8 protein-coding genes (2 of these 8 running past the window's edge) are annotated in these 57,671 nt (G+C 42.0%); 7 read left to right on the top strand and 1 reads right to left on the bottom strand.

Annotated elements, in window-relative coordinates:
- A protein-coding gene (gene gloB, locus A1OE_RS03965) for a hydroxyacylglutathione hydrolase (protein WP_015089168.1) crosses the window boundary here: on the bottom strand, window positions 1-461 show its 5' portion. 316 nt of this gene lie to the left of the window's left edge; the window shows 461 of its 777 coding nt (coding positions 1-461); its start codon is at window positions 459-461; the stop codon falls past the left edge of the window.
- 708 nt (window positions 462-1,169) lie between these two features.
- On the opposite strand from gloB, the gene A1OE_RS03960 reads away from it, so the two are divergent.
- From A1OE_RS03960 to A1OE_RS03930, 7 genes are all read left to right on the top strand, one after another.
- Window positions 1,170-10,436, top strand: a complete 9,267-nt coding sequence (locus A1OE_RS03960) for an SDR family NAD(P)-dependent oxidoreductase (RefSeq protein ID WP_044283307.1) — start codon at window positions 1,170-1,172, stop codon at window positions 10,434-10,436.
- Between the two features lie 1,660 nt (window positions 10,437-12,096).
- The gene (locus tag A1OE_RS04175; RefSeq protein WP_015089164.1) at window positions 12,097-15,852 is read left to right on the top strand and encodes a MupA/Atu3671 family FMN-dependent luciferase-like monooxygenase; all 3,756 of its coding nucleotides are present in this window, start codon (window positions 12,097-12,099) and stop codon (window positions 15,850-15,852) included.
- Window positions 15,849-30,893, top strand: a complete 15,045-nt coding sequence (locus A1OE_RS04460; RefSeq protein ID WP_015089163.1) for an SDR family NAD(P)-dependent oxidoreductase — start codon at window positions 15,849-15,851, stop codon at window positions 30,891-30,893. Before A1OE_RS04175 ends, A1OE_RS04460 begins: the two co-directional genes overlap by 4 nt.
- A 571-nt stretch (window positions 30,894-31,464) precedes the next feature.
- The gene (locus A1OE_RS04455) at window positions 31,465-51,102 is read left to right on the top strand and encodes an SDR family NAD(P)-dependent oxidoreductase (RefSeq protein ID WP_044283306.1); all 19,638 of its coding nucleotides are present in this window, start codon (window positions 31,465-31,467) and stop codon (window positions 51,100-51,102) included.
- A gap of 1,555 nt (window positions 51,103-52,657) precedes the next feature.
- Window positions 52,658-53,407: a polyketide synthase gene (locus A1OE_RS03940; protein ID WP_015089158.1), complete on the top strand. Its 750-nt coding sequence runs from the start codon at window positions 52,658-52,660 to the stop codon at window positions 53,405-53,407.
- Window positions 53,404-54,732, top strand: a complete 1,329-nt coding sequence (locus A1OE_RS03935; protein ID WP_015089157.1) for a ptzR — start codon at window positions 53,404-53,406, stop codon at window positions 54,730-54,732. The genes A1OE_RS03940 and A1OE_RS03935 overlap by 4 nt, the downstream gene beginning before the upstream one ends.
- Window positions 54,733-56,769: 2,037 nt before the next feature.
- Window positions 56,770-57,671: the 5' portion of a Do family serine endopeptidase gene (locus tag A1OE_RS03930; protein WP_158512546.1), read on the top strand. Its footprint extends 553 nt past the window's final position; only the first 902 of its 1,455 coding nucleotides appear in the window; it begins with the start codon at window positions 56,770-56,772; the stop codon falls past the right edge of the window.

The raw sequence follows: 57,671 nt of genomic DNA, 5'->3' as shown, positions 1-57,671 counted from the left end.
AACTGTGCTGCTGTACCTTCAAACATCTTCCCACAACCAAGCGAAAATAATGTGTCACCAGTAAACAAAACCTGGCTATCTGCTAAATACAGCGAAATATGACCACTAGTGTGGCCAGGTGTGTCTAAAATAGAAACGATGTGTCCAGCGAAATTATATGTGCTACCTTCGACTAAGGTAATATCAAGATTTGGAATCCGATTAATTTCTGCCTTAGGTCCTATCAAAATAGCATTATAATTTTTTTTTAGAATTAAATTTCCATTGATATGGTCCGGATGATGGTGTGTGTTTAGAATGTGAGTTAGCTTCCACTGACGTTTAGCCAAAGCAACTTCAACAGCAACTGCTTCTCCTGGATCTACTACAGCAGTAGAGCCAGACAATTTATCATGCAGCAGATAGCAATAATTGTCTAAAAGCGTTGGCAAAACAACAATTTCGAGAGGAAAAACTTGCATTTTTATGGTGATTTTGCAATCCTTTGGCTTTGGCAGTGATTACAGCAATTTGTAGCTGTAAAATTGATGATAAGTAATCGCCTTTATTTAGTACAAATACAACATATACACACATTTTTCAATAGTTTTCAAATAACTTTAAAGACTTTGCGAACGACTGGTCGCAGACTACTCCTACAACAATTCAACCAAGCATCATAGTGCTTATTTGTACCAAATTTTATAGTCTACGATGATTCATTAAGGAGTTTTATTAGCTCAGCATGCCTACTAATAACAAAAGAGAGATTGCTTCAATAACAAGCATATTCGGAACAAATGCAGATTAATATTAAGTTTTTAAACTATTTTGGTTGACAACATCGTTTATTGCTCCAAAATAATTTATGAGAGTAAGGGACTAAATTTTAATGAAGGCTTGGCTTTACCATTGGCGAATCAACTAGTTCTGCGGTAAAATACATTTTTTCTTGCCTTCCAGCTTAAATTTTTTGGAATTATCTCCAATTAGAATCTCAACTTTTTTTTTGAGTTTGAGATTAACTCCATTATCCATTAACTTACTTTTTGAGATTAACTTCATAATATACTTAACTTTTTGAGAACCAAAGTCTCGTTGAAATTTAGTTTTAATTAAGTAATTTATTGTTTAGGAACTATCAAACATAAACTGTTAATTCTTTATTTTATATGGAGCTGAGGATCGGCATGTCGAATAGCAACCAGATCACAAGTGAAACCGCTATCGCGGTGATCGGGCTTGATTGTCGTTTTCCTGGAGCGATTAATGCAGGGGAGTATTGGCAAGATATCGTCAATGGTCGCTCCCGCTTAATTGCTCTTCCGGATGAAATTATTAGAGAATTTGGTCTTGGTTCTGCCGATGCGCTTGATCCAGCGACGATCAAGGTATTTGGTGTTCTACAAGATGTGGATCGCTTTGATTCTGAATTATTTGCGATTCCACCGCGACGAGCTGCTCGACTAGATCCGCAGCAGCGGATTTTGCTGGAGCTGGCTTGGAATGCTATGGAGGAAGCTGGATACGGTCCACAAACTTCGGATTTACTTGTTGGAACATTTATTGGTCTAGCCCAGTCTAGTTACTTCCCGGCGGAAAAAGGATTGCCAGAAGATGCAGTTTTTGATCTTACCGCTCAGGAAAAGGATTATGCTGCCACACGAATTGCACACAAACTTGGGTTGTTGGGACCAGCAATGGTAGTGCAGTCAGCTTGTTCCAGCGCTTTGCTCGCTGTTCATATGGCATGTGAAGCATTAATTAGTGGGCAGTGTGATATGGCTATAGCCGGAGGCGCGTCGATAGCATTTCCCCAGGGAGCTTATCGTCATGTACCTGGTTTGATGTTATCTCCAACTGGACATTGCCGAGTGTTTGATGAGCGTGCTAATGGTACAGTGCCCGGTAATGGCGCTGGACTTGTGGTTCTTAAGCCACTTGATCGTGCGCTTGCTGACGGTGATCCAATTCGTGCTGTAATTCGTGGATCCGCGTCAAATAATGATGGGGCAATTAAAGCTGATTATTTAGCGCCTAGTGTAAATGGTCAAGCATTGGCAGTTGGCGAGGCCCTAGCAGTTGCTGGTTGTAAACCTGCAGATATAGGGCTGATTGAAGCACACGCTACTGGCACGAAATTGGGTGATCCCATAGAAATTAAAGCGTTATCACGCATTTTTACTGGATTGCCAGTGGGAAGTATAGTGATTGGTTCAGCCAAGGCATCTATCGGACATCTGAATGCTGCAAGTGGCATTGCCGGACTAATTAAGGCTATTCTAGCATTGGAAAATGCTAAATTACCACCATTAGCAGGTTTTCAAAGCCCAAACCGTAATATTCCGTTTGGGGATACCCCATTTCGCGTTGCTGTCTCGGCTGAGCCTTGGCTGGCACAGGAAAAAAAACGAGTTGCTGGGGTAAGCTCGTTTGGTTTTGGTGGCACCAATGTACACGTAGTATTGGAAGAAGCCCCAATACGTCTAGTACGCCCAGCTATAAAACAGGTTGGTGTGGCATTGGCTTTATCAGCAATGAATCCTGATCAATTAGAAATGCTTGGCCAGCGAATAGCTGATGCTCTAGAATATGATCCTTTGCTTAGACTGGATGACGTCTCTCTTACATTATTGGTTGGTCGCGCATCACTGCCCGTAAGAAGAGCGGCGGTAGTGACGACGAGAGAAGAAGCTATTGATTGGCTCCGTGGGCGTGACTCTTCCGGTAATCTGCCAGAAAATCTGGCAACTTGGATTGACGGAAAACCCAGTAACGTTTCGAAGATTATTCCGGAAGAGGGGCAGCGGGTTAGACTACCAGGTTATCCGTTTAATGCACAGCGTCACTGGACTGAGCTTGTTGGGTTGATGCCAGCGCCTACTGGACTTGCTTGGAGAGACGGTCAGACGTATGCATCGTTGAACCTGGGTGAGGTAACCAAAGAATCTGAGCGATCGTCAGTTGATATGATTGATAATCTAATTCGTGAGCTGGTGGGCGAGGCTTTGGGTGTGCAGAGTACTAGTATTGATTCGACAGCTCCATTAGCCTCTTTTGCTTTGGATTCGCTTTTGACTGTTGGGATTACCAATCGTCTGAAGGAAAAGTTCCCAGATCTTCGTGATACCATTTTATTTGAACAGGAAAGCATTGCTAGCCTGTGTAAATACTTATTAGATACTTTTCCAGATGAAATAGCAGCACTGACTAAGGTTAATGTTGCTACGCATCCGATAAAGGATTCAGCAGTCTTTGCTGCAACACCAAAAAATAAAGATATTTCAGTTCAGCGCTCTATTGCGATTATTGGTATGGCCGGTAGATATCCGGATGCTCCTAATCTTGAGCAATATTGGAAAAATTTGCGGCAAGGAGTGTGTTCATTGCACGACGTTCCACCTGAACGTTGGCGAGTTGAAGATTTTACTGATCCTTCTCGTCCCGATCGTACTACTGTGCGCAAGGGCGGGTTTATAACTGATGTTGATCGTTTTGATTCGATGTTTTTTGGGATTACGCCGAAAGAAGCTAAGCTAATGGATCCGCAGCATCGGCTATTTCTTGAAGTTGCTTGGCAAGCCATTGAAGATGCCGGTTACACTCCTGCGGAGCTAAAGCGTTCTGCTGGAAATGGTGCTGTTGGCGATGTTGGTGTTATTGTTGGCGCGATGAATCAGCCGTATAGGCTAGTCGGATTACCTGCTACTGCTTCTGGAAAAGTGGTGCAGAATGGTCATTGGTCTATAGCTAATCGTTTAAGTTATCATCTTGACTTAACCGGTGTTAGCATGGCAGTTGATACTGCTTGTTCTGCTTCACTTACTGCGGTACATTTAGCGTGTGCGGCTTTGACACAAGGTGACTGTGGTGTGGTTGTTGTGGGCGGTGTGAATCTCATCCTACATCCCCTACAATCCTTGGAATTAGCCCGTATCGGGATGCTTTCACCAAGTAATCTGTGTCGTCCATTTGCTGAGGGAGCTGATGGCACAATACAGGGAGAGGGCATTGGTGCAATGGTGTTGAAGCCACTTGATCGTGCTCTTGCCGACGGTGATACTATCCGGTCGATAATTCTGGGCTCTGCAATTGACGCTGGTGGACGCACTTCGGGTTACACTGTGCCTAATCCAAACGCTCAGCGTCGTGTGATTCAGGCGGCCATGGCTCAGGCTAGGATTGATCCTGCTAGCATTGCTCATGTTGAATGTCATGGAACTGGTACTGATCTTGGCGATCCTATCGAGGTCAATGCTTTAGCAGATGCGCTGAAGGATAGGCACGAAAAGATTTTAATTGGATCGGTTAAGGGTAACATTGGTCATCTAGAATCTGCTGCTGGTATTGCTGGGTTAAGCAAGCTAATTATGGAAATTGAAGCAGGGGAAGTTGTTCCTAGTTTAGGCGCGGAAAATCTAAGTAAACGTATTGATTTTACTGGTCAAAAGCTAGAAGTTGCGACTACACTACGCTCTTGGCCATGTCGATTTGATGTTGCTGGTAAGATACAACCTCGACGTGGAGGAATTAGCTCATTTGGAGCTGGTGGAGCAAATGCTCATTTGGTCATTGAGCAGGCACCGAAACCACCTACTAGATCTGCTGCACCTGCTGGTTTAATTCCGTTATTGTTAAGTGCAAGAGATTCTGATCGATTATCGGCGATTGCTTTACGCTTGGCTGATCGAATTGCGGCAATGGCTGTGAATGAGCCCGATGGACGAGCTCTATTAGCGGATATATCTTATACACTTGCAATCGGTCGAGTAGTATTCGATCATTGCTGTGTAATTAATGTAGATGATATACTTGATGCGGTTGCTCAATTGCGCTCCTTGTTGCCATCTTCTGCGCCTACAATTAAACCTGGTGAGATTATAAAAATGCTTGGATTAGGGCGTCGACGAGTGGCATTGCCAGGTTATCCATTTGCTGGTGAATCTTACTGGGTGGAAGGAGCTACTCGACCGATTATAATCCCGGACAAAGGTCCGGTACTGCCAGTTTCTTCTTCAGTAGAAGATTCAGTAATTTCTTCCCGATTAGGAGATCTCGCTTTGAGTAAGTCCCTGCATATTGCTGCGGATGATCCGCTGATTGACCAACATCGGGTTCGCGGTTTGCCTACTATGCCAGGTGTCGCATCAGTTCTAGCTGCTTTACGTATCTATGGCAAACTAGCTTTTGGGGTTCGTAATGTTGTTTGGTTGCGGCCGTTAGTGAGCGAGGGTTCTGGATTAGATTTTAAAATTTCTATTACTGAAGATGTATTTATCTTGGAAACCTGCAAAGGTGTAGCTTGTAAGGGTTACTTTGCGCCTTCTGACTTATTGGTTTCTCCTAGCATACCTCAAGGTGGTAGTGTTCTGGATGGTAAGGAATTTTACGATCGACTTCTGGATACTGGACTTGAATATAGAGGCAATTATCGTTTGATTGATGTAGTGCGAATGGATCATGACTTTGTTGTAGCTACAGTGAATACTTCTGTGATTCGTGATAGATATATTGATTGGCCGTTACCTCCTCCACTCCTAGATGCTGCTTTGCAGGTTGCCGCCGGAATGACTTTGCCGCCAAAAAGGGGTCAATCACGCACGTTGGTGCCTTTTAGCGTGGAATGTATTGATTTAGCGCCTAATGCTGCGGATTTCTGGCAAGAAGCTACTCAGATATTTGCCCAACGTCGCCGTGTAATTGCAGGTGCAAGAGGAGATCGTACAGAGCGCTTTGATGCATCAATCATCACCTCGAATGGTAACGTATTAGCTTCAATTTCTGGCCTTGTGGCTCGTGATGCGAGCGGACGTGCCAACAAGCGTGCATTAATGGCTCCGGTTACAGACATTGGCGATTGGGCATTCAAGCCGATTTGGCGAGCAGTTTCTGTTCCTGCTACCTCATTACCTGAACGAGTATTGCTAGTAGTTGGGCCTGGAGGCGAACAATTAGCTGGTTTGTTGTCTGCTCGTTTCTCGGCTTATGATAAACGTTTACTCAGTAAGGAAACGCCCGAAGTATTAGCTCAGTTAGTGATGCAAGGTAGTGCATTGGTTATTGTTGTCGGCCCACAGGGTGATGGAACGACACCACCTCTTAGCATGCTTAGCTTGCTTCGTGTTTTAAAATCTACTTGTTTGCTTAATCCATTGACCGTACGTTTAATAGCTTGTGGAGCAAACCATCCATCTGTTGCTGCTATATTTGGGCTAATTAGAGTTGCAGCTAAAGAGGTACCTAGCTGGTCAGTTGCATGCATCGAGGTTCCCGATCAACCGTCGGATGCATTACTAAATGGGGCATTAAGTGATCCTGGTGATTCGATAGGTCGTGAAATACGTCTCACTGACACTGGTCGTTTGGTTGCTCGTTTGGAGAGAACACCCCTTGAAGTGCCAGTAAATCCGGTTTGGCGTGAAGGTGGGCATGTGGTAATCCTTGGCGGAGCTGGTGGTATTGGATCAGCTTTAGCAAAAAGCTTAGCAAAGCGGGTGCATTCTCGATTTACTTTAGTTGGACGTTCTGCGGAGACTTCGGAAATCCGCGCGTTGATAGAGCAGATTGAATCTGTTGGTGGGGCTGCAGTTTACTTTTCTGCGGATGGGAGTAATGCTGTAGCTATAACCGAAGTTTTAGATCTAGGTCGGAAAGTATTTGGTCCTATACATGCAGCCGTTCACTCAGCTATTGTTATGGATGATCGAGCTTTGGAACGCATGGATGACGAGGCGTTCATTCGTGCTTTTTCTATAAAGGCCTCGGGGACGCTGTCTCTCGCTGAAGCCGTGCGTAACGATCCATTAGATGTACTAGCATTATTTTCTTCGGCTAATTCTTTTGCTGCTATGCCAGGACAAGCCAATTATGTTGCAGGATGTCTTGCTAAGGATGCCATTGGTCGCAGGCTTTCTGAAGAAGGATGGCCCGTGCGTTTAATAAACTGGGGTTTTTGGGGAGATGTTGGCCGAGTGGCTACTTCTGAGTATCGCCAGCGTCTACAAAGATCCGGAGTCAACCCACTAACAACCGAAGAAGGCTTGGATGCTATCGACCGAGCGTTATCCGCACCAACCAAAAATGCTGCAGGACAAGTCCTTGTGTTAAAAGCTACTCAGGAAACTATGGAGCGTTTAGGAGTTCAAGAATCTGAGATAAAATCTGAAACTAACTTAACTCAGGCAAGTGAGGAGTACAATCTACTTGATTACATTGCTCGATCTAGTATTGCACGCTGGTTGGCTGATCGTGGTGTTTTGGGTGAATTAGGTACTCATGTCTTGTTGAGTGATTTAGAGAATATGATTAAACCTGCTGCTCGGCACAGTAGGCTTGTTAGTGCTTTGATTGACATGTTAGTACGCGATGGGTTTTTAGCTGTATGCCCTACTGGGTTTAAGGTGAATAAGCTGATTCCTGAAACTGCACAAATTCTTGCTCAGCAAGATGAGCTGATTGCTAGAAATTCAGCTTATCGCGCTCATGTTGATTTGCTTGCAGCTTGCCTAGCCAATTATGATGATGTTCTTCGCGACGATAAATTAGCTACAGATGTATTGTTTCCTGGTGGTGGACTGGATTTTGTCTCGCCTATGTATGCAGGAAATCTGATGGTTGATACTTTTAACGACTGGACGGCAGAAGCTTGTGTATCCTCATTGATTAAGCAAAGAGTGGCTGAGCGTGGTGTTAGTAATGTGTTAGAATTTGGTGCTGGAACCGGTAGTTTAACATCGGCACTTGTTCGTAAATTAGATGCTATTGGAGGGGTTTCTTGTTACCGTTTTACCGATCTATCTTTAGGATTTTGTCGGGTAGCTGATACCAGGTTTGGACCCGGAAGGCCTTGGTTTAAGACAGGTTTGCTTGACATTTCTCGTGAGCCAGAGAAATCACTGTGCGGCGTTTTTAACGTGGTTGTTGGGGCCAATGTGATTCATGCTACTCCTTCTATTGCTGACAGTTTATCTCATGCGAAGAAATTGTTAACTGCTGGTGGAACCCTAGTGCTTTATGAGATGATGGCGCTTCATGACTTTGTAACGGTAACTTTTGGTTTGTTGGATGGTTGGTGGGTGGCTAATGATATGCGTTTACCTCACTCGCCTTTGCTTGACGTGAATCTTTGGCGTAAGGCTATTACAGAAGCTGGTTTTGAAGATATCACTGTTCTTGATGGTAGTCGTCATGGGGTGCTTATTGCACAAGCTCCTAGCAACAAGAAGCAGCCTACAATAGATTCTGTTGACTTAGTAAGTCTAAGCCAGTCAAGTAATCCGCTGGTACGTAAGCTTGATGCTAACCGAGCTGAAAAAGGGAGAAATTCACCAGCTATAGATTTAGATGCTGTTGCTGGTTTGATAGATGCAGCGGAGAGTTTAATTACCGAAGCTTTGATCGATGCTCTTGAGTTACCACGCCACGAGATTCATCCGAATCGGGCGTTCGCTGATTTTGGTGCAGATTCTATTCTTAGTGTTGACTTGATTACCTCACTTAATGATAAGCTAGGTATTGAGCTAAAGCCTACAATTTTATTTTCTTATACGACTGTTGAAGCTCTTGCTTCTTATTTAGCAGAAGTTTTTCCTGCTGATTTGCAGCGTGTATCGATTAAATCAGCATCGTTGCCAACTTTATCGCCACGTCTTGTTTCAACCCCTAAAGATGAATTTGCCGTTGCTATTATTGGCATGTCTGGTCGTTTTCCAGGCTCCGCTGATCTTGATGCATTTTGGATGAACTTAAAAGAAAGTAATGATCAAGTAATACCAGTGCCAATATCGCGTTGGAACCATGCATCTATTTTAGCATCTAGCCCTGCTCCTGCTGGCTATACTGATTGTCCAAATGGTGGTTTTCTTTCTGATGTAGATTTGTTTGATCCCATATTTTTTGGTGTGTCACCTACTGAGGCAACTCTTATGGATCCGCAACAGCGCTTGCTATTAGAAGAGGCTTGGCGAGCACTGGAGGATGCTGGGCGTACCGGTGATAGTCTTGCTAGGTCTTTGACTGGTGTATTTATTGGTACAGTTACTGGTGATTATGCGGAATATTTGCGTGCATCAGGAATCATTGAGGATATTCAGGCATTTATAGGCAATACTGCCTCAATGACTGCTTCTCGTATAGCCTATCACTTAGATCTTAATGGTCCTACTCTATCGATTGATACAGCTTGTTCTTCTTCTTTGGTTGCTGTACATCAGGCTGTTGAAAGCTTGCGTGCCGGAGGATGCGAGATGGCATTGGCTGGCGGGGTTGCTGTAATGAATACCCCAAGATTTTATATTGCCGCTGCTAGTGCTGGGATGTTGTCTCCAACCGGTCGTTGCCATACTCTTGATGCTTATGCTGATGGATTAGTTCCAAGTGAAGGCGTTGGAGTATTTGTGCTTCGCCGTTTAGCTGATGCAGTGCGTGATGGCGATCCGATTAGAGCCATTATTCGTGCTTCTGATATTAATCAGGACGGTGCAAGCAATGGTATTACCGCTCCTAATGGGTCAGCTCAGGTAGCTTTGTTGAAGCGAATTTATTCTAAAAGTAATATTGATCCCTCTTCGATTGGGCTAATTGAACTTCACGGTACTGGTACTAAACTAGGAGATCCTATCGAGATGGAGTCTCTAGAATTAGCGTTTGATAGTTCCAAGGCCCCTCAAGGTGGATGGCCTGTTACTTCGGTGAAATCTATTATTGGTCATTCTTTACCAGCAGCTGGTGTCGCTGGGCTTGCCAAATTAGTTTTAGCTTTAAAACATCGGATATTTCCGCCAATTTTAAATATAAATCAACCTAATCCGTTGATTACTTCTTTGGTGAGCGGACGTTTTCGGGCGATTACCAAAGCTGAACCTTGGCTAGCATTAAATGGTATACCGCGACGGGCTGGGGTTAGTTCTTTTGGGTTTGGCGGTACTAATGCTCATGTGGTGGTAGAAGAATGGGAGAGTACTCCTGTAACATCTTGGCAGCATGGAGCAGTTTCAGTGGTATTGTCAGCAGCCACACAATTTTCGCTGCAAGCTTATCGTTTGCAACTTGCTGATTGGTTAGAGGGCACTGGTTACATGGTTTCACTTGGTGATCTTGCTGTAACTTTAGCGCTTGGAAGAAAAACAATGCGCTATCGTGCAGCTTTCGTAGTTGAAAAAATCGTTGATTTAATCAGATTATTACGTGATTTGTCTGCGGGTAATACAGTATCAGGGTCTACATCTTGGCATAATTGCGCGAGAGGATTTCTTGCGGGGGATCGCATTGACTGGAATTACGCTTTTGCTGGTACTGATGCTAGAAAGGTGCATCTGCCCACTACTAGATTTGATCTTCGTCGATGTTGGCCCGATAGTGCTTCATCATTTTCTAGAAAACGAGGAGTGTCTAGTGCGATTGGCCTTGATCTAGATACTTCGCGTTATACAACGCATAAAGATGTTAAGAAAAATTAATAATTATTAACATCTGTCTTTAATTATCGTACCCTACATGATAAGGGTGAGAAGATTTTACTTTTTATTGGATTTACGCAAAAGAATTTTTCTATGCTTCTTGATTCACTGTATATTTTTGAATGGAATAAACAATGTTCTGTAAAATCCATAAACAAATATAACATAATATTATACAATAAGATTTGTATGTACTGCCGTTAGTTTATTCTTCTTTTTGTTGTAAAAACTAATGCAGATATAGTTATATCTTTTGTCGTTGATTCACTGCTGTTAGCAGTTGCTATTTTGTAAGGATAGTGCTTTGTGCTATGTTTTTATATCGGATGTTTTTTGGAAGCTAGGTGCGTTTTTTAATTTTACTCTTTACATCAGATGATGTATTAGATATATGCCATTTGTAGCACTTTGCTAATTGAACTCAATACAAACGTAGAGCGTAGCTTTTGCTTATTTTATAGTATTAATAATGCAAAAGAATTGAGAACAATTACTGTGATTATTTCTATTGAGATAATTTTACAATTATTGGTATCGATTTTTATTTTAATTATCTAACGATTAGCTAATTCTATGCTATGTTTTTCAGTCTAATTTAAATACTTAGTTAATATAATATGGCTTATTTTCAACAAAAAACTATATAGTTTTTTGTTGAAAAGTTATAATTTATTAAGTCATAATTGATGCTTTTATGCTATATTTTTAGAGTCAAGACAGCAAAATGTTTTATTTTGTGTGTTTAAATTACCTTTTAATAAGGTTCCTACATAATTCTATTTATTTAGTCAATTGAGTGTTAATATTATAAAATGATTAATTGGCTTATCAGTATAGATAAGCCAAGAAAATTAGTTTTACAGAAAGTAAATTTTGCCGGTTTGAGATAAATCTTCTAATGTGCTTAGCGGTTGATATTATTGTTCATTAAACTGATAATTTTATTTCTTTAATTAGGATAAACTAATTTTAGTCTCGTTTTTTTCTTATTTTTATCTTACAACTGAAAATGTATTTTTGAAAAAAACTCTGCTAACTATATTGTTTTTGGCTTATTCTGAGCTTTCGTTTATTCCATAAAAGTCGTTAAGAATGTTATTGTGCTTATAACTTTGGTTACGATTTTTATGGAATAATATTACTGATTCGTACTTAGATTAATTATTATTTCTTTGGGTGAAAATTTTCGCATGAATGTCAGTTAATTGTTGATCACCATCAAAGCTAAATTGTATCAATTGTTTATTCGAACTAATGACTTGCTTAAATATGCAGTATCCTACAGCAGACATAATTTTAAAATTACTTAAGGTTAAGATTTTGCAATTGTCCTAATTAATGTGTTAGTAAACTAGAGAAATCTGAGATTACAGCTGGAGGTTTACTAGGTAGTAAATGATATGATTTTGATCCTTATAGATTGAATCAACGCTTATGTTGGCTACAGGCAGTAATTATATTTGTAGTCAAGCTTTAGGAAAAATTATAAGATCGGAGTTAAGTCGAGAAGTTAATCAATTTTATGCAAATTAATAATGTAAATGCATATGTAAAAATTTTTCGTGGGTATTATTTGTAAGAAGTTCAGTTAATTGGACACCATATTAATCTAGTGAGTTGATAATGAGTGATTTACGAAATTGATTGCGGAGGCTGAATAATGACTAAGCATACTCAAGCCCCCAGTCGGGCTGATTTGTTGGCTGAAGCAGTCAGTTTGCGATCGAAATTAAGCCGTGTTGACTCTTCACATTCTTCTCAGGATGCTATTGCTAACAAAATAGATAATTCTCAGCCCGATTTGTCAGTGATGTTTTTTTCTGCTGATTCGGGGAATGGAACATGCAGTCCCTATACCCTGGTATTAGAAGCAGCAAAAATGGCCGATAGGGTAGGAATGAAAGCTTTATGGTTACCTGAGAGACATTTCGAGCCATTTGGCGGGCCATATCCTAATCCTGCGGTCTTAGCAGCTGCGGTCGCTCGGGAAACGCAGAATATTCGCATTCGTGCTGGTAGTGTTATTCTTCCCTTGCATGATCCTATCGAGACTACAGAGGCTTGGGCTATGGTTGACCAGCTTTCCGATGGGCGAGTTGATCTTGCTTTTGGCAGTGGATGGAATACCAAAGACTTCTCGCTTCGTCCAGAAAACTTTACTGATAATAAAGGCATTATGCGTAAAGGTATAGATGAGTTTTGCGAAATGTGGTCTGGTGGGTCGGTGCGACGTAGAGATGGTAAGGGTAATGACGTCGAGATTACTAGCTATCCTAAGCCACGTCAGAATGTGCCAGGAATCTGGATCGCTGCTACCGGTAGTCTTGATACATTTTATTGGGCAGGGCAAGCCGGATTCAATGTATTGACAATGGTGCTTGGTGGAAGTTTGGAAGATATAGCTGAAAAAATCGAGATTTATCGTGTTTCTCGTAAAGAGGCGGGGTTTGATCCAGCTGGCGGTCATGTCACGTTAATGCTTCACTCATATGTTGACGAGAATCGCTCAAGGTTGTTGAAAAGAGTGCGCGGTCCGATGACTAGTTATGTCCGCTCTGCCCTTGATCTGCACGTTAAAACAAATATTCCAGAACAGACATTAGATGGAGGGCAGCGTGATCAAATGGCTGATTTCGCCTTTGAGCGCTACCTGCGTAGTGCCAGTTTGATTGGTACTCCACAGGAAATTACAGATATGCTAGCTCGTGTTAAAAAGATTGGTGTAAACGAGGTAGCCTGCTTACTTGACTTTGGATTACCAGACAATCATGTCCTGGAAGGACTATCAAAATTAATTGAGACAGCAGAGGGTCTGAAAGATTTTGAATTACATAAAGTATCAGACAGATATCCAGATCATAACAAAGCAGCTATTTTGGGCATAGCATGCCGTTTTCCTGGTGCGTCCGATTTTGTTACTTATGTCGGTAACTTAAAGAGTGAAAAGTTAGCAATTAAGGAACCACCTTCTAATCGTTGGCCAACCGCTAAGCCAGCTCTTGTTCGTGGTGGTTTTATCGATTTAGTAGAATATTTTGATTCAGCTCCTTTCCGAATATCTCCCACGGAGGCGGCTGTGATGGATCCACATCAGCGTTTATTCCTAGAGACCGTCTGGCAGGCGCTAGAGGATGCTGGATTACGTCCGTGTGATTTACGCGGCCAATCGATTGGTGTTTTTGTTGCGATGTACTCTACTAGCTATTTGCAACGATGCACTTCTAACAGTGATCCTCTTTCTGTTGCAGGTGGGCTTGCTTCTATGGTAGCAAATCGTACTTCTTTTGTGTTTGATTGGCGTGGGCCAAGCGAGACTGTAGATACCGCCTGTTCCAGTGGATTAGTTGCTGTGCATCGTGCCTTGCGCGCTTTACGCAGCGGGGAATGTGATATCGCAGTGGTGGGTGGGGTAAGCTTACTTTTGTCTGATGTAGAATCCACTCGGCTTGCTGCTCTTGGTGTCTTGGCGGAGGATGGAAGATGTCGTGCTTTTGATGTCGCTGCTTCTGGTCAGGCACGTGGCGAGGGAGTAGCTGCTGTGGTGCTCAAGCGCTGGGATATGGCAAAGCGGGACGGCGACCGAGTACACGCTTTGGTAGCTGGATCAGCGGTTAATCATGCAGGCGGATTAGCAGGTTCGCTAACTTTGCCTAGTTCAACCAGCCAGGCAAAGACAGTAGTTGATGCTTGGAAAGATGCTGGCTTAACGCCAGAAGAGACCGGTTACGTGGAGGCTCATGGTGCTGGCACAGCTCATGGAGATCGTAGCGAAATTTCTGCGTTACGCAGTGCATTTTCTACGATGAAAGCTAAAGCGGTAGATTGGACAGTTGGTTCTGTAAAGCCAGCTATTGGATCCCTCGATGCTTGTGGTGGAATTGCTGGATTGATATCCGCAGTAGCGTCAGTTGAGTATGGGTTTCGTCCTGCCCTATTATCCCTTAAAACGCCAGCACCTGATCTAGCTATGGATGGTAGCGGCTTGCGTTTAGCAGATAAAACTGAGATTTGGAATGATCAATTTCGGACTGCTGCTGCCCATGCGTATGGGCTTGGCGGGGTAGCGGCTCATGTAGTTGTTGAAAATGCGCCGGATGTGTCATTCGTTAAAGCAAAGACAGATCTTCCTGTTATTTGCCCTGTTTTTGGATGGGATGCTGCAGGATTGGTTCGCCAGCGACAAAGGTTAGCAAAGTGGTTATTTAGCAATTTAGACGAGGATCTTTACGCAGTTTCTAGTAGCCTTTGTCTAAATAGGGAGCCTATGGCTATGCGTTGGGTTGCTGTCGTAAATACTTTACCTGAACTCGCAAGTTTATTATCTGATAATGCTGGCCCTTTGGCAATTGCTTCGTCTGTAGCGAATGATGACTTGCATATCGCTAATGCTAAGGCAATTATTAATGGTGTTGATCCGAAAAAGTTTTCAATCAAAACTCATAGGGTTTGTTTGCCTAGCTATTCTTTTGCGCCGACTTGCTTTCCGATTGATGGTCTACCTGTTGCATCAATACGCAACGGTAAGAGGGATGAAGTAGCGCGCTATTACGATTATGTGACTAATGCTGGTTCTGGACGTGATGGGCCCATTTATCTCACTCTAGCACCTTTGCCTGATGTAGTACCGGGTTTCTCTTGGACTCGTACTATGCGTGATCCTAATGCTCATCCGGAGCATGCAGCTATGATGAGATCGGCTCAATTAGAAATGCGCAAAACGTTGCTAGCAGATATCGCCTTCGAAAAAGTCCATAGAGTTTTGGATATAGGGTGTGGCTTTGCAACTGATCTGATTGATTTAGTTACTCAGCACGCGAACTTGCATGGAGTGGGTTATACAATAGCGCCAGCTCAAGCGCAAATGGCAAATTCTCGCGTGATTGCAGCAGGTTTGTCTGAAAAAGTACAGATTTTTAATCGCAATAGCTCTACTGATTTGTTTCCAGGTTTTTTTGATCTCGCAATTGGTTACGAGGTTGGCCACCATATCGAGGATAAGCAAGGTCTATTTGCTAATCTATCCCAAGCATTGCGTCCTGGCGGAAAATTGGCACTAATTGATTGTGCAGCTGATACAGCTAAATCAATTCATTTGCCGGAGGTGGGTTCATGGACTAGCACATTAACTGAATACGCCGATATTCTTGCACAGCATGGCTTTCGGCTTATACGTGTAATTGATGCTAGTAGCGAGGTTGGAAATTTTTTGGTTGATCCTGGACTAGATTCTATGTTGGCAGGAGAGAGCGGAGAGGGGGCCGATTTGGTTGCAAAAGTGCAGTATTCATGGGACGGTTTTGGTGCCGCTCTGCGTGAAGGATTAATCCGCTATTTACTTATTACCGCAGAGCGTCTTGATGAAGGAGCTAAACCACCGGTTGATTGGAATCGCAGCAGCATGGGGATAGAGCGATGATTTCTTATCGTGATCGGCGGATAGAGTTGGATAAAGCTAAGTATACTGATGCTGATGGTTTCATCCATTTAAAGCAAGATGTAGATGAAGTTGACTTGAAGAGCGTTTTACTTGGAATTGTTTCTAAGGTTTTGGGCGAGAAAATTGATGCTGAGAAAGCTGTACGCAGCTTCGCGGATCTTGGTCTTGGTTCCTTGCTATCTGTTAGATTGATTGAGGAGATTAATAGAGCTTATGGACTGAAGCTTGGGGTAGAGACAGTATTTGCTCATCCGAATCCCAGTGCATTGGTTAATCATGTTGCTTCAATGATCGACAAGCATGCTATGCCAACTATTATCTCTTCACAAAAGGAGTCCTCCTTCAACAACAGAGGAGCCGTAGCTATTATTGGCATATCTGGTGCCTTTGGTTCTACTTCTTCGCTATCTGCATTTTCGGATGCTTTAATGCATTGCGAGAGTCTGGTGCACCCTCTTTCAAATCAACGACGCAGACTCGTACGTCCATTATTGGGTAATGATAACTCGACCTTTGTGGGTGGTTTTCTTAAAGATATTGAATTATTTGATGCTGAATTGTTTGGTTTATCACCACGTGAGGCAAGTGCTATTGACCCGCAGCAGCGATTATTCTTGGAGCGGGCTTATTTAGCGCTGGAGAATGCTGGTTATCCTGCTGCGCGCATCGCCGGAAAAAAGGTTGGGGTATATGTTGGGGCCTCACCATCCGGGTACGAGCAGCTTATTGAGTCTGATGATGGTGCTGGCGATGCTTGGGGTATGACTGGTAATCTAACTGCTTTGTTAGCTTCTCGGATATCTTATTATTTGGATTTGGGCGGGCCAGCTTTAACTGTAGATACTGCTTGTTCCTCTTCTCTTGTGGCCTTAGATTTGGCAATACAAGGCATTAAAAATGGCGACTGCGATATGGCTCTGGTTGGTGGAGTTAGTTTGTTTCTTAACCCAATCTCGTTGACTTTGATGAAGCGAGCGGGAATGCAGTCGAAGCAAGGGAGATGTGCTACTTTCGACGCATCTGCTGATGGCATTGTCGTTGGTGAAGCAGTTGTTGCTGCAGTACTTAAACCTTTTGAACAGTCGTTGATTGATGGTGACCGCATTGATGCAGTGGTACTATCTACGGCTATTAACCAGGATGGCCGTAGTAATGGAATTACAGCTCCGAATAGTACTGCCCAAACTAATCTTATCTGTGCTGCTTTAGATCGTGCTGGACTTGATGCCGATGCGATTGATGTGATTGAGGCGCATGGTACGGGTACTCCATTGGGTGATCCGGTAGAAATCGCTGGTTTATTCGGTGCCTTTCGCAAACGAAGCAAAGGTTTGCCAGCGATTTGCCTTGGTTCAGCTAAGTCTGTTCTGGGGCATGCTTCTGAGGCGGCTGGGTTGGTTGGCGTAGCTAATATTGTAGCTGCATTAAAGGCAGAGAGTATTCCTCCTATTTTCGGATTTACTGATTTAAATCCACGCATAGATCTGTCTGGGAAACCTTTAAAAGTAACCTCAGCAAAAAAAGTTTGGCCTAGAATAGCAGGCCATACGCGTAGAGCAGGAGTTAATTCATTTGGTTTAGCTGGTACTAATGCTCATGCAATTATCGCGGAAGGGCCGTCTGTTGTTTCGGAAAGCTCTCTATCTGGCTCTTTTCCTTTGTTGCTTTCTGCTGAAAACCTTGATTTACTTGCTAAAAGAGCGAAATCTTTGTTGGGTTGGCTTAAGGGTAAAAATATTTCTTTGATTGATTTTGTTGGAACATTGGCACTGCGTCGCTCTCATTACTCAGTGCGTGCTGGTGCTATTGTGACCTCATTGGATGAGGTGTGCGGAGTATTAGCGGAGCTGGATCAGTACAAATTACCGTCAATTTGTACTGATCCCGTGGTCTTGGATTATCTGAAACGTGGTGAAAATTGGATAGATTCTTGTAACAATCTTTTTGGAAATAAAATTATCTGCTTAGATTTACCGGATCAACCTTTAGCTCACGAATCGCTTTGGGCGTTTGCACTGGATGCTACGGAATCAACGCGTTTGTCTTTGTCTATTGAAGATCCTAAAGTCGGAGACCATCGTGTTGGTAATCAGTCAATTTTGCATGCTGCTGCTTTACTAGATATTGTGCTCGATCAATTTGGTAATAAAATTAATGAAATTGCTTGGCTAAGACCAGTAATAGTCGGTAAAGAAGGTGCCGTGCTGATCCTAAATGGAGGAGGTAAGTCTAGCGGATTGGCTACAGTGGAAGGCGGTGAAAATGTTTTTTCCTTTGGTGCAAGTGGCTCACCTGATACGATAAATAAGCGAGTTGAATTTTCCGAATTGCTTGCAATTCAAGCAGCTGCAGTGAATAAGATTGACGGTGGAGTTTCTGAACCAGCCCCTGGCGTTTGGCTGGGGCCTACCTATCGAGGTTTTGATCGTTTGAGTATTGCACCAAATGCCGCAGTCGGGTCAGTGGATTTAAGCAATTCTTCATTTCCGAGATTGCGAGCGTTGGATGCAGCGATACAGTCAGCAGTGGCTCTTGTAGCGTCGAGAGATGGGGACGCTACGTGCACACGTATGCCAGTTCGCATGCATGAATTATCGGTCTTGATGCCAATCCCGCCTTTAACCATGCATTTACTTGCTTACTTCAATAATGAATTATCGTGCGGTGTAGAATCAGTGGTTGATGTATCGGTCGTCGGCGATGATGGTACTATTGCCATGCAACTTAATGGTCTGACGCTCCATGCAATTGATTCTGCAAATCAGACTCCAGTTGTTCAGCAAAAAGATCCTTCGGTTTGTTTACGGCAATTGGTTTGGCAAGAATATTGTACTTCTGCACTAGGAGGAATTGATTTACGTCCGACGTTAATTATTGGAAATGGTGATTTGCTTGATCGGGTATCAGATTGTCTTATTTGTAGTGGCAATGTTGTTACTCGAAAACAGGCTCTTGCTTCGCTTGCGGTGACAGAGTGGCTTGCGGATACCGAAGGGGTGCGGAGGATTGTTTTGTATCTTCCTGCTGATTATTCTTCTAATACTCTTGACAGAGGTGCTTGCTGTATTCGTAGTATTGCTTGTAGTTTGACCACTCTTGAAGCTCCGTTGGATTTCCTGATCTTGGCGCCAGGTGCTAAAGACGATCCGGTCCGTCGTGCTCTTATAGCTTTGGCCAAGGTCTCTTTAGATAAGGAGATCGATAAGGTAACGGTGCGGACTATTGACTGTGATAACGATACAGCGATTGAACTGCTGTTGACTGAGCCAGGCACTTCATCGGGTGAAATGGTTGTGTTGACTAATGGTAAGCGGTTTGAACAGCGGTTAAAGGAAATTATTGTTGATCGAAAAGCTGATAATTTTGGTCGTCGAATTGTAATTCTTGGTGGTTTTGGTCGTGTTGGTCGTGTTTTAGCTAATCGTATTGCTGAATGCTGGAAAGCAAATATTGTTCTTGTTGGTCGGAAAGAAATTAGTAAAGAACGCGCAGCTTATATGGAAACTTTACGAGCGAAGGGTGTTCAAGTATATGGTTTATCGATCGATTTGACTGATTCTTTGGCTGCCGAGATCGCTTTATGCACAGCGCGAGATAAGCTTGGCGGAATTGATTTAGTCATTCAGGCAGTAGTTGATCCAGTCTTTGGTCGATTATCCGCTATGCCAGAATCGGACATGCTGTCTGGTTTGCGTGCTAAGACAACTGGTGGGATGGCCGTCAAGTCTGCTCTTGAGGCAATTGGCGAGGGGCGTTTGGTAGTAGTCTCTTCTATTGGTGCCTTTGCTGGTTTCCCTGGTGCTGCTGGTCAGGCTGTTTACGCGGCTCAGTGTGCATTTGAGAGTGTTTTAGCTGATGCTACTACTCAAGTGGTGCACTGGGGGCTTTGGGCTGATCCGTCTTGGAGGCCTGAACTACTTGCCCAGGTAAGAAAAGATGGGCTATTTCCTATGCCTGAAGATGCTGCTTTTGATGCTTTTGAATCTGCATTGTCATTACAATGCGATACTCCGCTTGTGGCAGCTTCCCTGTCTGCATCTGTTTGGCGAGCGCTGGGGGATGTAGATCATTTAGATCCAGCATTAGGTGAGCCTGTTAATTTTATTGATCAAGTTAGTAATTTGGCCAATACTTTATTAGGCGATAGTTTAGAGCGTCATGTAGCAGTTGAATCAATCGCTAATCGACGTTTGCTATGTGTTATGAAGAAAAATGGCTTGCTCGGCCTACCGGGTAAAGAAGAAAATTTAACTCAAGCTATCATTCGGTTTGGTGCACCATCTCGGCTAAATAAGTTGGCTCATGCGATACTTAATTTGCTAATTGCTGCGGGTGCGGCAGAGAGATGCTCAAATGGCTATATTCGATGGTGTGAAACGATATTTGATGACAAAGATGGATTAGAGGAGTTTGCTGCTTGCGACGAAATTAGTAAGGCAGTAGCTTTTTTAATGGCCGATTGTATTGATGCACTACCAAAGATTTTGTCAGGTGAGTTACGAGGTACTGATGTCCTATTTCCTGAGGGATCCGTTGCAAAAGTCGAGCCGATTTATAAGCATCAACCTGGATTAAAGGCAGCTAACGTTTTAGTTGCCGAAATTGTTGCAAGTCTTTATAACCGCTCTAATTCTTTATCGGTACTGGAGATAGGTGCGGGAACCGGGGCGACGACAGAGGCGATTAGATTACGTTTAGGTAATGCAGTTGAAGGATTATCTTATTGCTATACGGATGTATCTGTTGGATTTGTGCGACACGGGGAAAAATTTCATTCTACTCCTAGTTTGACTAGTGCGCTGCTTGATATTGAGCAAGATCCGATAGAACAGGGTTTTATCGAGCAAAGTTTTGATGTTGTTGTTGCCTCTAATGTGCTACATGCGACCACTAAACTAGATGATACTTTGATACATGTGTGGAAATTATTGCGTCCTGGCGGAATACTTATACTTAACGAAAATGTGCGACTTGAGACATTTGCTACGTTAACTTTTGGATTGCTTGAGGGATGGTGGCGTTCGGAAGATCCTCAAAAGCGTTTGGCTGATGGCCCGCTGCTTGATTTAGCACGCTGGCGCTTAGTGCTAAGTCAGGCTGGACTAGATGTCATAGCTGAGCTGGCACCAGGTAATGTTCCCAATCATGCTTCTCAGGTAGTTATTGTTTCTTTAAAGGCTGGAGTAGAGTCCGCTGGTTTTGTTGCGCCCGTTTCATCTAAGCCTATTGTATCTGCTTCTTCGGTAGATAGTGTAACTAGCTTTAAAGAAAGCGGGTTGCAAGATACTGTGCGGCAGGTAGTGGCGGAAGCATTGGGTCGTGCAGCTGATAGTATTGATGATTCGTTACCATTTGCTGATTATGGTGTTGATTCTATTGTATCACCTCAGATTGCACAAAGTTTAGCTGAGCGTTTTCAGGTAACTTTGCGTTCCACTGACTTGTTTAGCTATGCAACGGTGGATGTACTATCTAAACATATAAAAAGTCTTGGTCCTATTATTCCTGATACTAAGCCAGGTGATATTGTACAATCTACAGATACCCCGACATTCTCAACGCCTTTGCCTAGTTTGGTCTCTAATTCTCCTAAGTTTGATAGAAGAATTGCTATAATTGGTCTTGCTGGACGTTTTCCTGATGCTCCCGATGTAAGTGTTTTTTGGCATAATTTGCGGGACGGTCATTGTGCAATCAGGCCAATCAAACGTTTTTTTATTCCTGAAACTTTTGATGTTGGTTGTGATACTCCGACGCCTATTTATGCACGCTGGGCTGGGTTAATTGATGATTTCGATCAGTTTGACCCGCTTTTTTTTAAAATTACTCCGTCCGAAGCGCTTACTATGGATCCGCAGCAACGTTTGTTGTTAGAGGAGGCATGGCATGCTATTGAGGATGCTGGATTATCGCCAGATCGTATTGTTGGAGGTCGTACTGGTGTTTTTGTTGGATCTTCAGCTAATAGTTATGTAGCTCCTGGTACACCAGCGATGCAAACGATCGGCGGCTCTATGGCTATTTTATCAGCACGGTTAGCATATTTGCTTGACTTGCGTGGTCCAACTTTTCCAATCGATACAGGTTGTTCGTCGTCTTTAGTGGCTTTATCGCTTGCTCGCGATAGTTTACTTGCTGATCAATGCGATTTAGCGATTGTTGCTGGCGTTGGTTGCAATTTGTTGTCTGAGGATATTTTAGCTTATTTGTCTGATGCTGGTATGGCCTCACCAAATGGGGTTTGCTATGCTTTCGATGATCGAGCAAACGGTTTTGTACCGGGAGAAGGTGTGGGTGTTTTGATCCTTAAACGTCTCGCTGATGCTGAGAACGATAACGATCGTATTCGCGCTTTAATACTTGGTGCTGGCATTAATCAGGATGGCCGCACCAGCGGCATTACCGCTCCAAGTGCGTCATCTCAGACTGCCTTAGTGCGTCGCGTTTGGAAGGAAGCTAATGTTTCGGCCGAGAGTATAACTCTTGTGGAGGCGCATGGAACAGGTACTCGATTAGGTGATCCAATAGAAGTTGCGGCGTTAAATGATGCCTTTGCGGCGGAAACTTCTAAACGACATTTTTGTGCTATCGGTTCGGTAAAAACTAATATTGGTCATGCCATGGCTGCTGCTGGATTAGCTGGATTGATAAAGACGGTGCTTGCATTAGAAAATCGAGCTATTCCAGGTTCGTTATTCTTTGAAAAAGCCAATAGGCACATTGATTTTGACTCTTCTCCCCTCGTCGTTGCTAGAAAAACCATGCCATGGAGTATAGATGGTATAATAGGCGGGCGTCGTCGAGCAGGGGTTAGTTCCTTTGGTTTTAGTGGTACTAATGCTCACGTGGTATTGGAGGAAGCACCAGAGATGGTGATAAATGATGATAATATTCCTGGTCCATGGATATTTGTAATCTCAGCCAAGACTAATGAAGCCTTGAATAAGATAGCTTTGGCATTGGCATCTCATATAGAGCAGACTAATGATCGATTGGGCGATATAGCATATACACTAGCGTTGAGACGCGAGCATTTTCGATGTCGGCGTGTAGTTATTGCGGCTAAACGCGATGAGTTGACTAAAGCTTTACGTCTGGTAACTGATAAGGTTTATTCTAATGAAATTCCTAATTTTTCTACGAGCATACCTAAAATTTTACGCGATGCCGAGATTGATTATTTAGCTGGAAATATAGTTGATTTTACTCTATGTTTCCCAGGCAATAGTTGGCGCTTAGTCTCCTTACCCGGATATCCATTTGCTCGAGAACGTTATTGGCAACCGATCCGTCGCGAAGCGGTGCAAGCTAGTTCAGTAGTTGATCCGCAACTGATAGTGGATGGTAATACTGTAACGATTATCTTAGCTGCAACTAATTGGCGACTTGATCAGCATCGAGTACATGGCCGACCTATGCTTCCTGCAGCAGCGATGGTGGAGTTAATTGGATTAGCCATTATGGCTAAGAATGAATCGCTGCCTCATTGCTTAGCAGATTTAGTATGGCATCGTCCAGTGAATGTGGAAGGGAATAATCTTCTTCTTACGCTTGTAATGAACGGTGATGAGTTTCGTATGAATCGAGGAGATGTACTGGTTGTTGAGGGACGTGTTGATTCTTTCACTTATCAGTCTCAGGTGATTGATACCACTGACTTCACTGGTACTAAAATTGATGGTAGCTATTTACTTTCGATATCTAAGGCACGTGGTATAGCTTACGGCGAACGCTTTGCTATTTTAAGTCAAATCTATGTCGGTGAAGGGATGGCTTTGGCCCGTTTGTCTCCTAATGTGCAAGCTACATGTCGAACAGCTGATATAATTGATGCAGCCATGCAAGCTGCGGCTGGCGTTGGTTTGGGCGGCGAAAAGGATAACAGCGGCTCGCCATCGGGACTTTACGTGCCTCATGCGTTGGGCCGTATAGTATGGTTAACGGATGAAAAAAGTTCCCCAGTTCATGTGCTTGCAACAGTATTGAGACGAGATGTTTCGGGTGCTTTATTTGACATTACCATCGCTAACGAGAACGGCCAGGTGTTAGCAAAGATGGATAAGCTAGTAGCGAGAAGAATGGAAGGCAATAATAACGAACTTTGTTTGACTACCTTGCATGCTCCGCGTTGGATTTCCGCCGATGAGCGAGGATCACCGATGCTTGACCGAATAGTCAAAGTTAGTCATAATTGGCTTGATAGTCTAGGGGACTTGGCTGCTGGGACACGCTTGGGCGTAATAGTGAAGTTGCCAGCTATTGAGTACGGCAAATTAGCTTTGGCTAAGCTATCTCTAATTGTGCGTGGATTATCTGCTCTTCCGAGCGCCCCGATAGTTCATTTGATGGCGATATTAGATGGAGATAGTGAAGCTCCGTTTGTTAGAGCAGTGGCAGCCGCTTTGCGTGCGGTATTGGTGGAAAATGTTGGTTGGAGACTTGCTCTTGTTTCTGGCAGAGTTAATGATACTCAATTGCCAACCTTTCCAAGTGTTGCCTACGTTGAGGATTTACGCATTACGTCAGACGATAGACTTGAAAGACGCATACTGCACGATCTTGGATCTATTACGACTAAGTCGTCTTCTCCATTATCGTCTGATTCTGTAGTAGTAATTAGTGGTGGTCTTGGTGGTTTAGGTTGTGAGCTAGCAAGTGTCTTATCGCGTGCTGGACTAAAGCCAGTCTTGTTATCTCGTCGCAGTGGGCAGGCTGAAGTACCTGTTGTTGTTGCTGATGTGACTGACAAGGATGCTCTAGAAGGCGCTTTAGCAACAATTAGGAATGATTTTGGTCCTATTACTGCTGTATTGCATTTAGCAGGTAAGCAACTGGATGGAATTTTTTCTACAGTTACTTCAACTGATATTGATGAGGTATTTGCTGCAAAAGTAACTGGTTTTATTACGCTTGACGATGCTACTCGCAGTGATCCAATTAAATTGTTTGCAGTTTTTGGCTCTACGGCTGCTGAGTTTGGCTCTTTTGGTCAAGGAGTTTATGGTGCTGCTAATGCCGCTGTTGCTAGTTTAGCTGCAAATAGGCCGGGTCCAGGTAATACTCTTTGTGTTGCATGGCCGCTATGGAAGAGCGGTGGTATGACTGTGCCGGATGATTTAGTGAATATGCTTAAGCGAGAAGCTGGGCTAGAACCACTATCTACCGAATTAGGTGTTAATGCGTTATGGAATGCTGCTCACAGTGGCGAAGTTACGCCTCTTGTTCTTCACGGTATTGGCGACGTAGCAGCTGGATTGATGCGTTTGTCGACATCTATTACACCTATGGCTCTGCCAGAAATGCAGGACGCTACTCCTCCAATCGATGCTATTGGCTACATAGCTTCAATATTGTCTGAGGTTGCTGCTATACCTCTTAACCGCATTGATCCTGAGTTGCCCTTTGAACAGTACGGCATTGATAGTATGATGATTACGCGTTTGAATTTGGCCATGGAGAGGGATCTTGGTGCATTACCAAAGACTTTATTTTTTGAATATCGAACTCCTGGTGAAATTGCAAATTATCTTAGCCATAACAAAGCTTCTGAATTGGCTACTATCTTTAAACCGACTAGACTTCCAATATCTTCTCAGACTACTACTCTTCCGCAGACCTCAAAGTTTAATTCTGATACTTCTACTATACCCTACCTAGTTGATCGTGAAGATACTGAGGTAGCGATTATTGGTATTGCAGGTATTTTTCCAGGAGCTGAGGACCTGGAGGTATTTTGGGAACATCTTAGATCTAATACTGATCTGATTCGAGAAATTCCTATCGATCGTTGGCCCCTTGAGGGTTTCTATGATCCTGATAGGGAAAATATTTCTACTAGTTATAGTAAATGGGGTGGTTTTATCGAAGGTGCGGAAATGTTTGATCCGCTTTTCTTCGACATGGCTCCAGTGGAAGCAGAGGCGTTAGATCCACAGGCTCGTAAAATGCTAGAAGTTTCTTGGTGGGCGTTGGAGGACGCTGGTTATACTCGTTCTAATCTGTTCTCTTCTGATCCTAATCCTAGTTTACGTAAGGGAGGCGTTTTTGTAGGGTTGATGCATAGTGACTATCAACTCTTTGCAGCTGAGTCGCGGGTACGTGGGGAATTGGCAATTACTTCTTCGGGATATTGGAATGCCGCGAATAGAATTTCTCACTTTCTTAATTTACATGGCCCTTCAGTTGCTATCGATACGGCTTGTTCAGCTTCGCTGACCGCTATTTATTCTGCTTTGCGTGCGCTGGCGGCAGGGGATTGTACTGTTGCTATAGCAGGAGGGGTCAATCTTAGTCTTCATCCAATGAAATATTGGGTACTAAGCAAAGCAGGTTTTGCGTCTACTGATGGTCGCTGTCGTAGTTTTGGTGAGGGTGGTAATGGATACGTGCCTGGTGAAGGAGCTGGAGCAGTAGTATTAAAGCCGTTATCCCGTGCTAAAGCGGACGGAGATCGTATTCACGGAGTGATTAGAGCAAGTGCTGTTAATCATGGAGGGCGTACTAGTGGATTCACTGTACCGAATCCAGTTGCTCAAGGACAGTTAATTTCTGATGCTTTCAAGAGAGCCGGGATAGCACCGAGTAGTGTTTCTTATGTAGAGGCGCATGGTACAGGTACTGCTTTAGGTGATCCAATTGAAATTAATGGATTAAAACGTTCTTTTGGTAATGTAGTTGATTGTCCAATAGGATCAGTTAAATCAAATATCGGGCATTTGGAATCTGCTGCTGGAATTGCTGCATTAACAAAAGTATTGTTGCAGATGCGGCATCGTACTTTAGCCCCCAGCTTGCATGCTAATACATTGAATCCGGATCTTGGTATAGAAGGTAGTGGTTTTCGTGTGGTGACTAAGGCCGAACCATGGAAACCACCATCTGATGGCGCGCCGTTAAGAGCAGGTATCAGTTCATTTGGCGCTGGTGGGTCAAATGCCCATTTAATTGTTGATGCTCCGCCTTTTTTAAACCGTAAAATTATAAAACATGAAGCGCTACCTTTTCCGCTTTCTGCTCGCACTAGCAACTTGCTGAAAGTTGTTGCTGGGCAGTTGGCAAAGTTTGTGGAGAACTCAGATGCGTCTTTGGCCGATATCTCCTTTACCTTAGTTGAGGGACGGGAAGCAATGAAGCAACGTGCAGTGGTCGTAGCGGCAGATCGCGTAACGCTGATCGCTGGTCTTTGGTTAATTGCTGAAGGAAAAGATATAAATGACTTTGGTTTCTTTGATTCGCAGTGTAGTGCTTGGATTAAGGGTGAGAGTGTTGATTGGCGCACTGTTCTTCCTGAGGGGGCTGGGCGTATCGGGTTACCGCTAACGCCATTCGAACGGCGTCGTTGCTGGATTAGTACTCGGCATGATCCAGCCTTTAATGGGCTGGATACAATACATGAAGTTTGTCAGGTAGACGACCCGCTTATAGTTGATCATGTTGTGGAAGGAAAGACTATCGCTGCTGGTGCTTTATTGATTTCTGAAGCCGTGCGAAAGCTCGGCTTAAAATTTCCTTTTACTCTATCCGATGTAAGTTGGCGTCATACTGTTACAGTAAGCTCGGAGGGTTTATTAGTTAATCCGCAACGAGAAGATAATCATGTATCAATTCTTGTTGGAAGCCACGACGACGTGGTTGCTAGTTTTACTATTAGCAATGTAGTTGTCGTTCCGAATAGAGAGACTATACCTGTAACCAGGCGTACAATTAAAAGTTCCGAATTCTATAGTATGTTAGCCACCGCTGGTGTTGTTTACGGCTCGTCTTTTGCACGTATTAAGAATCTATCAACAAATGCTGGTGTAGCAGTAGGCGACCTTAGTCAACCAACAGACGCTTCAAGAGGTTTGTTAGATTCTAGAATTTTGGATGCAGCGCTTCAGGCATGTGCTGGAATTATCGAAAAAGATGGTTCAGGTTTACGTCCCGCTTCAATTGGCAAGTTGAATGTTTGGCGAGCATTGTCAGATGCAGTTCAGGTAGTGGTACGGCGGCGCGGCGCGGGTGATCCTTTGATGGCTGATATTTCTCTCTTCGATGGCAGTGGAGAAACAGTGGCTACTTTGGATAGATTAGTGTTGTTACCTACTGCTTCAGTAGCTAATTATGGACCTCCTCTTCGTTTGCTGCGACCCACTAAAGTGCAAATAACTGCATTACCAGCTCGATTACGAGCTGGAAGCGTGATTATAGTCGATCCGTATTTCCTGCGTGGCTTAGCTGATGCTTTGGTTTCAAAGTTGAAAGCTGATGATAATGTTGTTTATTTAACGGATGTTTTGACCGAAAAAATGCCAGACAATTTGACGGAGATCGTTTATCTTGGTGGTGTCGGCGGAAAGGGAACGGATGGCGTTTTAGCCTTAATGCGATTGTGTAAAACGTTGGCAGCAAATAGAATTACGAAGGATCGTTTGCTCTTGCGAGTGGTCGTTGAAGACACTCCATCAGGAGCTGCTGTTACCGCCTTTGCAAAGGCTCTATCACGTGAAATGGAATGGCTACAGTTATGTTTGATTTGTTTGCCTGTTGCTAGCCAACCTAAGCAGGCCGCTGAGTGGATTAATGTAACACCAGATGCACCTCAGGATGCTGAAATTAGTGTACATGATGGTATTTATTCTCGGTTGGTGTTGAACGAGATTCAATCTACTGCTGCTGAAAGCAGTATTGTTGCGAATGGCCGATATTTGATTGCCGGCGGTAGTGGTGGTATTGGTCGTGCACTTGGGAGACATTTAGCTGAAACGCAAGGTGCTACAGTTTGGTTAATTGGCCGTCGTCCATTAACTGTTGATGAGCAAGCTAGCATTGCAGATCTTACTTACGGTAAGATATCTTATATTCAAGCGGATATTACTGACATAGCAAGCATGAGTGTAGCTTTATCAGATATACGTTCAGGCGGTGCTCTTGATGGTATAATCCATGCTGCTTTAGTTATGGAAGATAAGCTAGTAGTTGATCAAACCGAGTTTGAGGTTGAACGCATATTAGCTCCCAAAACTCGTGGAATCGATGCACTAATGGCTACCTTTGATGGTATCAAGGTAAATTCTTGGATAGCTTTTTCTTCTTCTAACGCTTACACAGCAAATCAAGGTCAAGCGGCATATGCAGCAGCTAGTGCTTATCTTGATGCATCAGTTTTGGCGACTGGCAAAAACGCTCGAGTAATCGATTGGGGATTGTGGGGTGATATTGGGCGCATGGCTGGTGACCCGCGGACAGCTGGTCTTAAGCGTATGGGAGTATGGCCTATTGCGACAGCTGAGGGTTTTGCGGCATTTAAATCTATCTTAGCTGGAAGAGATAGGCGTGTGCTGGCGATGAAGTTAGTTGATACATTGCTTCCCGCACTGGGTGTAGAAGCGCGCTCTTCTGTCACACCATTAGTGGAAGCTATGGAAGAAATGACACAGAATGAACCACCAGTTGCTGCCTTCGATAGCTCGCCCTTGCAAGCAGTTGATGCTTATGCTATCGCCTCTTTAGCTGAGTATCTTGATGGTGTACCGTCAATGATGCCGATTCCTGAGATGCAGCGATTAGCAAATGCTATAGACATCTTGCGCATGGAAGCAACTGGTTCAGCTGAAGAAATGAAACGTCGGGTGGAGGCTGCTGGAAAGGGGACTACACCTTATGTTGTCTTACTTGATCATGCACTACCTCATTTGCGTGAAGTAGTGGAAGGAAGTATTACTGCTGCTAGTATACTTTTCCCGGATGGTTCTGACCGTTTGGTGGCACCGATTTATAAAGGCAATCCGTTAATTGATTGGCTGCAGCGACTTGCTGCCCGGGCTGTAGCTGCTGCTGTGCAGGATAAATTAATACGTGATCCTAGTCGGCCTATTCGGGTAGTAGAAATTGGTGCTGGAACTGCTGGTACTACAGGTTTTGTTTTAGAAGAGATTGCGCCATTTATTAACCAAGGTGTATCTTATACTTTTACTGATATCGGGCCTAGCTTTTTAGTTGCTGCTCGTCGTCAATTCGCTGACATTCCTAATTTTGAGGTAAAGCTTCTAGATGTTTCACGCTCAGTTGCTGATCAGGGATTTGATAATGCTAGCGTTGATGTGGTGCTGGCTGCTAATGTTGTTCATGCGACACCATGTATTGCTGAAACACTGAGCAATATCGCTCAGCTCTTAACTCATGATGGGGTGCTTGTACTGAAGGAAGCTACCGGTATTCACGCGATAAATACTTTAACATTTGGCTTAACAGCAGAGTGGTGGGGTTATTCTGACCCGCAATCCCGAATGTCTGGTGGGCCTTTACTATCGCGTGCAGGATGGCGTTTAGCCCTAACAGAAGTTGGCTATAGAAATATTAGCATAGCCGGCTTGCCTGGTGATATTGATGGTTTGGGCGCTGAGTCAGTGATAGTCTCTGTTGCTTCTAATGTCGCTCGTGTTGCTATCAAAGCATTGCCACAGGAGGAGAAGGTTGTTCGTTCATCTAATCTATCTCAAGTGAAGGCTGGTGAAGTGCATAGCAGTATTGAAAATAAGCTTATTGCATCAGTAGCGGAAGCCTTACATTTAGATCCAAATGAAATAGATTTATCTGCTAGTTTTGCTGATTATGGGGCAGATTCTATCATTTCTGTGGAACTCGTACGAAAGATTAATGAGAGCTTTGGTATCGAGCTTAAAACTACGGCACTTTTTAATTTTGCTACTGTGCGAGATCTTGCACGGTACATTACGTTAGAGTTTGGTGATCAGTCTGTATTGCAACAAGCAGTGCTAAATGATAAGGATGAATTAGTAGTGAGAGTTGATGAAACCAGATCACGGACCAATCGTTTGCGGGAGATAATTGATAGGCGCCGTACGGCTGCTCCTGTGAATGCGGAAGCAGATTTTTTAGCCCGCGAAGCGCAAAATGTTGTTGATACAAATCAAGAAAAACTCAGCGCCATGTCAATGGAAAATTTGCTGAAGAGTCTGGAAGTAGGCGAGATTGATTTAAAAAAGGCTTATGAGATTGAGATAAGTAAAGATGTTTAAATTAAGATACCGTTTGTATATTAGCTATTTCATTAATACCATTTATTTTTTTCTAAGGGTGTGAGATATTGAGGTGTTGCAGCAAGTTTTTGCTCTGAAAGATTTGCTATTTCGCAAATAGCAAGAACAAAAAACAGAGCTTCTGGTTGTTACACAGTTAGTTAAGGTCTAAAACAGCCGTGGCATAGGCAGTTATTTTAAATACGCATGAGCTTACGATTTTGCCAATAATTTGGCTATTCTAGTTGTTTTTATGCAACATTTTGAGTTTAGTAGTGCAATTTATCCGCGTTTAATATACTGTTTCTTGTTACATTAAAGAATTACTTCATCCCTTGCGATTAACATATTGCGCGGGTTAGTCCTAATGCTAATTTAGACTTTCAATAAAAAGTTGAAGGGGATGGTACTGAACAAGCAGTCTGGCTACATTTTTCCGGTTTGCGTGCTGGCATTAATGCTTTTGCCAGTTGCTTAGGTCAATGATCAATGCAGCCTTAATATTTTGCCACTGTCAGTTTTTTTAACTCTTCTTGTGTTGTATTGATGAATATTATTCGTAGAGGGAGCAATGACACAACGCACTATTAAGGCAGGAGCAGACGCCCAAAAAAGGCGGCTTATGGCGCTTGTAGCTGATGGAATGCTTTTAGCAAATGAGGCGTTGTTGTTGTTAAAGGACAAACAAGACGCATCTGCTTTTTCTCCATCTAAAGCTAACCGTAGTAGCAAATCACTTGCAATCGCAGTAGTTGGGATGTCAAGCCGATTTGGCAATGTTGAAGGGCTAGATGAATACTGGGATGTATTACGCGACGGTCGCTCTATTATATGTGATCCGCCATATGATCGTTTTACTAAAGCAATTGCTGGCCAGTGCCCGCGTGCTGGATTCTTAAATGATCCGGAAGTTTTCGATAATGGTTTTTTTAAGATATCTCCAACTGAAGCCACTTTGATGGATCCACAACAGAGGCTATTTCTAGAGCAGTCTTATCATGCACTGGAGGATGCTGGGCTTGGTGGGGAAGCTATGTCTGAAGCGCGTTGCGGAGTTTATGTTGGAGCTGGCAGTGGTGATTATTCAGGAATTCTTAAAGATCGTGGGGTAAGTAGTAATCCATTAGCACTGATGGGTAACGTGGCATCCATCCTTGCAGCAAGAATCTCTTATTTCTTAAACTTAAAAGGCCCAAGTATTGCCGTTGATACTGCTTGTTCTTCGTCTTTAACTGCGCTTTATCTAGCAGTAGAAGCACTAGAAACAAAAACAGTGGATATTGCATTGGCAGGTGGTGTTTGCGTTATTAACACTACGGAATTTATGACTGCGATGGCTGAGGGTGGTATGCTTTCTCCCACTGGATTATGTCATACTTTCGACGCTTCAGCAGATGGTTTTGTGTGTGGTGAAGGTGCTGGGGTAGTAGTATTAAAGCGACTTAGTTCTGCACTTGCAGACGGGGATACTATTCACGGTGTCATTCGTGGCATTGGCATTAACCAAGATGGTCGTACGAATGGAATTACTGCTCCTAGTGGAACTGCTCAGCAAGCATTGGAAGAGGAAGTTTACAGACGTTTTGGTATTGATCCGCGCTTAATATCTTATGTGGAGGCTCATGGTACCGGGACGCCATTAGGCGATCCGATCGAGGTTGATGCTCTGACAGAAGCATTTCGAAGTTTTACCCAAGATCGTGGATTTTGTCGGATTGGGTCAGTTAAGACTAATGTTGGTCATACACTGACCGCAGCTGGATTGGCTGGCTTAATTAAAATTTTGTTAATGATGCGTTATCATGCTATTCCACCAACTCTTAACTTTGGTAGCCCTAATCCAAAAATTGACTTTGATGCAAGCCCGTTTACGGTAGCAACTGCGTTACAGCCTTGGGATGTGTCCATTGGTGATTCTCGGATGGCAGCACTTAGCTCATTTGGTTTCAGTGGTACTAATGCCCATTTAGTTATTGAAGAATTCCCTGTCGAATCTCGGATTTTGTCTAGTAGCTCGGCCTCGCCAGTTTTATTATCCACCAGAAATCAAGATTTACTTACTGTACACGCGAAGCAAATGCTCGATTGGGTTATAGCTAACCCTGAAGTATCTCCAGGCGATGTTGCGTTTAGTTTAGGTGTTGGTCGAGGAGCGTTTAATGTACGAGCTGGCTTTTTGGCTAAAACTAGGGAAGAGCTTATTGCAGGTTTATCAATTATCGCTGAAGGCAAGCAGCATTTCAGTGATGATACAACAATTAATTCTTTTATAAAAGATGGAAACCTTCCTTCACGTTCAGCATTTGATCTTCAGGCGCGGCGGGTGTCTATACCTGGTTATCCTTTTGCGCGAATTCGTCCTGGTGAATTGACATCCGTATCAACTGCTATTGCTTCAGATGCTGAATCAGCTTTGAAGCGGCATGGTTCAGCTTTTAGATTAGCAGAAGCTTGGGGACGCGAAGCGTTGGTATCTGTGTTAGCAGATATGGGTTTATTTTCGACGGGACGTAGAGATTTTACTCGTGCTTGGTCTCGCCATAAGCTTGGTGTGGTAGACAGCCGCGCTCGACTTTTTGATGCCTTGATTAACATCGCGGCGCGCCAAAAGGTTTTGATATTGGAGGGTGATTTGATTCTTCCAAACCCTTCAGTAGATCTGATAGATCGTGCGAAATCTCAATCTATTTTACGATCGGCTCACCCTGACACAGCGCCTTTCCTTGATTTACTAGTTGCGACTTTGGAAGGTTTAGCTTTGGTACTTACCGGTAAGCGGACCGCGATGGAGATATTATTTCCTGGCGGGAAGGGTGATTTAGTCGAGGCCATATATAGTGGTAATCCCTTAGCTAACGAATTGAACGTGCGGTTGGCAAAGTTTATAACTGACATGGCAGTAAAAAATAATCGACCGCTAAAATTGCTAGAGGTGGGAGGCGGAACAGGTAGTGCAACTCGTGCCGTTTTGGATGCTCTTTCTGCTGTCGGACGTTCTGCAAAATACGTTTTTACTGATGTAGCTAGTGCTTTCGTAAAGGCTGCGCCCGCTAATCTAACGCCTATACCTAAAGAATTAAATTTCTTAGCTCATGTGTTTGACATAGAAGCGGAATTGCCCGGTTCTGTAGCGACACAATGTCCATTCGACGTAATTATTGCTTCTAACGTATTGCATGCTACTAAACGTATCGATAAAACTTTAAACCGTTTACATGAATTATTACTCCCAGGCGGTTCACTGCTCCTAAACGAGGTAGTTAATGTACAAGATTTTGCTACTCTTACTTTTGGATTAACTGATGGCTGGTGGGCTTTTGAGGATGCAAATATACGATTGCCTGATGCTCCTGTTCTTTCAGTAGAAGGTTGGCGTACAATTTTAAAAAGCACTGATTTTCCTGATGTTTCTTTTAACTCAATAACTGACCAAGAAGGTCATGCGGTGCAGGCAATTATTTGCGCCAGGCGAGGTGAAGCTGTTAGCGATCTACCAGTATTATCTGCGCATAGAACAGATCGCCGAGATAATGGCAATATGCAAATTGCCCACAAAGATATTTTCACTCAGGTTACTAGTTCAAAGAGTCTGGATAACTATTTACGTGAAGTTGTTGCTCAGGTGCTAACTCTTCCTGTAGAAGAGGTTGATTCTCAGGGACGCTTTATGGAGTTAGGCCTGGATTCTATCCTTGGTGTTGCCTTAGTCGAGAGAATCAATATCGATCTGGGTGTTGATCTCCGACCGACTGTAGTGTTTGATTATCCTACTGTTTCTGATCTTGCAGGTCATTTATCTATTGCTGGTGCATCATTACCTTCAAAATCAACTACCTATAGCGCACGTAAAGAAAAAAGTACACTTGCTTCTTCTGTTTCCAGTTCTAAGGATGAGCCGATTGCTGTGATAGGTCTTTCTGCTAGATTTGCTGACGCTTCAAATATTAATGAGTTTCGTAAGATGTTGCGCGATGGGCATAATGGGATTATTGAGGTGCCGCTATCGCGCTGGTATCCGGAGGTAGATAGTACTGGAGCTGTTAATCCATTTGAGCGGTGGGGTGGGTTTCTTGTTAATGCTGAGGGTTTCGATCCACTAGTTATGCGAATGTCTGGTAAGGAAGCTGAGCTGACAGACCCACAGCATAGGGTATTTCTTATGGAAGCTTGGCGTGCTTTGGAAGATGCGGGATATGGCGATTTGGCGTTGAATGGTTTACGTTGTGGTGTTTTTGTAGGTGCTCATGGAGGAGACTATACTCATCGTATGACATTAGCTGGAGTAGAACCGGAGTCTTTTGCTTTTATGGGTAACGCAGCCTCTATATTGGCAGCTCGTATTTCTTACATGCTTAACTTAAAAGGTCCTGCTTTAGCGATTGATACTGCATGTTCATCTTCATTAGTCGCAATTCACACCGCTTGCCGGAGTATCCAAGACGGTGATTGTGACATTGCCCTAGCGGGTGGAGTGTTTGTGACTACTGTGAAAGGCTTTAATGTAGCTGCCGGGAAGGCAGGTATGTTATCTCTTAAGGGTCGATGCGCTGCGTTTGACGTATCAGCTGACGGTTTTGTGCCCGGTGAAGGCGCCGGTGCTGTGTTGCTAAAGCCGTTATCTCGCGCTTTGGAAGATGGTGATAATATTCAAGCAGTTGTTCTTGGCTCTGGAATAAACCAAGATGGCAAAACCAATGGTATTACCGCTCCTAGCCCAGAAAGCCAAGCGGCTTTACATCGCTTGGTTTATTCTCGTTATAGCATTAATCCTACTTCTATCGGTTACGTTGAAGCCCATGGTACTGGGACACCATTAGGTGATCCGATCGAAGTAGAGGGGTTAACTCGTGCTTGGGCGGATTGGACTGATGAATCTGGTTTTTGCGCTATTGGGTCAGTTAAGACCAATATTGGTCACGCTGCTCATGCTGCGGGAATCGGTGGTTTTATAAAGGCCGTGCTGGCGGTGCGTGACGGGGAGATTTATCCCTCGCTGCATTACAATGAAGAAAATCCTCGATTACACTTGTCTAAAACTCCATTCCGAGTGCCTACAATGCTAGAATCGTGGCAGGTTGAGAACGATGCGAAGCGTAGAGCGGCTGTAAGTTCTTTTGGTTTTAGTGGAACTAATTGCCATCTGGTAATTGAAGAAGGACCTGAGTCTTTACGAAAACAAGCTGTCACAGGACAGCAGCTTTTTCTGTTATCTGCTAAAACATTAACCGCTTTAGCGACTAAACGTAGAGAACTTGCTGAATATTTGGAAAGTCGAACATTAGCTTTGGCTGACATAGCAATGACTTTAGCAATGGGTAGAACTCATTTTGAGCATCGCTTTGCCACTGTCGCTGATTCGATTGTGGAGCTAGTATCAGCACTGCGGTGTGATAATGTCGTTTCGAAGAGCAATACAACCTTGGATGATATGGCGAAATTGTATCGTGATGGTTGTGAAATAAACTTTTCAAATATTGGCTTGGGTGGCCGGAGAATTAGTTTGCCAACTTATCCATTTGAATTGAGCCCGTACTGGATCCAAGTACCTGATAATAGATTAGTAATCAATAAATCTCAAGTTCCTCAAGTAACAATAATGGCAGCTGATTGGGTTAGTGATTCAGCACCTGTAGTACCTGTTTCTGGACAATTACTAGTTGTGGGTGAAGATCCGGTAGCTGCTGAGATCGTTGCTGGTTGGAGTTTTGGTAACTCCAGAAGATTATTATTTCGAGAAACTGAGTTATTGCACTCAGCTGCGAATCAATCAGACGCTATAGTGATTTTAGGAAGCAGGGAGCCTGACAATCCTTTCTTAGCTGAAGATACTGGTGCTGCTCTCTTAGCAGTTGTTCAAGGTCTGCTATCAAATTCTGGTCGCTCTGTTCCAGTGTTGTTGGTGCATCGAGGGGCACCAGGTGAATCTGCTTTCGTTTCATTTGGTCGATCAATAGATTTCTTGGGCGGCAGAGCTCAGGTGCGAACTTTGGAAATGGAGGTTTTTGAAGCTGATCTCATTTTATCTGAAATTGGCTTCGGCCCGCGCGAGATAAAAATGGTTGGTGGATCTCGTGAGATGCGGCAGATGAAGCCTGTTCTCTTAGAGAAAGGAATTTTTTCTTTAAATCCGTATGGTGCAGCTGTTCTGATTACTGGTGGTGGTGGTGTTTTGGCTGGTTTACTGGCACTAAAGCTGGCTAGTGAGACTGGTGCAAAAATTGTTCTACTTGGTCGTAGTATACAAAATGATGCAATCGGAAAAACTATAAGAGATATTGAAATTGCTGGTAGTTCGGCATGTTATAGAGTGTGCGATGTAGCTGATGAGGTAGCGCTGACTACAACGATAACTGAAATAGAAAATACCTTTGCTCCTATTTGTGCTGTTTATCATTTAGCTGGCGTAGCTAGCGAAGGTTCTGTAGTATCCAAAACGTGGAGCGATATGCGCGTTGTTTTTAGTTCTAAAGCTCTTGGCATAGCTTCGCTTGACAGCGTGTTTGGCAATCGTTCATTGCAAGCTTTTGTTGTTTTTAGTTCTTTGGCAGCAGAGCTTGGAGATTTTGGGCAATGTGATTATGCTCTAGCGAATGCTTATGCAGATCGTTTTATAGCTTGGCGTGATTTGCAAGTGCGTAATGGTTGTAGACATGGTGTATCTCGCGCACTTGGCTGGCCGCTTTGGGCGGATGGTAAGTTGGTAATGTCAGCTACCGGATCGCAACTATTTACTGAAGTATCAGGGTTACGTGCGATTAGTACTGAGGAGGCGTTTATCGTTTTTGATCAGGTATTGAGCGGTAAAGCACCATCAGTAATGATTGTACCGAGTGATGCAATGTCAGCGCGTAGCCTTATGGATGGCCAGATAAACCATGTCAATTCATCCCAAAAATCTACGATTATCCCTACCAAATCCTCTCATAAGGAAGACTATTCAGCTAGTACAGTGGCGACAACTTTGACAAAGCTTATTGCGGAGCAGATGAAACTTCCTGCTGACCGATTGACGCTTGACTCCAATCTAGTGGATTTTGGATTTGATTCTATTGCTTTGAAGGATTTTGCTGTTTCGATTTCTCACACTTTTGGAATTAATTTGTCTCCAGCAGTCTTTTTTGCTCATGGATCGATTTCTGCTCTTGCTAGTTATTTGATCAAAGAACATAACGTTGCAGCCAGAGCGTCTATAATATCAAACTCAGCTAACTCTTCTGTATTGTCGGGATCGCGGTCAAATTCTTCATCCCATGTTACGCATACCAATAATAGCGCGATCGCTATTATTGGTATGGCGGGGCGCTTTCCTGGATCTCCGGACGTAAATGCATTTTGGCGTAATCTGGAAGCTGGACGTGATTTAATTGCTTCTGTACCAAAAGATCGCTATGATTGGGGATTGGAGCATAGCGGCGGTATTGGTGGCTATATCGATTGTGTGGATCGCTTTGAATACGAATTTTTTGGTTTATCGTTGCGTGATGCTTTGCTTATGGATCCGCAGCATCGGCTAGCTATTGAAGCTTCCTGGAATGCAGTTGAAGCAGCTGGGCTGCGTATGGATATGCTTGCTGGACGTAGGATCGGTGTTTTATTTGCAAGTCAGGTTAACGAGTATGCTCGGTTAGTGCCTTTTGATGAATCCTCTCGAGCCCAAATGGCACTGGGTAACATTTCTGCACTTCTTGCTAACCGTATCTCGTGGCTATTTGATTTGCTTGGGCCAAGCGAGGCCGTTGATACTGCATGTTCTGGATCGTTAGTTGCCGTTCACCGCGCAGTTCAAATCCTACGCGCTAACGAGGCAGAGATGGTGTTAGCAGGTGGGGTTAGTGTTATGCTTAGTCCCGATAGTGAGGAGACTGTGCGTAAGCTTGGCGTTGCTTCTCCAGACAGTCGCTGTTTTGTTTTTGACGCTAGGGCTAATGGCTATGTCAAGGGTGAAGGTGTTGGTGCCGTCCTTTTAAAGCCACTTGAGAATGCCTTGGCCGATGGCAATCCTGTACTTGCGGTAATTCGCGGGAGTGCTGTAAGTCATGGCGGTCATGCTCAAACTATAACAGCACCTAATGCCTCTGCTCAGGCAGAGGCGATTGTTCGAGCGGTGCGCAATGCTAATATTCATGTGGACGCTATTAGCTATATAGAGGCTCATGGTACAGGTACCGAGCTTGGTGATCCAGTGGAAATAGAGGGATTGAGGCAAGCTTTCCACACCTTAGGGCGCACTAATAGCACGGCTGCTTGTTCGATTGGTTCAGTAAAATCTAACATTGGTCATTTAGAACCAGCAGCTGGGATAGCTGGCCTTGTAAAGTTAATTCAGGCATTACGCCATCATACTATTCCGGCTAGTTTACATGTTGAGAATATTAATCCTTTAATCGACTTATCTGATGGTTTGATACGAATCGCTAGTCGCCTTGAGGCTTGGGTTAAACAACCTAACGCAGGACCGCGTTGTGCGGGTATTAGTTCATTTGGTTTTGGTGGAGCGAATGCTCATGTAGTGCTTGAAGAGGCGCCGAAGCAAGTTATTGCATCATTTCTAGAACGAAGCACCTTATTGGCAGTATCTGCCATGACCAAAACACGATTGATAGCTTATTGTGAAATATTAGTTAACTATTTAATTGAACATTCTTTACCTTTGTCTGCTGTTGCAGCAACTTTAATGTTGGGACGTGTGCCTCTTGCTGCGCGAGTTGCGGTGCGTGTAACGCCAGAAGATAACGCTGTTGCGCAATTAAGGACTGCTATTGCTGTGTTAAAAGGAACGGCAACGGATGCAAGTGTTGTCGAAGGTTTAGTCGGTTCTGGGGCTTTGACGAAAGGACCGGAAACAGATGTTATGATAAGAGAGCTTTTGGAAGAAGGTGAACTGCTTCGTATTGCTCGACTTTGGGTAGCTGGAACAGAAATTGATTGGCAAGATATTGGTTTGGCCAGCGGCCCGAGAATAACATTACCCGAACGTCCATTAGATGGCCCAAGATGCTGGTTCAAGAAAAAGCTAAATACGGAAGAAGTTATTGCTTCAGATCTTCAGACTAATTTGACAAGTACATTGGTCAAAGAATCATCTTTAGCGTCATCCTCAGAATCGTCTAAAGAATCATCTTTAGCGTCATCCTCAGAATCATCTAAAGAATCATCTTTAGCGTCATCCTCAGAATCGTCTAAAGAATCATCTTTAGCGTCATCCTCAGAATCATCTAAAGAATCATCTTTAGCGTCATCGTCATCCTCAATCAATCCTGTCATTCCTAACGCGTTGCAATATGATCAATCAGAGATTGGTGATCGTATCACTGACTTAGTGGCAAGTGCTTTGTACGTAGAAGCGGGGACAATTGATCGTACTGCTGGATTATCCGATATTGGCCTTGATTCTATTTTGGCTGTTGAATTAGTGCAGGAGATCAATCAGACTTTTGGCACTAAGCTTCAGGCTGCTCGTCTTTATGATTATCCAACAGTCGAAGCATTAGCTAAATTTGTTGCAAGCTCAAGTGTCACTGATCATTTTGTCAATCCAGTACCCAAATCCATTGTTCAGCCATCTACTTCTCTATCTTCTCCTGTTTCACAAAATGCTGATGTCGTATTACTTGAGATTCGTCGTATTGTTGCTGAAGCTCTTTATGTAGAGCCTGAAGTATTGGATGAAACATCAGGTTTTGGCGATCTTGGGCTAGATTCAATCTTGGCGGTTGAAGTGGTACAAAATATCAATGACATCTATGGTATTGGTATGCAGGCAGCTAGATTGTACGATTATCCTACCATTATGGATCTTGCTAATTACGTAGCTGCGTCTTTGTCTAATCGTTTTACAGCGCCGATGGCCGATCCATCTTCGTCTGTAAAGCTTTCTGAAGAAGCTGCTCCTATTTTAAACTTTTTACGTGAGCGAATTGGAATTTCTCTAGGAAAATCAGAAGAATCTATCGATCCTAGTGCACCTATTACTGATTTTCATATTGATCCAGAGTCTGCAGCGAAAATCATTGATGATATAGCAATAAAAATTGGTTTTCGTCCGACATTTGAACAAATTAGCCGTTGTGCAGATCTTAATGCACTAGCAGCTTTCTTAGCTTCAGGTAAGAATTCACAATCTGTTGACCTTGTTTCTAATGCATCATTTCTTGAGACAAAGAGTATTGAAAGATCTAGCAATATTAATTCCCCACATCAGAATGAAATTGAGAACAATGATAAAGTATTAATTGCCGTGCGATCGATTGTCGCTGAAGTACTAAGCGTTGACTCCAATGCACTAACTCTTGATGTGCCGCTAAATGAGCTAGGAATAGATCTGGTACAAGCTGGAGAAATAGCTTATCGCTTGAATCGTTCCTTTGGCAGCGACATGACAGCACATCGCTTAATGACTTTTAAAGGGATTATTGCTATTGCTTCTGCTTTAAATGCTGGGCCAGATAATAGCCCTGGAGGAAGTGGTGTTAGCCCATCGAATAATACTTTGGATTCTCAAGAAATGATCCACGCTGTATCATCAAATTTAACAACTAATACCACTGATTCTTTAGCGAATGAAGCTGTTGCTATTATTGGTATTGCCGCACGTTATCCTAAAGCAGATTCAGTTAAGGACTTCTGGAAGTTAATCTGTGATGGCCGTTCAGCCATCAGCGAGGTACCAACAGATCGTTGGTCGGTTGAGGAGAATATCGCTACTCTAACTGACCCTTCTCAATGTTCAGCTGTTCGTTGGGGCGGCTTTATTTCTGATGTGGACCGATTTGACCCCCTTTTCTTTGGATTGTCACCAAAGGAAGCCGAGGTTATGGATCCGCAACAGCGTTTATTCTTGGAGGAAGGATGGCATGCTTTCGAGGATGCTGGACTTAGTCGTGAAGGTATAAAGGGAGTAGCATGTGGGATATTTGTTGGCGGTGGGCAGAGCGATTATGTTAATTTGCTGCCGCGTGATGGCGTTGAATTGTCTGGGCAGATGTTATTGGGTAACACATCTTCGGTGTTAGCAGCGCGGCTTGCTTATTTTCTTGACCTTAAAGGACCCAGTCTAGCGATTGATACTGCCTGTTCTTCTGGTTTAGTAGCAACTCATTATGCTGTACGCAGTTTATTAGATGGGGAGTGTGAGATAGCGTTAGCTGGTGGTATTAATCTGATGTTAACGCCTCAGATGCATGTAATGACCGCAGCTTCTGGTATGTTAGCACCGGATGGACTTTGCAAGACATTCGATAATGCGGCCGATGGTTTTGTGCCAGGTGAAGGTTTGGGGGTAGTAGTTTTAAAACCACTAGCCAAGGCTATTGCGGATTGTGATCGCATCTACGCTACCATTCTTGGTTCAGCGGTCAATCAAGACGGACGTACTACTTCAATTACAGCACCTAGTGCTGCTTCTCAAGCACGTCTAGAAGCTGGGCTTTACGCTCGCGCTGGAATTGATGTTCAACGTATTGGTTTGGTTGAAGCACACGGTACTGGTACCAAACTTGGCGATCCTATTGAGGTTTCAGCTTTGACTCAAGCTTTTACCGAGAGTGGTATTCCGCCAAGTGAGCGTGAATCAGTAGCTATAGGCTCAGTGAAGACGAATATTGGTCATACGTTAGCAGCTTCCGGTATGGCTGGGTTGATAAAGGTAGCCCTATCCTTGCGTTATGGTAAAATTCCGCCTAGCTTAAATTTCAGCCAACCAAATACTCATATCTCTTTTGAGGATACTCCTTTTCGAGTTGCAACTAGTCTTCATTCTATGGATCCTGAACGTCCATTAGCGGCAGTTAGTTCTTTCGGATTTAGTGGCACTAACGCACATATGGTGCTTGGCCCTCCTCCCAAAATATCAATGCCTGTTATCTTAGCTAACTTGTTGGTGTTTCCGCTATCGGCTCCATCCCAGGTAGCTTTGCGGCGGCTAGCAGCAACGTTGGCTAATGGTATTGCTCAGGATGCTATCTTAGTTGATGTTGCTTACACTTTAGCTGTACGTAGAACCGTCTTTAATAGTCGTTGTGTGGTTGTAGCTGGTTCACGTTCTAGCTTACTTAATTCTCTTTGTTTAATCTCAAGAAAAGAGACAAATCTTGATACAGCTGTAGGTGATCAAGTACCGGATTCTTTTATCGATGATGTAAGACTATTTCTTAGCGGAGGAAAGCCATCTTGGCAAGCATTGCCGAGAGGAGGTATCGCTGATTTACCGGGTTATCCATTTGATCATCGTCGTTTTTGGGTGAATTCTACACCTGTTTTAGCTAAGCCTGTTGCTTCACTTGTTCTTTCTTCAAATCATCCAATCCTTGTTGGGCACAAGGTTGCTGGTCGTTGTATATTACCAGGCGTTACTGCTTTAGTTATAGCATGTCAAGGACAAGATGACTGGGTGATGGTTTCTGATTTAATTTGGCACTTTCCGGTGGAAGCTACGGATAGCGGTCTTGATATCAATTTAGTAAATTCTGCTGATGGTCGTTTTACTATGATGAGTGGTGCTGTTACTGGCACTCGCACTACAGGAGTCTGTCCAGAAGTTGAATCTTCGGCGATGCCTGTTGGTGGAAATAAGATTGAATCTTCACAAATTTATGACTTCCTGAAAGACACTAGCATTGTTTACGGCCCCGAATTTCATCGCGTAAAATCGGTACGCGTGGTTGGTGATGAAGCTCTAGTAACTTTTACTCCCCCTACTAAAATTTTAAGTGAAGAAATAATTGATATCGCAGCAGTTGGCATTCTGGACGCTGCCTTACATGCATTGGCTGCTTTTGCTATAGAACGCGGTAATCCTGGTATGCTATTGATGCCTACTAGCTTAAAGCGTGCTTACGTTCGTTCAAATATTGCTTGCGCAACGAAAGCTCGTCTATCCTTGTGTCAAGATAGTGAACCAGGAGCGATTATTGCTAATACCGAGCTATTCACAGCCAATGATATGCTGGTAGCAAAAATTTCTGGTCTTTGTGCTAAGATGTCAGAATCGTCCATTGAAATTGCTAAAACTTTTCTTTTACAGCGCTATTGGGTTGCTGAAAGTTCACAGTTAACCCCTCTTCAAGGACCAGTTGCTATATTAATAGCAACTGGAGGAAGCATTGCAACATCTTGGGCAAGAAATTTAGTTAATGAAGTAAATTTATTAGGGCAGAAAGCTTATATTTTAGACTTATCGAATTGGAAATTTGAGATTGATGAAGCACGTACGATTGTTTTTGTTGCCTTCTCTGATCGCCATCCAGTTAAATTAGAAGATGCCGAAGTTGATGGAGTGCACCGGCTGCTAGAGCTATCTAAATTTTTAATTGCCAGTGGTATTACCAGATGTTTGCGAGTAGTTACCCGTGGTGTTCATAGCTTGGTAAATGATGATTATCAAGACTATTCATTTGCAGCTTTGTCTGGCTTTGTTCGTACTTTGGCTCGGGAGCATCCCGCACTTAATCCATTAGTGATTGATTTACCACTTATTGATCAGGAAAATATTGCTGATAGCCGAGCTCATCAAAGATTGCTGCTTGCTGATGGCGGGGGTGAATTAAATGATATAGCTTATCGTGATGGCCGGCGCTTTGTTAGCCGACTTAGTGAGTTGAATTTTGAAGGCGAAGCAGATTTCCACCTAGATACAGGTAGTGTCGTTCTCATCCTTGGAGGTGCCGGTGGCATTGGACAAGCAATAAGTTTTGATCTTGCTCAGCGTTATGCAGCTCGTATTGTTTGGATTGGTCGACGGAAAGAAAATGACGATATTCGTGCAGCTAAGGATAGAGTGAAAGCAGCAGGAGGTATTGCGTGGTATTGTCAGGTTGATGCTACTGATTCGTTTGCATTGAGTCATGTAGTGGAAGTTGTTGAGAGTAAGTGGGGGCGAATTGTCGGGATAATCCATGCTGCTATTGTGTTGTCAGACACCTTGGTGGAAACTATGGATGCTGAGACTCTGGATCGTGCCTTAGTTAATAAATCGCGCACCGCAGTAGCTTTGGAACAAGCTTTAGGAGAGCGTCGGCCAGACTGGTTAGCTATATTTTCTTCTAGTAATTCTTTAACTTGCAATCCAGGTCAAGCAAACTATGCAGCAGGCTGCACATTTATTGATGCTTGGGCTTTATCATGGGGGCGTCGTAAAGGTGTTAGAGTATCGGTGATTAATTGGGGTTTCTGGGGGGAGACGGGGATAGTGGCGCGCGATGATTATCGCGCTAGGGCTATTGCGGCTGGAGTAGATCCTATTAGTACTGAAGATGGATTAGCTGTTTTTCGCTGGCTGCTAGGTCGTGATATAAAGATAGCAGCTGTTATGCGTTTTACCGCTACTGGTTTATCTCAAGTAGAAAATGATGTAACTCGTATTTTATTTCCACCAAAAGTATTACCTATTTCGGAAAAATTAGGAATAAACGCACTTGCTAGCCTGAACAGCTGGCCTAATTTAGATGAAGAAAGATTAAGTATTGCTGTCGCAGATGTATTGGCAATTGAAGAATATGGTCGCCTTAAATTAATTGACATCTTTGGTAAACTAGCAGCTTTGCAAAAGGGAACCAAGAAGTTAGAAGATATTGCTACCCATCTTGGCGTACATCCTAACTATAGTCGTTTACTGACAGCTCTATTTGATATAATGGCAAGGTCTGGTGTATTAATTATGCGTGATGGTATGGTTACTCTAAGAGTAAATTCTACCATGAAAGCACCCGAGCGTCCAAAAGTAGTTTTATTGTCTGCTCATCTAAAATTGTTAGAGACTTGTCTTGATGGATTAACTGCCGTGCTTACTGACCTTCGTAAGGCGACGGATGTATTATTTCCCAAGGGATCGGCTTCACTGGTGGAAGCTGTATATCGTGATAACCCTTCTTCGGACCCGTATAACGCAATGTTAGCAGCTGCTACCTTATCTATGGCTATGCCAGATAGGCTTTTAAAAGTGATAGAGGTAGGCGCTGGTACTGGTGGCGCAACAGTTGCTATTGCTGAGGCTTTATCAGCTTCTGGTCAAGATTTTGATTACACTATGACAGATGTGTCATCTATTTTTCTTGATCCAGCTCGAGCACTTTTTGCGAATAAGCCCCAAATAAGTTTTTCTGTTCTTGATATTAATGCTGATCCCATTAAGCAGGGTTTTGTATGCGGGGCTTATGATTTGGTGATCGCTTCTAATGTATTACACGCTACTTCTGATCTTTCTCGGGCTGTTGATCATGTCAAAGCACTTTTGGCTCCGGGCGGGGTATTGTTGTTGAATGAAATGACGGCGAGATCAGACTTAGCAACTTTAACCTTTGGGTTAACAGAGGGTTGGTGGGCATATACGGACTCAGCAGCAAGAATGCCTCATGGAGGTCCGCTCCTCGACGTATCGGGATGGCGTGGTCTGCTCAGTAGAGCTGGATTTATATCCTCAGCGTTTGGTGAGCTTGGCCCAGAGAGTGGTCAAAGTATTATCGCTGCGGTATCTAATGGCTGGATGCCAGGTTATCGCGTTAAGTCTGAGTCTTCTTCTAACGTTTGTTCAACGCCAGCGGTTAATATGACTAATAGTGGTTTGATTAATTGGTTGCGCGATATTTTCAGTAAAGCATTAAAACTTAGCCCTTCGGAGCTTGCGGTAGATGAACCGTATGAAGCTTATGGGGTTGACTCTTTAGTCGCCATGGATATTCGGGCTAAGATAGAGAATAAAATTGGTGCATTCCCCACTTCATTATTGTTTGAGGGCGTTACATTATATGGTTTTGCTCAGGTGTTATTGCGAGAAAAGCCAGTGGAAATTGCTGCTAATTTTAGTGATGATAAGTTTGCATCTAATACTTTTGAAGTTATTACAAACACTAACCGTACTATTACTTCTACTCCTTCCCTTAGTAACTTGGACGCTGCAGTATCTTCGGTCAATATTGCTCCTGTAACAGATGAGTTAGCGTTGTCTTCTTCCCTTAATATTAGAAATCTAGAACCTATTGCTATTGTTGGTATGGCTGGGCGCTATCCTAAAGGGGAGAATGAGGCGGATTTTTGGAATACTCTTATTACGGGTGAATGCGTGGCTTGCATGATCCCAGAAGAGCGTTGGCCATATTTTGCTGCGCCTGAACCAGGTGCGCATAATGCTGCGATAATCGAACACGTTGATCGATTTGATCCGCTTTTCTTTCAAATTTCTCCGGCTGAAGCAGCAGCTATGGATCCACAGGAGCGAATATTTTTAGAAACTGTTTGGGCAGCTATAGAAAATGCAGCAACTACTCCTCGGCAGCTCGGTGGAGATCGGCGTCGAGTTGGAGTTTATACTGGTGCTATGCGTACTGATTACCAGCGTATCGGGACGTTGGATTTAGCATCCGGTGGTAGCGGTTTGGCTGGATCGTCTTTTTGGTCGATTGCTAACAGGGTTTCGCATCAACTTGATTTTCGAGGCCCAAGTATTGCAGTTGATACTGCTTGTTCTGCTGGATTACACGCAATATTGTTAGCTATTGATGCTCTGCGTAATCGCGTAATCGACGCAGCGATAGCAGGCGGCGTTCATTTGCTTTTACATCCGCAGAATCAACGCGCTATGGCGGCAATGGGTTTGCTATCACCTAATGGTATAGGCAGACCGTTTGATGCTAGGGCTGACGGTTTTGTTGAGGGTGATGGCGTTGGTGCAGTCGTACTTAAGCGATTATCAGATGCTGAGCGTGATGGAGATCGTGTGCGAGCAATAATTCTTGGAGGTGCTTCTGGATCAAATGGACTTTCTACTGGATACATGTTACCAAGTCCAGCTTCAATGGCTGAACTGATTAGTGTTGCTTTGGATAACGCCAAAGTTTCTCCTGATGCTATCAGTTATATTGAGGCACAGGCTGCCGGTTCTCCCATTGGCGATCCTGCAGAGGCAAGTGCTTTGTCTATGGTGTATAATTCAGCGAGCGGATCGCGTCGACTTGGAACTTTAAAGGGGATTATTGGACATCTTTCAGCAGCATCAGGTTTAGCACAATTATCTAAAGTGGTTCTTCAGCTAGAACAAGAAAAGATACTTCCTTTCGCGCTTCCAGTCCAATTACATCCAGATGTAGAATTAGATAAATTTGTTTTCTCAGACACAGTAACTCCATGGGCTAGGGGTGATGAACCTCGCATCGCTACTATTACTGCTAGTGGTGCAGGTGGATCAAGTGCTGTATTGGTTGTCGCTGAGGCGCCAATGATTGGAAAAGTTTCCTCTTCTGTCGGTTCTGTGGCACAAGTTTTTCCTCTTTCTGCAAAGAAATCTGAACAACTGCTAGAAATGGCTGGAAGATTAGCTGATTACTTAGATAAGGGGCAAAATTTAATTTCGTCAGTTGCTTGGACGTTACAGGTTGGTCGTGAAGCGATGGCTTTTCGACTGGCGATTGTGGCTGAGGATCGTCAAACCTTGGTGCAACGATTGCGGGCTTTTTCATCAGGTGAAAAGTGTAAAAGTGTAGCCCAAGGTAAGGCTAATAGCCGTTCTCTTGCTACTCCTAGTATGTCTGCTTCAGCGCAAGATTTTGCTAAAGCTTGGGTCCAGGGAGCGCCGATAGATTGGCGCGCCTATTGGCAGGACGCAGTGCCTATTCCAGTATCTTTGCCCACATATCCTTTTGAGAGACGAAGATGTTGGATTGACACAGTAGTATCATCTTCAAAGAGCGCCACCGTTTTGACAGAAACAAATATTAGTGACTCTAATGCAAAAACTTATCAGGCAGTACGAATTTATCGCCCATCGGACGTTGATGATATTATTGTTCAGCAGGTTCCGCGCGGAGTACCACTGCCTGACGAAGTAGGCATTTGTGTAGAAACTTTTTCGCTTAATTTTGGTGATCTTCTTAGCTTGAGAGGTAGCTATCCAAATTTACCGCCTTATCCATTTACACCTGGCATGGAGGTGGTTGGTAGAATTATATCTGTTGGAGCTAAGGTGAAAGAACGTAATATTGGTGATCGTGTTGTTGCGATTACGGGTGGGCGTGGTGGCCATGCAGAATATGTGACATTACCTGCATCTTTAACTGCACCAATTCCAGACGATTTGGATTCTGTTCAAGCCGTAGCTTTACCAATTGCTTATTTAACTGGGCGTTATGCACTTAATAGAGCTGATCTTGCATCAGGAGAAACATTGCTGGTAACTTCTGCAGCTGGTGGTGTTGGGCCAATTTTAGTTCAGTTAGCTAAAGCCGTAGGAGCTAAGGTATTAGCGACTGTTGGTTCTTCAACGAAGATTGCAGCTATAGAGGCGCTTGGAGCAGTAGTTATAGATTACAACGCTGGTACTGATGTGGTCGCCGCTTGGGTCCTTGAACAAACTAACGGGATTGGTGCTGATGTGGTGATAAATTTGCTTGGTGGTTCGGCGATTCAAGAAGGAATTAACTCTCTGGCTCCTGGCGGTAGGTATGTCGAAATCGCATTGGCTGGACTAATGGCATCTGGAAGAGTTGATCTTTCTCGCCTTATGGATAACCAAAGCATTATTACTGTCAATCTTGGCCGGGTTATGGCTACTCCACAGCGTACGGCAGTAGCGATGGATGATCTTGCGCAAGTATTAGCAGACAATAAAATACATCCCCTAGTTGATAGTGTATATCGATTTGAGCATATTGTCGATGCATATCGACGCATGGCTAGCCGCAAAGCGGTAGGTAGAATTATCGTAGCAGTTGATTCAGCAATTCCAGATTGCTTGCCCACCGACTCATTAACAATTCCAAGTAAATCAAGTACCTTGTCTCTATCATTACCAGAACCTTCAGTTGATAGTAAGCTTATAGAATCAATACGTTCTTTGGTTTCGCTTGTTCTTGGTCTGATGTCTAAGGAAATTTCTGACGAAAAACCATTGTATGAATTAGGTATGAATTCTGTTTCTGGGCTTGAAATTGCTCGACGGCTAGAAAGCTTAGTAAAAAGGCCAGTTCCTGTTACCATACTATGGCAACATTGCAGTATCTCTGCTTTAGCAAAAGCTCTTAGTGCTAGCACTGATACTGCTAGGTCGACGACAACAACGGTTTTGCCACGTTCACCTTTAGTAGCAATTCGTGAGACTGGAATGGGTACATTGCAGTCAATACCTCCACTGTTTTTTGTTCATGGTGCACCGGGGGAAGTGAGTTGGGCTGTAAATTTAGGTGGAAGGTTAGCCGCAGAAATTCCAGTTTATGCTTTTGAGGCTCCTGGTTTACACGGCGACCAGCCGATACCTAGTATGATCGAAGATTTTGCTAATATTTATGCTGATCTTTTGGAGCAAGTATGCCCAATCGGGCAATATAATCTTGGAGGTTACTCTGGTGGTGGAGCTATTGCTTTTGAAGTAGCTCGTATCCTTTCTGAGCGTGGACGTCCGGCGGCAAGCTTAATATTACTTGATGCCAATGCGCCAGGTACTGATAGCTTAAAGGGTATGGATTTAGCCTTTGGTGGTGGTTTTGTATACCGTCTTGCTGCGAATTGGTTAAGTAGTATTTGGGGTGGTGCGGAAATGTTAGAATTAGGAGCATTAACCGACAGCAATAAAGATTTGTGGCTTGACATTGTGCTCGATCACCTTTTTTCTACATCTTCTCCACCAATGAAGCGTGAAGAGTTACACGCAATGATCAAAGGTATGGAAGTAGTTGCTAGCACTATCGGTAGGGCACTAGCAGCTTACAATACATCACCAATTAATCCGGCGTTGAAAACTATGCTGATTCGTTGTGAACAGGGCATGGCCCCAAAGGATAACCCGCTTGGTTTACCTGCTTTTCTAACAGATGGCGATTATCGATTTGGCTGGGATAGGTTAGTAGGTGGTATGTTAAAAATTTTTACTGTTGACTGCGATCATTTTTCGCTTGTGTTAGAGCCGAATATAAACCAAGTAGTAGAAGCAATTCATTCTTTTTTGTGTATTACACCTAGAAAAATAATAACTCGTGAGCATGTGGTTAATGTAGTGCTAGATAATATTCGTAAAGGTTTAGTTGATGTACCAGCAGAAGAAATTATGCCAGAGGCTAGCATGACTGACTTAGGTGCGACCTCATTAGATCGAGTTGAAGTTACTTTGGCTGCGATGGAGGAGTTAGGATTGGATATACCACCACGTGATTTAGTTGGTCTTGCAAATATTAATGCTTTAATTGATATTTTATATAAGCATCTTAATGCAGCTAGTACCGATAGGTAATGCTTGAATACATGAATAAATTAAACTTTTTAAGTGATTTATAGTTGGATAATACAAGAAAATTTTATTTCGAAGATGATTAATTAGATTAATAATTTTGCCATTTAGTAATTTATGTATTATTTTTATTATGAAAATATTAGTCCATTGGTATTTTGACAATTGTATAATTTAAAATTAATTGATATTAATTAATACGAGATTTAAAATATTTAACTTTCAAGACTAAGATTATTAAAGATAGTTTGAATAAAAATTGATAAGATAAAAGTAAAATATATTATAAAGAAATAACTGTTACTAGTATCTTAAGTCAAGATTACATATGGTCGATATTGTGCTATTTGATTATTATAATTTTCAATTAATTACTGCTTTCTTCTAAGCAGAAAACTTGTTGAATTTTATTTACGATATAGACTAACGTCTTACATATCTTTAATTTAATTACTTTTAGCTTAGTAATGCTATAGATATAAAAATAAGCTATTTCTTTAGCTATCTATCCGAATACCGATATTCAATCTATCCTTACTTTAGATATTAGATAAAGTATAGCTAAAATAATAATTATGGACAATTTAAGTTAAAGTAATTATACAGTAGTTTTAATGGATAGTTATGTCATTAATTTAATGTTTATAATTTTCAAACATGTATTTTACTTTTAGTAAAAAAATTTATTAGCTAATCTTCTTTATAATAGTCAAAATTTTTTAATAATAACGATGTTGCTTGATTTAAATATGATTTATTTTTTTTAGGCGGATCCTTATTTAAAGGACTACTAGTATTTTTTTCTTTATTACTTGAAAAGTTATATTTTTATCTTACGCTGTAAGAAAATCTTGTTGTAATTAACACTTATATCCTATAGCAAGCAAAGCTTGCTATAGGATATAAGTGTTAATTAAATTTTTAATTTTTACTTTTAATTTATAATGTTAGTTATCCATCTTAGTAAGATAGATTGCTTAAATTACTCGCAGGATAAGTCAATATCCTTTAGTTAACGTCAATAAAAATCAATTAAAGATATGATCTTTTTTTTGATGCAATTCGCTGACTTTAATTACGGCTTCTTAGATTTATTCAGAGATGGACATTAAGAATATATATACTTCTAATATATTACGCCGAGTAGATACTAAAATCTGTAAATTATTCATGCCTTATTGTGTGCATACACAATATTAGCATGCCGGTATATTAATACATTGGAAAATTTTATTAGCAATAATTTATTGTACATTATTTTTTTTCTAGCAGTGACTAAAAAAGTGTTGAATATTGCTTAGATATGATCCTTATATTGAGGATAGGGAAAGCTTTATAAGCAGCGCTTTTAAGAAGCTAATAACGATTGATTATAAATAAACCCTACTGTTAATGTGCTATCAAGCCTTACAGCATATCTTTTTTTTTATTAGACCTAATTAATTTTAGCATAAAAAAAACTAGTTGGGTGATATTTCATTATAATTAATGCTCCTAATCGCTACTTCAGGAGTGATAAAATGAAATTTTTATTTTTGTAGTATCGGGGCCTACTGTTATGACCGAAGTTGTAAAAACTTCTCGCAAAGATGGTGGTATATGGATTATCTCTATGGAGGATTATGATGGTCGAAATACTTTTACACGTGCTTTAGTTGCCGGATTGTTTGAATCTATAAGGCGGGTAGCTAATGATTCGGAGGCAAGAGTAATTGTATTGCATGGATTTGATACAATATTTTTGGCTGGTGGCACTATGGAGGAATTAATAGGCATAGCGGAACGTAAGCAGCGTTTTGATGAGGCTGGCTTTTATCGTCTTTTATTGGATTGCCCAGTTCCAGTAATTTCTGCGATGCAAGGGCATGCTTTGGGTGGCGGTTTGGTTTTTGGGCTGTATGCTGAAATAGTGGTTATGGCAAGTGAATCCTTGTATTCTGCTAATTTTATGAAATACGGATTTACCCCTGGAATGGGCTCTACAATGATTTTGCCAGAAAAATTAGGTACTTCTCTTGGAGAAGAGATGCTTTTAACCGCTCGGAGCTATCATGGCGGTACTTTAGAAGCTCGAGGAATACCTTTTCCTGTTGTACCTCGAGCAAAAGTTATCTCGACTGCTTTGAACATAGCTCAAGATTTAGCTGATAAGCCACCTCAAGCTCTACGCTTGCTTAAAAAGCACCTAAATCGTGATCGAGTGTCTCGGCTACAGAATGTAGTAGACCTTGAAATAGCAATGCACGATATAACTTTTGCTGCTTCTGAAGTACCATCTCGAATTCGCGATCGCTGGGGAAATAAATGAATCCAAACATGAATATACCTAATACTTTTCCAACTCAATTTCAGGATCAAATTGTTCGGATTTTTTCTGAAAAATGTCTAACTGGTAATTTATTTGCTTCGTTTGACTGTTTTCATCGATTAGATATAGATATTCTGCGTCGTACTACACGAATAATTATGGATGCTGAGCCAGTTATTGGTTGTCGGATGGATTTAAACTCTGCTGAGCCAATCTGGATTCGACGTGATGATCTTGATGCTGTTTCTAATTTTTCCGTAACCAAGAGTAATGATGTAGAAGCTGATACAATACGCTTAATTGCATTGCCGTATGATCTTGATGCTGTACCACACTTCTCAATTAGTTTGCTCAAAGGAGATGATTATGATCGTTTGCTAATGAGAATGCAACATTATTTGGTTGATGGTAGAGCATTTTTTGAAGTTGCTATTCTTTTTGCTAAAATTTATTCTGCTTTGGTCAATGATATAACATATACTCTAACGCCAAATTTTACTAGTCGAGATAGTTTTGCTTGGCTAAAGTCATTTGGTTGGCTTGATCGTTTGCGGATTGTTAGACGTGATATTGGTGATATATTACGTATGCGTAAACCTCAGGTTGGATTTAAAATGCATAATCCAGCAGACTTAATGAAACGAGGGGATGATATAAGCCTTGCTTTATTTGAGGTTCCTAAATCAAGATTGCTCGAGATTGATAGATTTGCCTCTATACTTGCTCTTACTCGCAATGATTTGTTGCTTGCAGGATTTGCCCGTGCTTATTCTAAGCTCGTTGGAGTTGAATACAAAAATCATTCAATTCAATTGTCTGTTCCAAATAACGTACGACGCTATGCAGCGGTGGCTGCGCGTCCTCCTGTATGTAATCTTAGCGGCGTAGCTAATGTTTTTATCGATAAAGGTATTGGATTAAGCTTTTCAGATACAATTGATCAACTTAGAAAAGAAATGAAGCGTCAACGTACTGGTTTTATGGGAGCAAGCAATCCTTTAACACTACCTTTTTTAGCTAAAAAATCATTTTTGCGTAAACGTGATATGATAGATAAAATGATTGCCAGTTGTGAGGGGAAAACTATGCCACCAACATTTACTAATGTTGGAAGAATCTCAGAGCAACGCTTACGCTTTGCTGGAATTGCACCTCAGCGAATAGAGTTTTATAGCTGTCCTATTCGTAAGCCAGTTATTTTAATTCTAGTTATGGAATATCGTGATACTTTAATGTTAAGCTCCTCTCACTACATTTCAGATATTTCTGTAGAAGATATGAATAATCTATTACGTAATACTATTGATGAGATATCAATTAGTTAGTGAATTACGCTATCAGTACCGAGAAGTAAAATATTTTTTTACAAAATTTACTACCTACCGTCTAGTAAATATTTTAAAATAAAATATAATAACTTAATTAAATTTGCTTACGCTAATAATAGCAAAATATTCATTTGTTCACGATTAGATGTTTTTTTATAAAGTTGATCTTTAAAATAATCTTGGGTATTAAATATCTTAATTTGTAGGTAAAATAATATTCTTGTACGTACTAAAATTTCTTTGCTTTAAGCTTATTTGCATTCTTTTTTTTGGAAAAGAAATCAATTTGCTTTGAAATTTAGTATATCTTACTATTGTAAGATAGAGCACTACACAAGATAGTGTATTAAACATATGTTCAATAATTTCTTAGTAAAATATAAAAATATTTATACCTGTATATGCACAGTTGTGCATATCTACTTTGTATTTTCTGTACTTATATATATCCTGTATTTTAGTTAAATTATTTATATCAATCCCAAGTAAGTATTTATATCTAAATAATCGGTAGTATTAAATTATAAATTAATATTAATTAGTTAGAATGCTAATATATATATTAAATTAGCGTATTTTTATATTAGCTTTAGTATTTATTATCTGATCTATAGCACAATCTTATATATTATAACTATATAGATAATCATATTAAGAAGCACCTTAAATGCTAGGTATTTTTAGCAAAAGCCACAATGATATTTTAGGCTGTTTTTTATTTCTTTACAAGATACTAATCAAAAAAACCTAAACTGTAATGTGTTTTTTATTTTAATCTTTGTAGAATTGTATAATTACATATGTGCATGCGCAGTAGAATATAAAGCTTATATTAAGCTGTTATTGTGTTGTTTGAATATTATTCCATACGATATATTTAGTGATTTTTATAGTAAAAGATTAGTATATTTAAATAGGCCGCAAATCAATTTCATATTGATTAAAAATATCATTAACTGAATTTAATACAATAAGCAGACAGGGTAATTAAATTAATGCTTGGAAAAATGATAGAGATATTTGGAAATATATAAAAATATGCTTGGATATACATTTATCAAGTGAGCTATATCTGACATTTTATGTTGCATTAAAAATTATTACTAAGATTATCATATAATAGTCTGTTTTATTTTTAGTAAACTACTAATTAGCGAGCTAATCTAAGATCGCTTTATTTAATTAAATACTTATAACCAGAATTTTTAATACTATTGAGGATAGTACAAGCTATAAATTTTGACTTAGATTATTGCCAATGCAAAAAAGGTTTTTTTAAACTAGCGTTAGCTATTTATACTACCTTAGCAGTATGCATTAATACTGTCTTTACTATTTTAATTTCAATAAAGATTCTACCTGCCACACTAGAGAAATGCAATATTATTTGCCATATTCTATAGAGATAAATTTTTAAAATTTTTACAAATATTTTAAATTAAAAAATAGCTAACTAAGCTGATGTTAATCAAAGGAAAATTCTTGTTATATTTAATATAATCACACAATAAAATATTAATAAATACTCAGCATACTTGGACGGAAGTTAATATGTGAATTCTTCAATTATAGCATGAGAGTAATTAATAAATTAACTTAAAGTTTTTAATCAAAAGTTGGGTTTTTATAATTTAGCATATAAAATATACTGCTTAATTAACAGTGGGATAGAATGATAAGGTAGAAGTTTTTTTATATAAACCTCACACTTTTAAAATTTAAAAAGTAGTTTATAACTTTCATCTTAAAAATAAATAAATGAAATTTAATCAAGCTAAATTTTTTAAAAATACTAAAAACCTTGTCTATAAACAAATCCTCGAAAATGGTTAATTGTAACATTTTCTAAATCAATTAATGAATAATAGTTATTCTTTTTGAAAAGTGTACTATCGTTTATATAGTAAATAGCTTTATTGTAATTTATCTAAAGTAGATATTTACTTTTATTTTTAATTACTAGACAGATATAGCGATATTGATGCAATAATTACCTTACCTATTATCTTAATAAGATTGACGGAGGTTATGTTTATGAGATGTTTTCGAATCCTAGCCAGGACATATAATGTGCGTTCAACAATTGCTTTGTTTGTCGCAATTATGCTTATTCAGACGTTTAGCTTTCCAAATTTTGCTGAAGCTGATAATAAATTTACCAGCTCATTTGCAGAATTAGTTAATAAAGCTAAGCCCGCCGTAGTAACAATTTTAACAAAAACAACTACAAATAGCGGTGCTCCTCCTCCAATAACTGGGCAACAAGTTCCTGATTTGCCTCCAGGACATCCTTTGCATGATTTTTTTGATAAATTTTTTGGCGGTTGGCCCCCAATGGGACAACCACAACAGCCACGTGATTCACATGGGCTTGGCTCCGGCTTTATCGTTGATCCATCTGGAACTATTGTGACAAATAATCACGTGATAGATGGAGCCGAAGAGATCAAGGTGCTATTGGATGACGGTACAGAACTTGAAGCTACGCTTAATGGTCGTGATTCTAATACTGATGTTGCAGTATTAAAAGTTTCGAGCAATAAACCATTACCTACAGTACCATGGGGTAATAGTGACATGTTGGAAGTAGGGGATTGGGTAATTGCAATAGGCAACCCATTTGGTCTTGGAGGTACAGTTACATCAGGTATCGTCTCAGCCCGCGGTCGTGATATTCATGCTGGTCCGTATGATGACTTTATTCAAATTGATGCTGCTATCAATCGCGGTAATTCTGGAGGCCCGCTATTCAATATCGATGGTCAAGTAGTTGGTATGAATACTGCAATTTTTTCCCCGAATGGCGCTAATATTGGTCTTGGCTTTTCAGTTCCTTCAAACCAAGCTAGAGCTGTTGTATCTGAAATTTTAGAGCATGGAGCAGTAGAGCGTGGATTTATTGGCGTACGTATTCAACCAATTACTGCAGATATTGC

The organism is Candidatus Endolissoclinum faulkneri L2 (assembly GCF_000319385.1).
Classification (GTDB): Bacteria; Pseudomonadota; Alphaproteobacteria; order Thalassobaculales; family Thalassobaculaceae; genus Thalassobaculum; species Thalassobaculum faulkneri.
This window is presented reverse-complemented; position numbering and strand designations above follow the sequence as displayed.

Excerpts from the sequence above, each read along its gene's own strand:
- A1OE_RS04460 (WP_015089163.1), top strand. The coding sequence starts at position 15,849 with ATGATTTCTTATCGTGATCGGCGGATAGAGTTGGATAAAGCTAAGTAT.
- A1OE_RS04175 (WP_015089164.1), top strand. The coding sequence starts at position 12,097 with ATGACTAAGCATACTCAAGCCCCCAGTCGGGCTGATTTGTTGGCTGAA.
- A1OE_RS04455 (WP_044283306.1), top strand. The coding sequence starts at position 31,465 with ATGACACAACGCACTATTAAGGCAGGAGCAGACGCCCAAAAAAGGCGG.
- A1OE_RS03940 (WP_015089158.1), top strand. The coding sequence starts at position 52,658 with ATGACCGAAGTTGTAAAAACTTCTCGCAAAGATGGTGGTATATGGATT.
- A1OE_RS03935 (WP_015089157.1), top strand. The coding sequence starts at position 53,404 with ATGAATCCAAACATGAATATACCTAATACTTTTCCAACTCAATTTCAG.
- A1OE_RS03960 (WP_044283307.1), top strand. The coding sequence starts at position 1,170 with ATGTCGAATAGCAACCAGATCACAAGTGAAACCGCTATCGCGGTGATC.